The sequence below is a fragment of the Bacillus manliponensis genome (assembly GCF_000712595.1).
Classification (GTDB): domain Bacteria; phylum Bacillota; class Bacilli; order Bacillales; family Bacillaceae_G; genus Bacillus_A; species Bacillus_A manliponensis.
Genome location: NZ_JOTN01000026.1, coordinates 1 through 47,958 on the forward strand (window position 1 = coordinate 1; position 47,958 = coordinate 47,958).

Here is a 47,958-nt window from a genome sequence, read left to right on the forward strand (position 1 = left end):
CTATTCATTAAGAAATAGTAATAAAAGTTTTAATTATATAAAAAGAGAGAGTTTACCATTGACTTAAAGGGGTAAAAAACCGTCTTCCTGTAGTTCATTCTTTTTATTTTGTAAATAACGAATAGTTTTGTTGTGAGTATTTTATAGTTGCGAAAAAAAGTAAGTATATAATTATTTTTTATGAAATTAGCGTTATTTTTCCTATTGTAAGAGCAACGACATATGATTTTATCCTGCATTAACGTGCTGTAAAACTCCAACCTCAAAACTTAGAGGATTTAGAGAAGTTTAGGTGGAGATAAACAGCCTGTAAAAGCCCGATTGATTCAACTAACACTCAGTGGGTGATGAAGAAACCCCCCACTGAGTGAAGTTTTACTTTAGGAACTCATGTTTATACTGGAATATTTAGGATCTTTAATAACATTATCCACCTATTTACAATGTTAGGAAGCGTATGTATTTTATCATCAGTTTGCGGAATGTCATATTGAACATGTTTTAACTCAATATGGTATTCTTCACATATTTCCTCTATAACATTTTGCAATGTAGTTTTTTCGTTTGGATATCTTTCAAATATGTCGTATCCAATTTTCTCTTTAATTACATGCCATATATCTTTTTCGAGTTTATATAGCTTGTAATAATCAATAATATATTCTTCTTTATATGTATATGTCCTTAAATTTTCCACGATATTATCGCTATCTATACAATCTATCTTCGCTTTACAATGGTTACATGCTATTGTACCGACTTGCCCATATCGTGAACCGTCATGTTTAAAAAAGCTATCTAATTGATTGTTACAGTTCATGCAAAAAAGTGGTGTGATTTCAACATCTAGTTGAACGCCCCAAACATCACCTCGTACTATAAGGTTAGTATGAAACTCTTCTCATTTTTTCTGCCGTATCGATCCTTTGTTATTCCATCAATTCTCCAAATAGCCATTTTTGAATCTCCTCTTTCCATAAGGGATTTGGTTATGTTAACTACTTTGAAAGTATATATAGATAATTTTAAAGGGTCTACCTATATATTTCTAGGCTATCACTTAATAATGTAGTGCGAAAAGGAGAAATATTAAATGCCTATACTAATGATGCTACTATTCAAGGAATCCATTGTTTCTTTGACACTCTTGCATCTGAGCCGCGTTTATCTTCAACAGCAATACAAACTGTAGGGAATAAAGGCTATGATGGATTTACGATGAGTGTCGTTATGTAATAGTGATGATTTACAGGCATGAAATTTTGTTGATGTTCGAGTTATTTATGTACACCAGTCTCTTGTTCAACTGGTGAGAAGGGGCTAATGTAAGAGGGGGATAAAGATGGATATTATTATAAAAAAGATAGAATTAGAAGATTTGGAGAATTTAATTGAGATTGATGATAGTTTTCACGTTGATTCTAAATTGGTGCTTTCAATGGTCGATAATACAATAGAATATACAGTAAAAGACATACCGAGCTATACAAAAAGCTATTTAGAAGATCACTATATAGAAAATCAAGAGGATGTGCAAGATTATAGAGAATATATTGATAATCCAAATAAAGTAATGTTTTTGGCGTTTATGAATCGACACTTAATTGGACAAGTTATAGTAAAAAGACATTGGAACGGTTTTGCCTATGTGGAAGATATAAAAGTTGATAAACAGTTCCGGAAGCTTGGAGTTGGTAAAAGATTACTTGAGAAGGTAAAGTTTTGGGCGCAAGCTAATAAAATGCCGGGAATCATGTTAGAGACCCAAACAAATAATGTGGGAGCATGTAAATTTTACGAAAAATTTGGCTTTGTAATAGGGGGCTTTGATTTTCTTGTATATAAAGGTATTCATGCAGAGAGTGATGAAGCTGCAATATATTGGTATTTGAGATTTTGACGTTTTAAGAAACGTTTCTGGTAAAATAAATTCAAAGCGTATTTTCTTTTATGATATGCTTTTATGTTTTTTTTTAATCCTTAAATATTTTTGCTGGGCAGAATGTTTCTAGGGAAAAGAATGATGTTAGGTGGTAACAGTCTATTGTATTACTTTTACAAGTAGGAAAGCATATAAATAAAAAAAGATTTTTTCGAAATAATAAGAGGAAATATGTCTAATATGTGAACAATAACTACTGCTATATAGAAGAGAAATTGTGTAATCTGCATGTTTCAAGTTTCATTTTTGCGTTCAATTTGATAAAATGGACAAGTTGACATAAAACATGTTTTACAATGTGGAAATAAGCATAAAGGAAAGATGATAAGCATGCAAAGTATGAGAAAGAAGGAAATGAGTGTTGATATAGAAGCTGTATCACATTCGAAACGAACGTTGATGACGGTGTTTTCAGAGACCGTTAAAATGGGGATTGTAAAGTCGAATACACTTGCAATGGTTGCTGGTCTAACGCTAGCGCTATATGTATATGATATAAATCCGCTTAATAAAATGTTAGAAATTGTTTGTGCAATTGTTGGTTCATTTTTAATCATTGGTGCAGCAGGTGCATTTAATAACTTATATGATCGTGATATTGATTCGATTATGGAGAGAACAAAAGGTAGACCAACTGTTGTTGGTGAGATTCCGTTAAAAGTTGTATTATGGCTTGGAATTTCAATGACAATTCTTGGCGGAGTATCATTAGCAATTGCAAGCCCAATGGCTTCATTTTTAGGACTACTTGGATTATTTTTATATATCTTCCCATATACAATGTGGACGAAGAGAAGAACAGTTTATAATACTGAGGTTGGAAGTATTTCTGGTGCGATGCCTCCATTAATTGGATGGGCGGCCATTCATCCAGATATTATGCATCCAGCAGTGTTAGGTTTGTTCGTAACGATGGTCATTTGGCAAATGCCTCACTTTTATGCAATTGCGATTCGCAAGCATGATGACTATAAAGCAGCAAATGTGCCAATGTTACCTGTCGTAAAAGGTACGAAGCGCACATATATGCAAACAAATGTATACTTGTTTGCATTAGTATTATCTAGTTTTCTATTTCAATCAGTAAGTATCGTTCTAACAGTTATTGCACTTGTATTGAACATGGCGTGGTTTATATTAAGTATTTATGGATATCGTAAAATGGGTGCTGAAAAATGGGCAAACGTTATGTTTGTTTTCTCGATTATTCATCTTACGGTTCTGTTAGTAGTTGTTATTGCGTTTTCTCTTATTGGTGTTTTCTTTTTTTAATGAATAATTGTAAGCGAGGTGAGAACATGTTCTTGCCTCGCTTTTTTATTTTCAAAAACGGCAGGAGCAATATAAAAAGTAGCGAATGAATATAATAATGTGTTTGCTTTGGATATGAATAGTGGTGAAAGTTACATTCCTTTTCATAACCTAACAAGTTGACTAAACAATAGGGGGAGCATTTACATGGAAAATGTATTGAAAGTATCATCGAAATCGAGTCCCAATTCAGTCGCAGGTGCAATTGCAGGTGTAGTAAGAGAGCAAGGCCATACAGAAATTCAAGTAGTGGGAGCAGGTGCTCTAAACCAGGCGATTAAAGCAATTGCGATTGCCAGAGGATTTGTAGCTCCTAGTGGAATTGATTTAGTTCTTGTTCCAGCATTCCAAGATATTTCAATTGATCAACAAGAAAAAACAGCAATTAAGTTAGTTGTGGGACCTAGAAAAAATAGAGGTTAGAAAAGGTTACGGATATAAGAGTATGAACGAAATCCCCCATTGTAACTTTGCGATGGGGGATTTCGTTTGAAAAGAAGACGCTTTGTTCTGTGATAAGAGCTTGACAAAAGGGTGTGTAAAAATAGTGCGGGCAGTAATATTTGATTTAGACGGAACGTTATTAGATCGAGATCATTCATTAAAACGATTTATTTGTGACCAGTATGAGCGGCACTATAATCAACTAAGGCATATAGAAAAAGAAGAATACATAGAAAGATTTCTGGAGTTAGATTATCGTGGCTATGTTTGGAAAGATAAAGTGTATAAGCAATTATGTGAAGAGTATGATATTACTTGTTTAACGTCAGAGCAATTGTTAGAGGATTACATCCAAAACTTTCAGCATCACTGCACTTCGTTTCCTAATATGAAACAAGTACTGCAAGAACTAAAAAGTAAAGGGATATTGTTAGGAATGATTACAAATGGATTCACTGAATTTCAGCGTCTAAATATACGCGCATTACAGATTGAACAATATATGGACGTTATATTGGTTTCAGAGGAAGAAGGTCTGAAAAAGCCCGAACCTGAAATTTTTATGAGAGCATTGCGGCGGTTAGGTGTTACAGCAAAAGAAAGTATATATGTCGGTGATCATCCAGAGAATGATGTAATCGGGGCGAGAAATGTAGGGATGCATGCGGTATGGAAGAAAGATATGTTTTGGGGAACACCGTTTACAGATGAGTATGTCATTGATGATTTACAGGAATTACTTTCAATTGTTTCTAAACTACAAGAGAGAAAAACAGCAGGAGATGTATTTTATGGACAAACAAGTAGTGATTGAAGAATACACGGAAAGCAAAGAAATATGAAAAAGAATAAATTTTATATGTAGAAATAGATGGAATTTATAATATTAAAACAGGAGGAATAAGTTTGAAACATATTATGGGCTTATATGACGAACCCTTCCAATCGATTAAAGAAGGAAAGAAAGTATACGAAGTAAGGTTAAATGATGAAAAGAGACGAAAGCTTCACATTGGAGATACCATTGAGTTTATTAGAGTACCAGAAAATGATGAAGCATTACAAGTAGAAGTAATAGGAATTCGGAAATATGATACATTTCAAGAAATGTACGAAGATATCCCGTTTCACTTGTTTGATTGCGAAGGTTGGACGATGGACGAAATGATTGATGGAACGTATGAAATCTATACAAAAGAACAAGAGAAGCAGTGGGGGACATTAGCAATTCAAATACAAAAAATAGAAAAATGACTGTTTGGACAGGCTTATGTAACCAAGAATCTTCTGCAAACAGTTTATAATTCTCATAACAGTACTCATGATATTCTCTTTCTTCTTTTCTGATTCGTTCAATTCGATTCATCTTATCCCTCATTCTTATAGTTTAAGATGAAAAAAGGCCGTTGTTACACGACCTTTTCAATTGTTTCTGCATGTTGTGCAACTGGTATATGTGTAAAGCTGACAACATCAAACAACCCATCTGTTGTCATTTTTATGTTTGGAATAACTGGTAACGATAAAAATGATAATGTTAAGAAGGAATTAAATTCACCTGTTGCTTGAAGTACTTGTAAACTGTTATCGAGTTGCTTTATTTTTTCGTAAATAGAAGGTGCTTGTTCTTCAGACATTAATCCCGCTACCGGAAGGGAAAGGTTAGCAAGCACTTGACCGTTTTTAATAACGACCATATCACCTTGCATGTTTTCGATAGCATGAATTGCTGCGAGTATATCGTCATCATTTGTTCCAACCACAATGATATTGTGGGAATCGTGAGCAACAGTTGTTGCGATAGCACCGCTTTTTAGGCAGAATCCTTTTACAATCCCAACGCCAATTTGTCCGCTTGCTTTATGTCTTTCAATGACCGCAATTTTTAATTGATCGTGTTCAGTTGATGGGATGAAATAACCATGTTTTGTAGTGACTCTTTCTATAAGGTGCTTCGTCACAAGTTGATTCGGAATAATGCTAATGATGTTTGCCATTTGAGTGCCAGTCATATGAATTTGTAAGTCTTGCTTCGTTACAGGAGCAAGATTGACAGAATTGACGGCAGTATCTTTTGTTTTTACTACTTTTTCTGAGCCAACATATTTGCCATTTTCAGCAACGAGTTTTCCTTTTTGGAACACTTTTGTAATCGAAAATGCTTCTAAATCATCGATAAATAGTAAGTCAGCCTCGTATCCAGGCGCAATTGCCCCTTTTGTTTGAAAACCATAGCACTGCGCGGCATGTAGGCTTGCCATCGAAATGGCTGTAATTGGAGATAGTCCATTTTCAATAGCGAGTCGAACGTTATAGTCAACGCTACCTTCCTCTATTAAATCATCTAAATGTTTATCGTCTGTACAAAATAGACAGCGGTGTGCATTTTGTTCTGTTACACCTTCTAGTAATGCTTTTACATTTTTAGCAACAGATCCTTCGCGAAGCATTACGTACATGCCGCGGCGTAAGCGATCTAACATTTCTTCTTTCGTTGTACATTCATGGTCTGTTGTAATGCCGGCAGCGCAGTAAACGTTAATTTGCTGTGCACTAAGACCAGCTCCGTGACCATCGATTTGTGATGTTAATGTCAACTTATTTAACATCTCTTCTTTTGCTTCAAAAACTGCTGGGAAATCCATCACTTCAGCAAGTCCAAGTACACGTGGGTGCTGTAAAAAAGGTGCTAAATGTTCGGCGTGTAATACTGCTCCAGCACGTTCAAACGATGTAGCAGGAACGCAAGAAGGTAACATAATACGCACGTCTAGAGGAATGTCATCTGACATGTCTAACATATATTGAATGCCGGATGCACCAAGTACATTAGCAATTTCATGAGGATCGGCAATAACTGTTGTTACACCGTGAGGAAGAACAACTTTTGCAAATTGCTCTGGTGTAACCATAGAAGATTCAATATGTACGTGAGCATCAATCAACCCAGGGCATACATATTGGTTGTTTGCATCGATTTCGACTTTTCCACGAAATGAGCCAATTCCAACAATCATACCGTCTGTAATAGCGATATCACCACTTGTAATTTCTTTCGTAAATACATTTACAATTTGTGCGTTGCGAATAACTGTATCCGCTATTTCTGTTCCATTTGCAACAGAGATGTATTGTTTTAAAGTTTGTTTATTTACCAAGATGTTCACGCTCCTTTTTATATATACGAGAATAAAAAGGAGAATACATCCACCTTCATTTATTCTCGTAGTCAAGCCATTTACGGTAGCTTGGTAGAAACTTGTAGGCCATATCCCTACGATTATACGAGATGCTTTTGTTTAATTTTAAATATTTTAACGATTATGTTAGGAAAATGCAAGTCTTTTAAAATTTTTAAAATGTTTCTTGAAATAAAAAAAGAAGAGTAGTATATTAATAACGAAAATCATTATCAATTAAAATAGAGAGAAGGTAATGAAGGTATGTTTGTATCAGGGGTAGGGTGAAGCGATTATTTAACAACATGAACTAAATCTTATATTCTGTACATTTTTATATTAAAGATAAAGGGGATTATAAAAAATGAATAAAAGGTTATTAACATTAGGAATGGCAACAGTATTAAGTATTGGTCTTGCAGCTTGCGGTAGCGCGGAGAAAAGTGCTACAGAGCAGAAGCCAAAAAGTAAAGAAACGGAAACGAAGAAAACAGAAGAGAGAAAGATTACATATCTTGATCAACAATATACAGTTCCAGGAGAAACAAAGAAAATTGTAACGGCTAGTTTAGAGTCGATGGAAGATGCAGCGGTTCTTGGAGTAAAACCAGTTGGTGCGATTACAGTTGCTGGTGAACTTCCTAAGTATTTAGAAAAAGAATTAAAAGGTGCAAAATCAATTGGTGAAAAAATGGAGCCTAATTTTGAAACACTTCTACAATTAAAGCCAGATGTTATTACAGGAAGTTCAAAGTTTCCAGCAGAAACAGCAGAGAAATTCACAAAAATAGCGCCAACATTCCCTGTTTCACACATTTCAACAAACTGGGAAGCAAACTTAAAATTAATGGGTGAACTAACTGGTAATGAGAAGAAAGCAGAAAAAGTGATTAAAGATTATAAAGCGGATGCAGAAAAAGCGAAAGAAAAAATTGCTCCTAAATTAAAAGATAAAAAAGTTGTTGTTGTTAGACTAAGGGGTGGAAACTTAAACGTATATCCGAAAGATGTTTATTTCAATCCAGTTGTGTATAGCGATTTAGGATTATCTGTGCCAGCTGAAATTGAAGCCGTAAAAGCGCAGGAAACAATTGCGTTAGAAAAAATGGCAGAAATGAATCCGGATTATATTTTCTTACAGTTTGAGGAAAGTGAAAATGCAAATAATCCAAAAGTGTTAGAAGACCTACAAAACAATCCGATTTGGCAGAGCATTCAAGCTGTCAAAGATAAAAAAGTATTTGTAAACACTGTTGATCCAATGGCACAAGGTGGTACAGCTTGGAGTAAAGTGGAATTTTTAAAAGCTGCAGAAAAGCATTTAGCTAAATAGTAAGGTGCGTTGAATGATATGCAAACTAGAAATGTTATACCAATTGTCATATTATGTGTATCTCCTGTTGTGATTGTACTGACAATTGTCGCTTCCATTTTGTATGGCGCAAAGCAAATTGATGTGATGACAGTTTGGAATGCTTTCTTTCATTTTGATAAAGGAAATGTAGATCACAATATTATTATGACTTCCCGGTTGCCTAGAGTAGTCGGTGCACTGCTTGTTGGTGCGTTTCTAGCAATATCAGGAGCACTTATGCAGGGGATGACAAGAAACTATCTTGCGTCCCCTTCTATTATGGGGGTTACAGATGGATCTGCCTTCGTAATTACGTTATGTATGGTGCTCGCTCCGGGAATGTCATCTGTAAATTTAATTGTATGCTCAATCATCGGCTCTGCGTTAGGAGCTGGTATTGTATTTGGATTTGGTGCGTTGCTTAAAAATGGATTATCCCCTGTACGTTTAGCGATTATTGGTACAGTAATTGGAACATTTTTAAGTAGTGTGTCTGCAGCGATTGCTTCTTATTTCCAAGTCTCGCAAAACATTAGTTTTTGGTACAACGCTCGGTTACATCAAATTGATCCCAATCTATTAAAGTTAGCAATTCCATTTGGTATTGTGGGAATGATATTAGCACTTTTCCTTTCTAAATCCATTACGATTCTTTCGCTTGGTGATGAAGTCTCTGTCGGATTAGGACAGCGAACTAAACTTGTAAAGTTGCTTTCAATTTTTACAGTCGTTTGTTTAACGGGGACTGCTGTTGCTTTAGTTGGGAAAATTGGCTTTGTTGGGCTTATTATTCCGCATATAACTCGGTTTATAATTGGTTCAGACTACCGCTGGGTTATTCCGTGTGCTGGCGTAATTGGTGGCGTATTTTTAGCTTTATGTGATGTAGTAAGTAGATTTGTAAATTATCCGTTTGAAACACCAATAGGGGTTGTAACAGCGATGATTGGCGTTCCATTCTTCCTTTATTTAATCCGAACGAGAGGGGGAGAACGTCATGCTTAAACCAACAAAGGTGCGTTATGCAACTACACTTACTATTTTAATATGTCTGATTATGATGGCGATGTATATTAGTATAACGAACGGTACGTTTGATATGTCGATTACTGATATTATTCGTACATTATTGCGCATAAATCCAATTCCAGAGCATGATTTAGTCATCTTTGATTTTCGCTTACCGAGAATCGTTATTGCGGCTCTAGTTGGACTGAGCCTTGGGGTAGCTGGAGCTGCACTGCAAGGTATTACGAAAAATGGTTTAGCTGATCCGGGGATTTTAGGAGTGAATGCCGGAGCTGGAGCTGCAATTGTGATTTTTATGTTTTTCTTTCAAGGACAAATAAATGGAACGGATTGGCTGTCAGTCATGACGATGCCTATCTTTGGTTTAGTTGGTGGTTTAGGAGCAGCAATACTGATTTATATATTTTCCTGGCAACATGGTAAATTAGATGCGCAGCGCCTTTTACTAACTGGAATTGCGATTGGTTCAGGCTTTGGTGCGTTATCATTATACGTATCACTGAAAATGAAAGCAGCTGATTTTGAAATGGCGACTGTATGGGTGTCAGGAAGTATATATAATGCAAACTGGAAGTACATTGTTGCGATGTTACCGTGGGTAATCATTTTGATTCCTATTATTAAAAGAAAAGCATACATACTTGATATGTTTCAGTTAGAAGAAACGAGAATGAAGAGTTTAGGCGTATTAGTAGAAAGAGAAAAATCAATCCTTTTATTAAGTAGTATTGGGCTTGTGAGTGCATCAGTTTCTGTTTCGGGAAGTATTGGTTTTGTTGGATTGATGGCTCCTCATATTGCAAAACGTTTAGTTGGAGTGAGGCATCGTCAAGTAATTCCGGTATGCGGGGCAATTGGTATGCTTCTTGTCATTGTTTCGGACTTTATCGCAAAAACAATATTTCAGCCAATTGAAATACCGGTTGGAATTGTTATTTCAATTATTGGTGTGCCGTACTTTTTATATTTGTTATATAAAACAAAAGCGTAACGATGAAGGAGGAAAGTGCTGTGAAGAATCTTGCCGTAGGTGTAGAACATTGGACAATGATTGGGAAAGAAAATGGTCGTACGTATGAAATTTATGTGTCAAATCCGAAACAACCTGCACCACCGTCTGGTTACCCTGTTATTTATGTATTAGACGGTAATGCGTATTTTCAGCTATTTAAAGATGCGGTGAAAATCCAGTCTGTCCGTTCGGAAAAAACAGGTGTCACGCCTGCTATTGTTGTTGGAATTGGCTATCCATCAGAAGACCATTTCTCTTCAGAAGATCGCGTGTATGATTTCACTCTTCCTGCATTACAACAGGCGTTGCCAAAAAGACCGGATGGAAGTGGATGGTCTAAGACAGGAGGAGCAGACGAGTTTTTCTGTTTCATAGAAGAGGAATTGAAACAGAAAGTAGAGGAGTGCTTCCCGATTGATAAAATGAAGCAAACAATCTTTGGACACTCCTTAGGTGGATTATTTTCTTTATATACATTGTTTGCAAAAACAGAGGCATTTCAAACATATTTTATATGTAGTCCATCTATTTGGTGGAACAATGAAGCAGTTCTTGAGAAAGAAGCACAGTTTATAGAAACATTACAGCATGTAGAGAATGAGATTGGTGTGTTCTTAACAGTTGAAGGTATTGGGAAGGATCATATGTATCGTGATGCAAAAGCATTGTCGGAAAGGTTGCTTGCTTTAAAGCATAGTAAACTAAGATTAGAGTTTCATGGTGCGGAAGAGGAAAACCATGCTTCTGTCGTACCAACGATGCTAAGTAGAGCATTACGCTTTATAAGTAATCAATAATAAGGAAAAAGGTAAGTGCATGAAGAATAAGCACTTACCTTTTTATTGCCCAAAAACCATCAATTAGAAAGCTTGTAAAAAAGCGAGTAATTATTGTGAAACCACAGTCTTGTAGCAATATTATCATTTCTTTTTCTGTGATGGGATGTATATCTGTCCCAAAAGAAGATTCAAACCGTTCCCAATCTTCTTTTGGGACATGATTTTGTCGCATATGATTACGCCAAGCTTTCATTTGTATGGAAAAAGAATTTGAGTTTGGATTCCCATTTATGGCACAGATGAAAAATGGTGCACCAGGTTTTAAGCGCTGCTGGATTTGCATAATCAAATCTCGTTTTTCAGAAGTGTTTCGTATGAAATGTAGAACGAGTATACATGTTGCAGCGTTAAATCGCTCATCGTCTTGCAACTCAAGAACAGTTCCATTAATAAGAGTCACTTCATTTTGTATGTCATTGTTTCGTATGCGTTGTTTTGCTAACTGTAACATAGACTGTGATGGATCGATACCAGTAAATTGTAATGTTGCATCTTTCTTCCCAAGTGTAAGAATTTCTTGACCACCACCAGCCCCAGCAATAAGTATGTGTGGTGATTTAAGTTTGCCGGATAACATAGAGGGAAGAAAATTACCAATCATATTATAAAGTGTATAATACCCTGGGATTTTAATAGGAATCATTTGTTCATACTCATGTACAGTTGCATCGTTCCAATTGCTTGCTGTTGACATTTTTTACACCTCTTTTTATAAAATAAATACTCTTCACATTTATTATGGAAGTGTAGAAGGTGAGAAACAATCCCAGAAATATGGGGGGAGAATGATGGGGAAAAGAAGAGATGAAATGATAAAAGAAATTGAATTGCTAATGCATACAACGAGCTGTATAACAGCATTTCAAACGGCTGTTATTAAAACATTGCGCGCTACGATTTCCTTTCAGAATGTATGTTTTACAACAGTTGATCCGTATACGTTGCTATCGACAGGAGCTTATACAGATGAACGGATTGAACGGATTCATCATCAGCTTTTTATGAACGAATATGGTGAACAAGACTATAACAGGCATGAGGAATTAGTTAAATATGTACCGCACGTTGCTTCATTAAGTAAAGCAACATGCGGTAATTTGATGAAGAGTAAGCGTTATCGAAATGTTTTAAAGTTTGCCGGACTAGGGGATGAGCTGAGAGTTGCTTTTGTATATAAAAGGAAATGCTGGGGATTTCTTAGTTTGTTCCGTAATGAAGATGAACCATTTTTTTCGGATGAAGATTGCACGTATCTCATTTCTATTATGCCTGCAATCGCGAAGGTATTACGTGTAAAAAGTGTGATGTTACCTATTACGAAAGAATGGAGCATGATTAAAACAGGAATGATTGTTGTCAATGATTATTTTCAGCCGTTATTTTTGAATAAAGGCGGGGAGGAATGGCTATCTCGACTGCAAAAGTGGGAAGGCCTACAAGAAGGAGATTTGCCGCGGCCGGTTCGCGCAGTGTGTTCTCGCGTGGCATCACCTAATACCTTAGGTGATGTAGCGAAGATTTGTATGTATACGCCGGATAGGCAGATTGTCATGATTAAGGCTAGTAAAATGAGTGGTGACCATAATCAGGTATGTTATACAGTTTCATTTGAAAGGGCTCAGCAAGAAGATATCTTTCACCTTTTAGCTGAGGGATATGATTTTTCAGTGCGAGAAAAGCAGGTTGTGGAGCGAGTAATGAAAGGAGAATCGACGAAACAAATTGCTATCTATTTAAATATGTCAACTTATACCGTTCAAGATCATTTAAAGTCAATCTTTGCTAAAGTAGGGATAGGTAGTCGGAATGAATTAGTATGGGAATTGTTTTTAAAACATAGCATTCTTGATGAAGTGGAATGAAAAAGAATTGCTATTTTCCGTATAAAACGATAAAATGCTATCGATAAGGCTTAGTTGTGCGATACATAGTTGAAATTCGAAGTATTGTCACATTCTCACAGTGTATAATATGTTAAAATAGGTGAGCTAGCTATATATGGAAAAGAGAAAGAGGGAGTGAACAATTCGATGAACCATTCAACGAATCAGAAGAGTTATACTTCGATTGTGATAACACTTTCTGTAATTGTTAACGCAATAATTTTATTTTTGTTTTTTGGACCTGTTGGCTATGGGGGAGAAGTGTCCTTTGATGTCAAAATTTTACCGATGTTAAATGCTATTTTTAATAGCTTTACATTTGTATTTTTACTAGCGGCATTGTTTGCGATTTTAAAAAAGAATGTGAAATTGCATAGAGGATTTATTTTTGCAGCATTTACAACAACACTGCTGTTTTGTGTATCGTACTTAACGTATCACTACATTGCGCCTCCAACAAGTTATGGCGGCGAAGGGATTATTAAATATGTGTATTTCTTCATTTTAATTACACATATTATTCTAGCAGCGATTATCGTACCACTTGCGCTATTTTCTTTAGTGTACGGGGTAACAAATCAATTAACGCGTCACCGTAAAATCGTTCGTTGGACGATGCCAATTTGGTTATATGTAAGTTTGACAGGGGTTATTGTTTATTTAATGATTTCACCTTACTATTAAAAAAATCTCAGCTATTTGTTTAGCTGAGATTTTTTTTATTTCCACCAAGTTACATTTGTATTTATTGAGAGTACACCGGCAACAGATAAACAGCTCGTAAAAGCCCGATTGGTTGGGCTAACAATCAGTGGAGGATGGAGAACCCCCACTGATTGAAGTTTCATTTTATTTACAAGCGCAAATGTTATCATGAATTGTTTTGTATGTTGATGAAGTTTTTTATGATGACATTTGCAAGTCTATTAAAAGGGATAGATAGTTTTACCAGTTAAAATGTTGTAAGCGGTGCAAAATTGTATTTTTGTATATTCTGTTTTATTTTGGAGGCAATCATCAGTAACGATAGTATGAAAAGAACGAAGTAAACAATTTAATGCAAAGTATAATTCTTCTTCTGAGCATTTTTGTTGTTTCGTTGCTGTTGATAAAATTAGATCTTCTAATAATGCGTCCAGTTTCATAGTAGCTTGTCCAGTTTTCATAATATCCTCTCCATTTCTTTTTAGCATGTATATGAGTAGGGAGGATAAAATATGCCGATAAAAGTATTTTTTTATAAGTATAGATTAAAAAATTTCATTCACCGCATTATAAGTACTTGCATTGTAACTGTTAAAATTGATAAGATTGGATATAATGAACAGGTAAATTATTTTTACATAAAGAGAGTTGAAAGATATGGGAGAAACAAAGCGCGAGAAAGTTGTTGTCATCATTGGACCTACAGCAGTAGGGAAAACAAAATTAAGCATCGATCTTGCGAAAGCTTTACACGGTGAAGTCATCAGTGGTGATTCCATGCAAGTATACCGTAAGATGGATATTGGTACAGCGAAAGTAACTGCAGAGGAAATGAATGGAATCCCGCATTATATGATTGATATAAAAAACCCTGAAGAGGCTTTTTCAGTTGCGGAGTTTCAAAGTCGTGTACGCGAACATATTCAGGATATTTCAAGCCGTGGAAAGTTACCTATTATTGTTGGTGGAACAGGATTATATGTTCAATCTGTATTATATGACTATCAGTTCTCAGAAGAACCTGGAGATGTTATTTACAGAGAAAAGCTAGAAGTACTTGCAAGTGAACATGGTGTGGAATATGTACATAACATGCTGCAAGAAATTGATCCTGAAAGTGCGAAACGTATTCATCCGAACAATGTAAGGAGGGTCATTCGTGCTTTAGAAATTTTCCATACGACAGGAAAAACGATGAGTGATCAACTTGACGAGCAAGAAACGGAACTGCTGTATGATGTTGCTTTCATTGGCTTGACGATGGACCGAGCTCTACTATATGATCGTATTAATTTACGTGTTGACCTTATGATGGAGCAAGGTTTATTACAAGAAGTGAAGAATTTATATGAAGATGGTGTGCGAGACTGTCAATCTATTCAAGCAATTGGATATAAAGAGCTATATGAATATTTAGAAGGTCGTACATCATTAGAAGAAGCAGTAACTGCACTGAAAACAAATTCACGTCGCTATGCAAAACGTCAATTAACATGGTTCCGCAATAAAATGGACGTGGAATGGTTTAATATGACGAGTGGTGAAAAAACAACTGAAATTTTGCAGTACATAGAAGGAAAGCTACAAGTTAAGTCGAATAATAATTTGTAGAGAAAAAGAGGAGGATTCGACATGAAGCAATCAATCAATATTCAAGATCAATTTTTAAATCAACTCCGTAAAGAGAATACGTTTGTGACGCTGTACTTATTAAATGGTTTCCAGCTTCGCGGTTTAATCAAAGGTTTCGATAATTTTACAGTATTATTGGAAACAGAAGGTAAGCAACAGCTTATTTATAAACATGCAATTTCTACATTTGTGCCACAAAAAAATGTAGCAATCGAACTAGAATAGTCTATACATAAGGAAGACCCTCTATTTTTATTAGAGGGTCTTGTTTTTTGCGTAGCGATAATATCTTTTTAACGAGATTTTTGATTTAAAACCAATTCTTTTCATAATCTCTTGTTCGGAAATTTCTTGCTCGATAAGGCGTAATATAAAAGTATTTCGTAAATGTTGCCCGCATATTCCTTTTCGTAATACGGCACGTGCGACTTCAAGTCGAATCATTTTTTGAACAGCAATCTCTGTTAAGCCTTTTGGGGCATCATCTTCGTATACCCATTTATACGTATTACGATTAAAATCAAAAGCAACAAATAAAGGATCGTTACTATGATACTTTGGTCTAACGGGCTCAGGGATTTTTTTATAATAAAGATATAGTTGCTTTTTATCTTCTTCTTTTAAAGTAATTGTACGTTCTACCCCTGATACGGCAGGGATAGATAATGTGTTATTTTCAAAGTGAACATAGTTCATATGCAGGGAGACCAGTTCTTGTAACGATAATCCGTAGTCTAGTAAAAGTGTAATAATACAAACGTTCCGATCCATTAATAGTGGTCGTACCGGACGTTGTTTGTCTGATAGTCCTTCTAACGAAGTTAAAATATATTTTAAGCGTAGTTCTTCTTCCTGTGAAATGAAATCTTCATCTCTTAAATCTCGATTGGGCTGGATGACAAGATCCATGTTTTTAAGTGGGCTAGGAAGGTTTAAAAACTGGTATAGCCGATTTAATACAATAAAGACGCGGTGCATCGTTTTTTCAGAGTAATGGCGTTTCGTTTTTAAATCGAAAAAATAATTTTCATAGTCTTTTGTACAAAGTGTCCCCCATATATTACTAGAAGAAAGTTTTTTATTTTTTTGGAGCCAGTGTATAAAATCTTCAATGTCATACACATACCGCTTGATTGTTGAGGTTTTTCGGCCTTTGTTTAATAAGTAAGCGGAAAAAGCTTGTACTGTATCGTCAACTTCTTTCGTTTCCATATTCCCACCACCTTAGTTTTCTTACATTATAACAAAATTTTTCAGAAAATGTTTATTTCTTAGGAAAGCGCAAATGTTGACAATAATCGTCAATTGGATGATAAAGTGAGGTGACTGTATGGAGCAGTCGATGCGAAAGAAAAATAATAATCAAATTAACATCGTATTAAATCACCGTCAAAAAATTTCTGTTCCTTCTCCAGAGAGAAAGCCAATTCTTTCTAATGAAACAGTGACAAAGCATGAAATGTTACAACGTATTGAGGAAGAAATGGAGAAACTCGTTGGAATGGAGGAAATTAAAAAAATTATAAAAGAGATTTATGCATGGATTTATGTGAATAAAAAACGACAAGAGATGGGATTGAAGTCTGAAAAGCAAGTGTTGCATATGTTGTTTAAAGGGAACCCAGGGACAGGGAAAACGACTGTTGCGCGAATGATTGGTAAATTATTGTGTGAGATGAACGTATTAACGAAGGGACATTTAGTAGAGGCGGAACGTGCTGACTTAGTAGGAGAGTATATTGGACATACAGCGCAAAAAACGAGAGACCTGATTCGAAAAGCAATGGGGGGAATATTATTTGTTGACGAAGCGTATTCGTTAGCACGCGGAGGAGAAAAGGACTTTGGAAAAGAAGCAATTGATACACTCGTGAAGCATATGGAAGATAAGCAACATGGTTTTGTCTTAATTTTAGCGGGCTATTCAAGAGAAATGAATCATTTCCTCTCTTTAAATCCTGGTTTACAATCACGTTTCCCTTTTATTATTGAGTTTTCGGATTACAGTGTGAATCAATTAGTGGAAATTGGAAGAAGAATGTATGATGAACGAGAATATCAATTATTAAAAGAGGCGGAGTGGAAACTTAGGGATCATTTAAATGCTGTAAAATATTCTTCTCATATTACCTCATTTAGCAATGGTCGTTACGTTCGGAATATAGTTGAAAAATCAATTCGTACACAGGCGATGAGATTGCTTCAAGAAGACGCGTACGATAAATATGATCTCATTACAATTTCAAGTGATGATTTAGCACTAGAAGAAGAAACGCATAGCTCATAAGCTATGCGTTTCTTTGATTGCATTAAAGGTATAGAGGGAAGGGATTAGGATGATCCATAATACATATAGCAGTATAAAAGAATTATAAAAAAGAAAAACACGAAGTTTGATGCTTCGCGTTTTTCGATCATTTATCTGGGGATTTGTAGCTAATTGCAGGTGTCCTTTATAAAGATGTTGCTACTCTTCTTTTTGCTTTTGTTTATATGCTTGATGATAGCGTTCCATCTTTTCGCTCTTTTCATGAGCTGAGTTTTTGTCGTGGCCAAATTGGTTGACAGAACTTCTTTGAGCTCCTTTATTTACATGATTAGTCATATCTCTCACCTTCCTTTCATCTGTAGTATTGGCGGAGAGGTGAGAAAAACATGCAATTTCGATGCTTTTAATTTCGTCTTATTATTCTACAAAAAACCCTTCTACAATGGTGTAGAAGGGAAATTGTTAGGAATCAATAGGATGTTCTACTCTGTCTAAAGTTCGATGTGGAAGCTTCCAGTTGTAATGTATAGATACCATTCGTAAGCAAACAATGAGAGTAAATAACACATATAATGCCCAGTCGCTTACAATAATTTTGCAACCGATTACAAAACCGGCTAAAATCGTCCAAAATGCATAGACTTCAGCGCGTAGTACAAGTGGTTTTCGACGCGCTAACAAATCGCGAATAATTCCGCCGCCAATACCTGTTAAAACTGCTGCAACAATAGTTGCGCTAATAGGCAAGTTTAATTGTTGTGCATATAAAGCTCCTTGTACAGCAAATGCCGATAATCCAATCGCATCTGTAATATGTTCCCAACGTTTCCAATGTTTCATTAGTTTCTTTGGGAATAAGAAAATGATTGTAATGGATAACAATGCAATTTGAAATAAGAGATCTTGTTTCCAAAATGCAACGATTGGATATCCAATTAACAAGTTTCGAAGAGCACCGCCGCCAAAAGCGGTTGCCATGCCTAAAATGTATACCCCAAAAATATCGTACTCTTCTTCCATTGCTACGATTGCGCCGCTTAAAGCAAAGGCAATTGTACCGATGATGCTAAATAAATCCCATGCCATGAATTTTCTCCCTCGCTATCTAGATGAAAAATGATTCCTCTGCTATTATATTAGAAGGTTTAAATTTCGAAAAGGATGAGTGAGCTATTTGTTAGAAAAAAAAGAAAAAGCAATCTTGGTTGGCTGTCAGTTATCACAAGATGAAGATAAACGATTTGTGCACTCGATGGAGGAGTTAGCTTCCTTGACAAAAACAGCACGTGCAGATGTGTTGGTGTCAACAACACAAAAGCGTCCGAAATTTCATCCAGCTACGTATATTGGAAAAGGGAAGCTTGAAGAACTTTCTTCTTTAGTAAAAGAACTTGAACCAGATGTTATTATTTTTAATAATGAATTAACGCCAAGTCAAATTCGTAATTTGTCAGCAGAGTTAGATGGGAGAGTCATTGACCGCACGCAACTTATATTAGATATATTTGCGCAGCGTGCTAGGTCAAGGGAAGGGCAGCTTCAAGTTGAATTAGCACAACTACAATATGCGTTGCCACGTCTTGTTGGACAAGGGACATCGTTATCGCGTCTTGGTGGAGGAATTGGGACGAGGGGACCTGGTGAAACGAAGTTAGAAACAGATCGCCGTCATATTCGTTCGCGCATTGACGAAATAAAACGACAGCTTGCTGTTGTGGTTGAGCATCGGAAACGCTATCGTGAACGAAGAAAACAAAATCAAGTGTTTCAAGTATCAATTGTTGGGTATACGAATGCAGGGAAATCCACCCTGTTTAACAGATTGACAGAAGCAAATACGTTTGAAGAGAACTTACTCTTCGCTACACTAGATCCAACGACACGTAAAATGCAGCTTCCATGCGGATATACGGTGTTACTAACGGATACTGTTGGATTTATTCAAGATTTGCCGACATCATTAGTTGCAGCGTTTCGTTCTACGTTAGAAGAGGTAAATGAAGCGGACCTTATATTACATGTCATTGATTCGTCAGACTCAAATTATGTGAATCATGAAGAGACGGTGAATGAATTACTTCATGAATTAGAAGTGAAGCATGTTCCTGTTATCACGGTATATAACAAACGCGATGAGCAATATGATAAATTTATTCCATCACCAACAAGTGATTCCATCATGACAAGTGCCTTTTGTATAGATGATATAGAGGAATTGAAAAGGAAGATAGAAACGGGAGTAATTGAGCAGATGGAACCGTATGAGGTAACAGTTCCTGCTCATGAAGGTAGATTGCTGATGCAATTAAAAACAGATAGCGTATTAACCGATATGGTATTTCGGGAAGAAGAACAAGTATATGTATGTAAAGGATATATATTTGCTCATTCACCGTTAAATGGAAGAATGAAATAATATTTCTAGTCGCTCTTACTCGTTAAGATGAATAGATTTACAGCATGAAAAGGAGAAGAAAAAGCATGTTTGATCGTTTGAAAAATGGAGAGAAGATTAAAAAGGTTGTAAAAGAAGTAGAGGTCCAAATTGCTGATATACATAAACGTATAGATGAAGTGATTGAAAGTAACCAATTTCGTGTGTTAGAAAGTTTCAGAGGTCATAAAATTAGTGATTCACACTTTATTCCGACAACAGGTTATGGTTATGATGACATTGGTCGTGATACGTTAGAAAAAGTGTATGCTGATGTATTCGGAGCAGAAGTAGGACTTGTTCGTCCGCAAATTATTTCTGGTACACATGCAATTGCAACATCTTTATTTGGTGTGTTACGTCCTGGTGATGAACTGTTATACATTACTGGTAAACCATATGATACGTTAGAAGAGATTGTTGGTGTTCGTGGTAAAGGTGTAGGTTCATTTAAAGAATACAATATTGGTTACAACGCTGTTCCGCTAACAAGTGAAGGACGAGTAGATTTTGAGGCTGTTGCCGCAGCGATTCATGAAAATACAAAGATGATTGGAATTCAACGCTCGAAAGGTTATGCAACGCGTCCATCATTTACAATTGCAGAAATTAAAGAAATGATTGCATTTGTAAAAGAGATTAAAGAAGATGTTGTTGTGTTTGTAGATAATTGTTATGGAGAATTTGTAGAAGAGCTAGAGCCATGTCACGTTGGGGCAGATTTAATGGCTGGATCTTTAATTAAAAATCCAGGCGGTGGTATTGTGAAAACAGGTGGTTACATCGTCGGGAAAGAAGAGTATGTGGAAGCGTGTGCGTATCGCTTGACTGCTCCTGGTATTGGTGCGGAAGCAGGAGCTTCTTTATATAGCTTACAAGAAATGTATCAAGGCTTCTTCTTAGCGCCGCATGTTGCTGGTCAAGCGTTAAAAGGTGCGATTTTTACAGCGGCTTTCCTACAAAAATTAGGAATGAATACGTCGCCAACTTGGGATGCTCCTCGTACGGATTTAATTCAATCTGTACAATTTGATGATAAAGAGCGTATGATTGCGTTTTGCCAAGCGATTCAATATGCGTCTCCAATTAATTCTCATTTCACACCGTATCCGAACTACATGCCAGGATATGAAGATGATGTAATCATGGCAGCGGGAACGTTTATTCAAGGTGCAAGTATTGAATTATCTGCTGATGGTCCAATTCGTCCGCCTTATGTTGCATATGTACAGGGTGGATTAACATATTCTCATGTGAAGATTGCGATTTGCTCTGCAATCGATGAATTAGTTGAAAAACAATTATTAACAATTTCGTAATGGAAAAGCTGTCAATTTTGACAGCTTTTTTTGTATATGAAGATGAATTTTAGTTATTTGATGAAAGAGTGAAAAAAATTCCAAAAAACCATGTAAGAAAAGCTAACATGTGTTGACATGAAACATAACATAATATAGAATAAGAATCAGTTAAGGCGAAGGAGGAACTGAATTAATGAAACAAGATAGACGTTCTGCTCCGCTGTTTCCTATTGGAATTGTAATGGATTTAACACAACTATCTGCTCGTCAAATTCGCTACTATGAAGAGCATAATCTTATTTTCCCAACCCGTACAAAGGGAAATCGCAGATTATTTTCGTTTAACGATGTGGATAAGTTATTAGAAATTAAAGACTTGTTGGATCAAGGTTTAAACATGGCTGGTATTAAACAAGTTTTACAGATGAAAGAGAACCAATCAGAACTTGTACAAAAAAAGGAAGAAACAAAGGAAATTTCAAAATCTGAGCTTCGCAAAATTCTTCGAGATGAGCTACAGCATACTGGTAGGTTTAATCGAACGTCATTGCGACAAGGTGATATTTCTAGGTTTTTCCATTGATAATTGTCAATTCTGAGGGTATTAGAGGGATTTTTTAAGGGACTAAGGAGGAATTGGAAAATGGCAAAGTATACGAAAGAAGATATTTTCCGCTTGGCGAAAGAAGAGAATGTAAAGTACATCCGTCTGCAATTTACGGATTTATTAGGAATTATTAAAAACGTAGAAATTCCAGTAAGTCAGTTAACAAAAGCGTTAGACAATAAAATGATGTTTGATGGATCTTCTATTGAAGGATTTGTTCGTATTGAAGAGTCAGATATGTACTTATATCCAGACTTAGATACGTGGGTAGTATTCCCATGGACAGCTGAGAAAGGGAAAGTAGCTCGTTTAATTTGCGACATTTACAAAGCTGACGGTACTCCGTTTGAAGGTGACCCACGTAACAACTTAAAACGTGTATTAAAAGAAATGGAAGAGTTAGGATTTACAGATTTCAACCTTGGACCAGAACCAGAGTTCTTCTTGTTCAAAGTTGATGAAAAAGGAAATCCAACATTAGAATTAAACGATAACGGTGGATACTTCGACCTTGCGCCGATGGATCTAGGGGAAAACTGTCGTCGTGATATCGTTCTTGAGCTGGAAGAGATGGGCTTTGAAATTGAAGCTTCTCATCATGAAGTAGCACCAGGACAACATGAAATTGACTTCAAATATGCAGGAGCACTTCGCTCATGTGATGATATTCAAACGTTTAAGCTTGTTGTAAAAACAATTGCTCGTAAACATGGCTTACATGCAACGTTTATGCCAAAACCGTTGTTCGGAGTAAACGGTTCTGGTATGCACTGTAACTTATCTCTATTTAACAATGGAGAGAACGTATTCTTCGATCCAAACGGAGACTTACAATTAAGTGATGATGCACGTCATTTTATCGCAGGTATTTTAAAGCATGCACCAGCATTTACAGCGGTAGCAAACCCAACTGTAAACTCGTATAAGCGTTTAGTTCCTGGCTATGAAGCACCGTGTTACGTAGCATGGTCTGCACAAAACCGTAGCCCATTAGTACGTATTCCAGCATCTCGCGGCGTAAGTACACGTGTAGAAGTACGTAGTGTTGACCCAGCTGCAAATCCATACTTAGTAATGGCTACATTACTAGCAGCAGGTCTTGATGGAATTAAAAATAAATTAGCAGTACCACCTGCAGTAGACCGTAACATTTACGTGATGACAAAAGAAGAGCGCGAGCAATCGGGTATCGTTGACTTACCAGCAACATTAGCTCAAGCATTAGTAACATTACAATCTAACGAAGTAGTTTGCGCTGCTTTAGGAGACCACTTACTTGAGCACTTCGTAGAAGCGAAAGAAATCGAGTGGGATATGTTCCGAACGCAAGTTCACCAATGGGAACGCGATCAATATATGACTCTTTATTAAGAGTGAAAAGCCTTGATACAACTGGTATCAAGGCTTTTTTATGTTTGTGGGTAAAACACTTTTTTGTTTCTTAGTGCTAATACACCCACAAAACACCCACAAAAAAATCCAAAAGTCATCCTACCCCAAAATATTATTCATATATGTTTCAAATTCGGAGATGGAATCTTTATCAATTTTATCACTAATGTGTGAGTAAACGTTTGATGTGATTTCAATTCTTTTATGACCTAGTCTTTCTTGAATGTACTTCATGCTCGCCCCAGATTCTAATAAAAGTACTGCATGAGTGTGCCGAAGTGAATGAATCTCTAGCTTTGGTAAATTAACTTTGTTGAGAATTCTTGAAAAAGCATTGAATAATGTAGACTTCGGTAAAAAGCTACCATCTGTTTTTGTGAATACCAAATCTAAATCGTGTTTATATGACTCTTGGAGAACAAGCTTATTCTCATTTTGCCACTTTTTATGAGCTTTTAAATCATCCATAAATGGCTGAGGAACTGAAATGGTACGTCTTGAAGTAAATGTCTTTGTGTCACCAAATAAATCCTCACCTGGCTTCGCTTGAAAATCGAGTGTTTTAGTAATCTTTATTGTTTGTTCTTTAAAATCGATGTCACTCCATTGAATTGCTGCAGCTTCACCTTTACGCATTCCAGTATTGATAAGTGCTTTAAAAAAGATATAATAGATATAATTATATTGATAAGCTGTTTTTAGAAAAAGAGGGATGTCTTCGGTGCGCATATACTTAAGACCTTCCTCTTCTTTTTTATTTTTATTGGATATAATTACATCTTCACAAGGGTTGTCCGTTATTTTTTTTAGGCTCACAGCTTTTTTCATAGCATTGTACATTGTTGTGTGAACAATTTGAACGGTACGCTTACTATATCCTTTGTCTGTAAGGTAATTAAGGAAATTTTGATACATCATTGGCTTGACTTCATCTAAACTTATATTCTTAAAATACGGTATGATGTGTTTCTCAATATTCCTCTGATGTAATACTAAAGTGTTTTTTCTTACGTTATTCTCTTTAAATAACTTCAGCCAATCCTGAAGAAAATATTTGAGTGATACAGGTACATCGTCAATCTCTAGTCCATTCAATATTTTCTTTTCTTCTTCAGCCGCAGCGAGCTGTGCTTCTTTTTTCTTTTTGAATCCGCGTTTAGATTTCTCTTTGAACTTCCCTGTGAATGGGTCTCTATATTTAATACGATACTCCCATCCGTTTTTGTGTTCTCGGAAACTCGCCATTTCAAACCCTCCTTGTTAAACATATTAGTTTAGTTAACAACAAAAAGTGGGACATGTTGTTATTATTTGAATAATAGCATGTTGAACCAATTAATGTAAAAGGAAATTATTACGAATGTAGAACGTTTGTGCTATAATGTTTGTATATTCTAAAAATAGAAAGGGGTAGAAAGTAATGATTGAATTCACAAAAGAACCAGGAGGGCATAAAGTGTCTGACCCTGGTGGTAGTAAGGTACTTGATCCTGGAGGGAGTGGATGGAAAGTGTTAAATGGTCCAGGTGGTGGAATGGGAAGACATTCTGACTCTGAAGGAATGAAAATAGAAAACAAACCTGGCGGTGGCGGTTGGGATATTACCCAGTAAGAACCTAGAACAGGAATTTAAAAAAGAGCCGATTGGCTCTTTTTATTTTTCTATTATAGCTTTCAGTACTTCCCGTTTTCTACATAATCCCCCGTGCCTTGGTTTATCATTTTAATCTTTTCTCAATTTCAAGTGATGGGAAATAATCACCCAATTCATTTGTTTCCTTTTCAGTACGGTTCATACTAATACTTCCTATGTTAGTATACGTAACAGTTAATGTTTGCCAACCTTCATGGTTTAATAACTCATCTGATAATTGACTGTATCGACTAACTGCCATATCCTTAGCAGAAACTAGTTCGTTGGATGCTAATACAATAGTTGCTTTTATTTCATCATTTTCAACAGAAACGTCATTTAAAGTGTCATTTTCCCCAATAGAATAATCCTCAATAATTTCTTTCACTTTATCAACTTGAATTTGCTGTTGCGATTGATCTGTCCCTGCGGTTGCCTCTGTTTCTTGTTTTAATTTTGTGTCTAATTCCTCCTGAGTAGGTCCATTTTCTTGGGGTTTTTCAGCTGGTTTATTGTTTACTTCTTTCTTTTCTTCTTTTTTAACTTCTTCAGCAATCTTTTCTTTTGTTTTCACTTCGTCACTAGATGCTTCTTCACTACTTCCGCAAGCAACCAGAGTAAATAAAGTGCCACAAACTAAAGCTGCTAGCAATCTCTTGCTCATTCTTTTCCCCTCCAGAATTTAATTATGTAAGACTCGGGGACAATCATAGCAAATAAGTTTTGCATAATTTGTCAATACTTGTCGAAAATAAAAAGAAAAAGAGACAAATATAGTCTCTTCAACGTTTTTCCATATTGTGAAAATTTTTCTTATGGAAATTGGTAAAGTTTTCTTCTACAATCAAGGTAACTCGTCTATTGTGTCGCCTAGGAACTTCACAAAATAATCGAGTCGTTGGCAGAAGAGCTCTCGTTGTTGCTCATTTAACGCTGCATACGTTCTTTGGACACCAACGAGAGTATTATGTAATGTTTCATCTTCAAACACTTCTGTACGTCCAATAAGTACATCTAATGACACATCGAAAAATACCGAAAGTTCTAACAAGGTGGTGAGGTCTGGCTCAGAAAAGCCATTTTCATAGTTGTTTATTCGACTACGACTCACACCAATTTGATGAGCCAAGTCTTCTTGTCGCAACGAATGAGTGTTTCTTAAATGTTTTAGAGTTTCGCCAAAGTTTTTCATGCTTATAGTATAGCTGTAGATATATTCATATACTATAAATGATAGATTTTATGTCAAAATAAAAAAATGATAGTTATACGGTTATCAAATGAGAACTTGTGTTCTAATTTGTGGTTACATGTGGTAAAATGAAATTGCAAGATTATTGTAAGAAGTCATCAGGTTATCATCATAATATGATAGAATGTTCTGGGAAAACTTTCTCAACATTTTTACAACAATTCTAATCAGAAAGTTTTGAAATCTCATGGTACAATTGTAAAAAAACGGACGTAAAAAGACCCGCGGTGTAAGTAGTGCTGACACACCCTTACACTGTCTCCCTAAGCACCTAGGGGAACATTGTCGCGAATCTCATACATAATTATACCACACCTCAGACTGCTAGTGACACGTTTTCCTTTAATTGTAATTCTCTGGGGTTAACGTGTCTTTTTGTTGTCCAAACAAGGAGGACAAATATTGTGCAAAAAGTGTTAAACAAGCTTTCAGACGATATGAATGCAAGGAATATCAATCGTAACAAGCTATCTGAAAAGGTAGGGATTGATAGTGCGACTCTCTCTCGATTTTTAAGAGGTAAACATCAAATGTTGTTCAATAAATATGGAGAAATCCTTAAAGAAGTATATCCTGACGATGTTAATACTAGAAGGGAATTCTGCCGAGCATACTCTAAGGTTTTAAAAAGACCGGGCAATAAAAAAAATGCTATGTATTACTTATTGTCTCATGGAGAATTGAATATTTTAAGCAAACTAGTTACAAGTGAAAAGAACACAAATAATTGTGAATGGGCCGTTGTTTGTGAGTTGCTATATTTAAGATATAGTGGAGAAATTTCAGGAGACGCATTGTTAAAGAAATTAAATGAAGAAATCAAAAAATTTAAAACTAAGACGTTAGAAATGGAAATCTTGTGTGGCATAGTAATGCTACATGTAAGATATGACCAAGAGAATTACAAAGAGATGAATAAACTTTCTGACGAACTTATCGAAAAAACTGTAAATATAAAAGATGAATATATACGAGATTTCCTTGAGTTTAAAATACAGGAAGTAATTGTTTATGGTCTTTTGACATGTGGAGAAATTGATAAAATGAGAAAATGTTGTTATGAGATTATTAAGGACATTAACTCGGAAAAGTATTTTCCAGTTTTTAGAGTAACAGCTTATGGTGTACTTGGACAATCCTTCATGTTTACTGATTTCAACAAAGCTTTATTCTACTTGGAGGAGGCTATAAAGGTAATCGACAAAGGTCCAGGGATGCAAATTCAAGCAAGAAAAAACATGTTTTTGAATACAATCGACTTCTTGAAAATCTATTGGAAAGTTGATCTATACAGCATAAACCCAATTACAAAATCAGAAAGAGCATATCTAGAGGTACAAAAAGGTAATAACGAAAAAGCGATTGCTATTTTAATGGAGATACTTCAAGAAAATAAAAAGCTAGATGCATATGAGACGTTTTACTTAGGTCTTGCGAAAGGTAATGATGTCAAGATATTAAGTGAATCCTTGGATTTATTTGAGCGTTCGCAAAATATTTTTTATTCTTTTTTGCCTAAGAAACACCTAGGCATAATGTCCCATAAATGCTATAATTTAGTAGGGTGATGACAAATGAAAAAAATTTTATCGCTAATCACAAGCGTAGCATTAACCGGAGTTATTTTGTTCGCTCCTGCTGACAAACAAGAGCAACCTAAACAATTGGCTAAGGAAGCTCCGATCACATTGTTTTCGAATGTAGGACCTGGAACTGGAGTCTAATTGAATAATAAATTATGTAGAATGGCGTCTTCTAAATCAGAAGACGTCATTCGTCATTTTTAGGGTCATTGAACTTTTTAGAGGATGTATACAAAAGTTCAATGATTGTGAAATGTTCACAAACTTTACGGGACATATGGGAGGAAAAAGAGATGACAAAAGAGCAATTAGCACAAGCAGCTGCGAAAGTGGGATTAAAAGTATTGGGGACAACGAGTTCAGGGGATATTTTTAAAATTTGTCTTGATGGATCATATAAAGAAGAGAAAGTAAAAGCATAAAAAAGAAGACTGCCGTATGAGGTAGTCTTCTTTTTATTAATCCTCTTTTTTATTTTGGTGGTAATTAACAAACATCTCTAGTTGCTCCCATGCCTTTTTACGTTCTTCTTCTGGAAGGTTTTCTATTAATGCCATTATATTCTTTCCTTCTTCAGTGACAATTGTATATTCTTCTTCAGTAAGTTCTGGATCATCCGATCTACCCAGTAAAAAATCTGTTGTAACACCAAAATAATCTGCTATGTTCTCTAAAGTTTCACGTCCTGGTGATTTTTTTCCTTTTTCAAAATACGAGATAGCCATTTTTGATACGCCTATGGCATCGCCTAATTGCTCTTGAGTTATTCGTTTACTTTTCCTTAGTTCTCTAATCTTATCCCCTATCACTATTAACGTCCCCTTCACTCTAAAAAGTGTTTGTAATTATACCATAAAGTATAAAGTAAACAGTGCGTTTACCACAAGAGGGAAATTTTTATGATTTTTATAAAAAAGGGGTTGAAATAAACTATAGGTTTACTTTATAATGAAATCAACGGCAACGGAAGGAGTGGTAGAAATTGCTGAAGCTAAAAGAAAAACGATTAGAAAAAGGGATGTCTTGCGAAGATGTTGCCAATATAGTTGGTATTACGAAAATGCATTACTGGTACATTGAAAATGAAAAACGAACCTTGAAAATAGACTTAGCACAAAAAATTGCAGAAGCTCTTGAGGAAGATCCGAAAGAACTTTTTTTTAACAGTTAAAGTAAACCTGTGATTTACTTTTAAAAGGGGGAAGTAAACCAATGAACGAATTAAAAGTTTTCAACAAAAACGGTCAATTATTAGTAGAAAGTCGAGAAGTAGCCGAAATGGTGGATAAACGTCACGCTGATCTATTAAGAAGTATCGAGAATTACATACAAGTTTTAGAAAACGCAAAATTGCGTTCTCAAGATTTCTTCATTGAAACGAATTATACAACTGAAGGTAACAATAAAGTCTATAAAAATTACCTTCTTACTAGAAAAGGTTGCGATATGGTAGCAAACAAGTTAACTGGAGAAAAAGGAGTTCTTTTCACAGCAGCATACGTTACAAGGTTTGAGGAAATGGAAAATGTATTAAAGCAACGAAATTTACAAGCTCCAACAAACCCATTCGATCAGATACAATTGCTTGCATTAGGTACAACACAGCTCAATGAACGAGTTGAACAGCTAGAGCAAACAGTAAATGAACGTATGACAGTAGATTACAGTCAGCAACAAGCAATTCGAAATGCCCTTAGTCGTCGAGTGTACAAGCTATGGGATGACGGTACAGTTAATCAAGTCGTACACGATAGCAAAAAAAAATTGTTCGCAGCCGCATGGAAAGATGTGAAAGCAGCGTTTGCAGTAAATAGTTACTGTAACATTCGCCAAAGAGACTTTAATGAAGCAATCTCTTACATAAGTGCTTGGCGACCACGATTAGTATAACAAGAAATTATAGGAGGTAAGACCCATGATTAGTATTCAAATTGATGAGCAAGAAGTAAGGGAAATGTATCTGGAAAAAGTTGAAGAGAAAATCAAAGAAGTTGAGGTTGATCTTGTATTTTGGGATACAAATGAATTAAAAAGAAGAACTTGCCTTTCATGGGGTACCATTCAAAAAGAATTTTTCTTTGATCCTCGTTTTCCGAAGTATAAAGTTGGTGCCAAATGGTTATTTCCGGCGCAGGAAACCAAAAAATTCTTACTTGAATGGTTATCAGAACAAAGATAGGAGGAATGAAATGGACCCGGAAAATTCACTAAGCTTATTCATTTTTGTGGTAGCGGTGGTGTCAGTTTTGGGTGTGGTAACAATTGTATGCAATTTTATAGGACGTATTTTGGACGAGCATGATCGTCTGGAAGAAGAGAATAAAAAATTAAGAATGAGAAAGGGGAATTTACGTTATGAGTTTATCCCGTCAGGTTTTAGAAAGGGACACTAAGAAACTTGAAATAGTGGAGGAGTTTATAGAATATGGCGAATCACAACAAAAACTAGCTTTACAAGAAAATAATCAGAAACAATTCGAAACTTGGGTAAAAGAAGTACGCTTAGCGCGAAGAGAAAAGGCTTCATTATATCGAGAAAAAGAAAAATATGATGAGGAAAGTGAACGTATTCGAAAGATGATTCTAGACTTACAAATTCGCGGTGTGAAAGTAGAAATGGTTCGTCGTGCACATTATCCGGTTTTGGAGAGAGTGATGTGACTAGTTGGTCAAAAGAATAAAAAAGAACCCACTGCAATGGGTCCTTAACAAAAAATAACTTATGTATATAATAACACGGAAAGTGAGGAAACGATAGTGTCTGAAGTACAAGTGAAGTGGATCAAGCTTTCTACAACAATGTTTGAGGATGAGAAAATCCGTCTTATCGAAAGTATGCCCGAAGCAGATACATTATTAATTATATGGGTAAAACTGCTAGCTCAAGCTGGAAAGATAAATGCTAGTGGATATATTTTTCTTAATGAGAATATTCCATATACAGAGGAAATGCTTGCAGCGCTTTTTAATAGACCACTTAATACAGTCCGAATGGCATTAAGTACATTTGAAAAGTTTGGGATGATTCATATTGATGAAAATCATTATATTAACGTTATAAATTGGGGTAAACATCAAAGTTTAGAAAAATTAGAGCAAATAAGAGAAGGGAACAACTTGCGTAAACGAAAGCAAAGAGCAAAAGAGAAACAAAAGAAATTAGAGATGTCACGTGACAGTCACGTGACACGTCACAAGGATGTCACGGACATAGATAAAGATTTAGATAAAGATATAGATAAAGAAGTAAAGAAAGAGAGTAGTCCTGAAGAATCTCAGGACAACACTCAAAATGAATCAATTCCTTATCAAGAAATTGTAGATTATTTAAATTCTCAAGCTCAAACAAATTACAGACATACATCCAAAAAAACACGTGAAGTAATACAAGCTAGATGGAAAGAGGGGTTTGATTTATTAGATTTCAAAAAGGTAATCGATATAAAAACATCTCAGTGGCTTGATAATCCAGACTTCAGTATATATCTAAGACCAATAACATTGTTCGGAACTAAATTTGAGGGTTACTTAAACGAAAAGTCAGTACGAAAAGGTGTAATTAAAGGAGGTTCTAATGATGCAAGCAATGGCAAAGATAGTAGCTTCATCAAAAAATATGATTTCTCAAAACGCTAGCCAACGTTATGTGCTATCAGCTAATAGATGTAAAAACGTATTTATAGTTGGAAAAGACAAGTTTAAAGATGTTTGTAGTAAACGGATGTTGATTGATACAGAAACAAATGAGGAGTTCTGTCCACAATGCAAATCAGTGGAAAGTGAAGATCAAAGGTTAGCTAAAGAGACATTAGCGATTAAAAAGAAAAATGAAGTTATTCATCTGTATGATTCGTTTGCAGATAACAGTTTGATTAATGACAAGTTAAAGAAGGCTACTTTTGATAATTATGTACCACCTACAAAAGAGCTAGCGAATGCTAAAGAAATAATTATGAACTTCGTTACAACTTATAACAAAGAAGAACCAACAAGCATGATTATTACTGGAAATTATGGAGTGGGTAAGAGTCATTTATGTGTAGCAGCTACAAAAGAACTTATGAAAAAGGGACATAGTGCAATGTTTATTCAAATGAATAAGCTTTTCACGAAAATTAAGTCTACATGGAGCAGGAACAGTGAATTAACAGAGGATAAGCTTATGACAATTCTTGCGAAAGTGGATGTTCTTATTATTGATGATTTCGGAGCAGAGTTTACAGAAAAAGATAAAGAGGGCGTTACTTGGCAACAAACCAAGACCAATGAGATTGTAGATAGCCGAATTGGTAAAAGTACACTATTTACAACGAATTTTAATATAGATGAATTAGCAGAAATGTACGGCGAAAGAGATTTTAGTAGGATGATGGAAAATGCAGAGTTACTTGAAATGTATGGTGATAACTACAGATTAAGAAACTTTAAAAGGAGTGAGTGAAATGTGTCAAGTTTGCAATAACACGGGAATTATTCGTAAAGAGACATATCCAGGTGTAATTGAAACGAGTGGTTGTACTTGTGAAGTAGCGCAGCAGCAAGAGGCAACGTATTGGGATCGTTGGAATAAATGGGTGGATTACTTTGAATCAAAAGTACGTGAAATGGAATTGAAAAAACAGCAACAGGCTAGTTGAAAATAAGGGGGAGAAACCGTGAAGGATACAGGGATTGTAAGAGAAGTGGACAAGCTAGGGCGTGTAGTTATTCCAGTTGAAATGCGTAGAACATTAGGTCTGAGTGTAGGAACAGCAATGGAGATTCATGCTGTTAATGGAAACATCGTACTAAAGAAGCATGAAAAAGCTTGCTTGGTAACAGGTAAGATTGCAAAAGAAAACTTTGTATTATTAGATGGTCGAATGGTTCTTAGCACGGAAGGAGCGGAAGTCTTGCTTGATCTCATTACAAAACAAGGGGAAGAAAAAGGATGGCTAAACAATTAAACATTTTCGATGTAGAACCGAATATTTTACAGTTTGATGTGAATAAAGCCAAGGTCAAGCAAGGGAGAGGGAAGGTTGCATATGCTGATGTACGTGTATTAGTTCCCCGTACGGCAAAGTGTACAGATGAGTTACCGCCTTCAACCAAACAAGATGATAGATATGATGATTTCGAGGAGCATGCGATTGCTATATGGCGTTTCCATCGTGCATGGGATGAACAATTTACATGGGAAGCAGCTGAAGAATTGTGTAAAGCAGCAAGAGATCGTAAGGAAGCGATTCCTGTAAGAGTATATTTAGGGGACTTTTCTCCTACTAATGTAGTTGAATATCTGGGATAGGGAGATGCGTCTATGAGAGCTGAGATTGACGTTACCAAAAATAGAATCTACGTAGTGAAAGAAGGTCGGGTCATTTCTGTAGAACCGCCAGCAAGTGGATTTGGAGAGCAAGTTGCTGTTTGGATTAATGGGAAAGTAGACCGCGTAGATACAAAGAATACTGAAAAGATAAAATAATCAATCTTCTGGTGAGGGAGAGAGAAGAATGACAGCTTTACAGATACATGTTGCTTTGGAAGATGTTAATTTCTTATGGGACCAAAGAGATGTAATGAGTTTTCGGGATATGTGGAACAGTGGTGTCAGTATTGCAAGGATGTCAAAAGAGTTTAAGAGAAAGCAAATAGACCTTGCTGTACTGGTACTGGATCAAGTAGATACCTATAGGATAGGAGCAAGGAACAAGGGGTTAGGAGAAATAAAAGAGGAATTCATAAGAAATAAAAGTGAGTATGAATGGCCCTTAACTTTATACATTGCTTTAGAGGAAGCCAACTTTCTGTGGAATAAAAATGAAATGGTCCGGTTCCATGAAATGTGGAAGAAAAGATTGGATATTAGAAAAATGGCACAAGAATTGAAACGTCATCAAATTGAGATTGCCATGCTTGTATTAGACCAATTCGGTTTAACAGGTATGCTGAACGGTATTCAAGGTAGTTCAGAAAGTGTAGCTTAAAGACGAAAAAGTGAGGGGATGCTAGTATGCCGAAGTTAAAGAAAAAGAAAATGAGGAAAGCATTGAAACGTCGTGCAAAAGCAGTTGACAACTATCAGTTTGCAAAGGCATTTAGAAATATTTTCGTTAGATCTGGAATTGTGGAAGGGGAGAAATAAAATGATAAACAAAGCAATCGATTTATCAGAACTGTTTCAAATGCAAAAGGTACTTGATGATGATATTAAAGTGAAACATAAAGAAAATTATAAACGTCATGATGCGATGTATAACAAAGTGTTTGCTTTAAAAAATGAAGTGAATGAAGCATGGAATACAACAAATGCTTTTAAGATGTGGTCGGAAAAATTTGAACAACCGAAAGAATCCTTCTTAGAGGAAATGGTAGACATTCTTCACTTTTGGTTATCTGTTGCAATGGACTTTAAATTACAAAAACAGTTACAGATTATTAAGATTCCAAAGCACAAAGTAAATTGCTTTAATAAAGCGTTTTATCATATCGATAAGAACGTAAATCATTTGGTCGGAAAAGTAGAGTATAAAGATTCGCAAGGTGCGAAAAATCCATTGCTAATCATTATGGATGTGTTTTTAAAAATTATTGAACGTGCTGGATTTACATGGGATGACGTTGTGGCTATGTATAAGGAAAAGAATGAAGAGAATTTTAAACGATTGGCATCAGGATATTGAAAATGTCATTACAATTTTTTAGAAAAAGGAGAATGTAAAATGTCTATATTAAAAGAGATATATTCTAAATTTCCTAAGGTGATTCAAAATGAATTTGATAGAAATGGTGTTCGTTTAGAGGCTAAAATTTATAACTTTTTTACTGAAGAAAAAGATGATGGTGAGGAAAAATATATGATTTATTATATTGAATCGACTACTAGGTTATTTGAAATAGTATATTATCCAAAGTCTGAATTGTGCTTATACAACTCTATGACTAAATTTTCGATTCAAAAGATTAAGGATCAAGGTGGTAGCAATTATGAAAAATAGTAAACAAGAATGTCCAAAATGTAATAAATTAGTTGTTACTTTCTATAAGCCATCATGGGAACACGAAGGTCCATATCTATGCTATTGGTGTAATAAAAGACGAATTAAAGAAGAAAAGCAATCCTAAAAAAGCATAATACAATTTGAATTTTGTAGAGAAATGGGGTAATAGAAGATGCTTAATGGATTAGGTGAAGAAGTTTTAAAAATTATGTTGTCAATCCTTGGATTTGGACTCACAACTTTTTTAATCGGTATTGGAGTGGGTTGGATTATTTGGGCGTAAGTTTTATAACCAAAGCGTTATTCGGTAGAAAAGGAGAATGAAAGATGAGTGAGCGATTAAATGAAATTAAAGAGAATATCACTGAAATTGCTTGTACAGTTTTAATTATAAAGAGCGATTACGATTGGTTAATTGAACAAGTAGAGGAAAAAGAGCAAACAGATACTGTGTATATCGTTATGAGAGAGGAAGACGATGGAACAACACGTCCGTATAGATCTTATAAGACATGCGAAAGAGCATCCGAAGCAGCGAATAGTCTGACTAAAATGTATGCAGAAGAGGAAGATGACATAAATGGCGGGTGTAGATTTTATGTAGAGTCACTTTATTTAGAAGGTTAAAACCATACAAAATAGTTAATTTGGAGGGGAACGGAATGAAGATCACAGTGAATGAGCAAACACAACGATTTTATCTAGCGTGTGATAAATGGGAGCCTGTAGTGGGCCATGAAATTAAAGTAGGGAAATATCGTTTTTGTGCAATCCCGTTAAGTGATTCTATTAATATTTCGGAAGTAACATCAGGTATACATGCTATAAGCATTCCGATTGATTCGAGGATTTTGATGGCAACAAGTACTAAGGAAGATACAATGAGGGTTTTAGCAAAAGTTGGTGAAGGTTTAAGACGAATCCTTGAGAGACAAAGCAATTTAGATGAATCACTTGCAAAAAAGAAAAAGATAGCATTTGAGCGCTTGGGAGAAATGCCACCAATTGAAAACGTTGATACGGATTGGATATTTGAAGAGGAAAGTGAAGTTGTACATTAAGTGATTAAATCATTATTTAAGAAATGGGGAATGAGAGATGAACACAGTAACGGTTAATATTCACGCAACAATAATCAAAGGAGCATTAAAAGGAGTATCCGGTAGAGTTGTAGGGTTCGATAGCGAAATGGATATAGTAAGTATCGAAGTTGATGAGAATACATGGATTGAAACAAAATCGAACTATATTAAGCAAAATTAAGACAAAATCCTTATTTGAATAGAGAGGGAGAATGAGAGATGCGGTATGCAAGAGGAAAGCAATTAGCATTGTATGTGTGTAAAGCAGCTAATGAAGATTACAAACGTTTCAAAAAAATGAGGGGCGCTATTGGAAACATGACTATAAAGGAAAATAGAATGTCGCTTCCTTACTGTAGTAGATTAGATCCAACATTTAGATGGGAAAGAGGATTAAATGCTAAAAATGTGGTTACAAATCTAATTTTCTTTCGGCGAAAAAGCGGAGAATTAACGGTCCGATTAGCTAAAGAATCTACACAAAAGTTAATAAAACAGGGATGGATTAAATAAATTTGTTATTTGAAAGAAAGGTGATTCTTTGTACAAGCTATATTTTCAGTTTGATAATGGAGAAATTGTAAAGCCGTATTCAGAAACGATTCCGCCATTTGTAGCGGTTTTAGATTGGAAGTTTCAAGTTAAAGAAATAAGAACATGCTTTGCAACACATGTCATCGATCTTAGAGGTGGTTGGAGATTCGTTGAAAGTCAGTTAGAGGAAGAAAAAGGGTATTGGGAAGATCTTCCTCATATAAAGAAATCTTTTAAAAAATACTTATTGAAGAATATATTCAGTCTGTTGTTTAAGAAACATGATGTATATACCGATCGGATTAATGATAAACGTTTTATATATATTAAATTCTTATAAAAACGCTATTTGAAAATGAAAAAGCCCTAACTATACGGGGGGAGTTAGGGCGTCTTAAAGGGGAATCTTCAAGAGAGAATAATTTGACTGACTTAATTAGGGTAACATATATTCAAAAGAATAGATATATGTTAATTGTTAAGGTTTTGTAAATGTTAGACGACTGATGAGTATAAAAATTTCATTTTAATACAAAAAAGAGCGCTCAATAAGAACGCTCTTCCAAGAAAAAGACTGCCATAAAATAGAGGTAAGGGTAGAATCCCTCGATATTAATATATACAAAAACAATATTAAAAGTGTGGACAAGGTGACTTTAAATAAAAAAAAAGGCGAGTTTTAACTCGCCTTTGACCAAAGATATGCCCGATATTTAGCAGTACGACTTAGTACAAAGGTTTACAATTCTCAATTAGTATATGCGAAGTAAGTGAAAATGTGAAAGAGCAGCTAGCAAAAGCTAACTGCTCCGTACCAGAGAGTGGTAAATCATACATCGCTCCTACTCCTATTGTAAAGGCAGTGCAGTTATAGTATGTACAACAAATGAAATATTATGCAGAAGAAAAGAGCATCTTCGAAAAATGCTCTTTGAGTAGGTGACTATCTTTACAACATTGTTCAAGGGTAAACAAGGAGTGAAAAGATTTAATATAACATATGCAAAATTAATGAAAAGGTGAAACATAAAAGAGCAGCTAGCAAAAGCTAACTGCTCAACTGTAAGGAAACTAATAGTATGTTGCCATGGCTGTACGACATGGCACAGTTATAGTATGTGCGGATTTGAAAATATTATGCGGAGGGATGAGAGATGCTTATTAAACCAGAAGCAAAACAATTAACACGTTTTTGGATTCCAATGAATCACTTAGGATTTCGTACTCAGAAAATAGTAGAAGGTGAATATATAGGTGAGCATAACGGGGTGCACTTAATGATCTATTTTAACGAAGAGTTATGTATGCACGTTGTATCTGAAGCGACTACTGGTTATGGTATCGTAAATTCATTTAATCCGCAGTTTGCGATTAAGAAAGCAAAGAGAAGAATCGATACAAATAAAGAACGTGTTGATTTATGGATAAATGCAACCAATGCAAAGTTTGGAGCATTGAATGACATAATTTCAGTGAAGTAATGTGGAGGGATGAGAGATGGAATTCAAAGGTGAGTTAGTTTTAGTGCAAAAAGAAGATGGTAGTTTGCAATATAGAGATGATCTAAGTCATATGTGGTGTGCTTGTGGGAAGGGAGCTAATAACTATTTTCCTGAAAATCTAGATATATATCAATTCCAATGTGAGAAATGCGCTCATGGAAAAAGAGAAGTGATTGAAGGTAGTTACTATGAACACTACAAAGGTGGAATGTATCAAGTAGTAATGATTGCTACAGCTGAATGGGATTCAAGTGATCTTGTAATTTACAAGGATGAACAAGGTAAGGTATGGGCTAGAGATTTAAAAGTATTTACTGGCCACAAAACACTTGAAGATGGAGAATGTGTAAAACGTTTCAAGAGAGTAATTGAAAACTGAACAAAATAATCCTTTGAATATAGTCCGGCTAGAAAACTAGAGGACACCATTCATTAGAACAGTAACTTTTACTGTCCTGTGAGTGGTGTCCTTTTTATTTTGCAAAAGGGAGATGTGGGGGAAATGAAAGCATTCAAGGAACAATTGCAGGAATGGAAAAAGCAATCGAATCAACCGAAAAAGAAGAAACGGAAAAAGAAAAAACGTAAGGAGCAGCTGAGTAGAAGGGATATTGAAAATTTAATGGGGATGCATGGTCCAAGATATGAAAGAAGACGCGGAGCTTTAAGACAAAAATAGAATTAATAAATAAGGAGGGCTTTACTATGAAAAAGCAGTTATTTTTTAATATGCCAGTTGTAGATTCAAAGGAAACTAAAAAAGCGGTTGAAGAGGTACTAGAAAACTACCGTGAATGCTTAAGTACATTGCCGAATGATATTATGCCGAAAGTTACTACGTCTTTTTCAGAAGTTCCTCCAACTTTTACAAATGAGTTTAATAGTTCAACTGAAAATGTTGCGCTTGAACGTATTGAATTAGAACAAGAAAGAGACGAGTATATGAACTGGGTAATTAATGGTGTCAATAATTTAAAACCGGATGAAAGATTCATTATTTTCAAGGGATATATGGAAGAGGAACCGGAAACAGATTTAAATATTTGGTTGGAGTTGGGTGTTGGGAAAACAAAATTTTACAAGCTAAAAGGTTCGGCTCTTTTACGATTAGCTTTTAATCTCAAAGTAGAAGTGTATAAGAAAGCAACGAAACAAAAAGAGGTGAAGAAAGCATGAATATTGTTCAACCAATTCGTGATAAAGAAACGATTCAAGAGATAAAAGAATTCTTCAAGGAGCAGAGTGAACGAAATTACATTCTGTTCCTTCTCGGCATTAATACAGGTTTACGAATTTCAGATATTCTTCGCTTACGTGTTAAGGATGTTGAAGGGTGGAATATCTATATTCGTGAAAAGAAAACAAAGAAGATTAAAGAAGTAAAAATGCCATCTGAACTGAAGAGAGCAATAAAAGACTATATAAAAGAAAAGGAGCCAAATGAATTTCTCATCAAAAGTCGTAATGGGAAGAACAAACCTCTTACTAGGTCAATGGCTTATGTAATTTTGAATCAAGCAGCAAAAGAGTTTGGTTTAGAACGTATTGGTACACATTCACTTAGAAAGACATACGGCTATCATCATTATAAGCAGTTTAAAGATGTGGTTGTATTGCAACGTATGTTGAACCATACCGATCAGAAGGAAACGTTAAGGTATGTTGGAATCGAACAAGATACCTTAAATGATTATCAAGAGAAGTTTAGAATCTAAGCTTTTATTTTTTTGTGAATTATAGAATTAGCTAAAAAAGAAACATGTCAAATTCATTTTCGAAAATTGCTGTAAAGCTTGCTATATCTAAGGGGAAGCGGTGGGGGTTAATTCAACACACTCTAGTTTATAGTGAATTCAAAAATTTCTAATTATGTTAAACTGATATAGAAGGATAAATAATAGAAAAGGGGACTAGAAATTATGGAATTCCATCAAACCGAAATTAAAAGAGCAATAAGAGATTTTGAAAAGACGATTTATTCGTTACAATCTGCTGGGTATGAAATTTATTCAGCAAGAGTAAAGGAATTAATTAATTTAGTTACACAAAATAAGGTGCTAAGTTACATTATTAATCCTTATCTTCTTACGAATGTGGATTTTGATTATATTGAAAATGTAGGAGTAACTGGTCGGTTTGATTTAAGGTTGCCAGAGGATAAAGACTTACAAATAGCTTATGTATTCCAACTTATGAAACGTGCAACAGATGAGAATTTTAGTGTTGAAGATTATGCTTTTCGTATTTTCGCTTCCAGTAGAATCAGTGACAACATTAGCCAATGGAATTATCAAATTCTTTTTCCTTGTTTAGAAAATTTAAAAGATAAGCTTAGTGATTTAATTGAAGATGAAGTTGAGGGGAAAGATAAAGTAAGTGCAGCATCGTTGCAAATTATCAACTACGGAAGTATAACTGCTAAAAACGGAAACGTTGCATTAGGACAAGTCATAACTCAAACGTTATCTACAGGCGAGTTGTCTAATGATATTATCAAAAAAGCATTAGAACAAGGGATTATTAGTGAAGAACAAGTTGAAACTGTATCAACTATTACAGATGAAATTGAAACTGAATTGCAGCAAGGTGAACCTTCGCTAGGGAAATTGGAACAATTAGCTGGTCATTTATATGATATTGGATCCAAAGGATTGCTGGGTTTAACAACAAGTATAATTACGGATACTAAATGGATTGAAGCTGTAAATACGTTTCTTTTTGGGTTAATTTAAATTTCCATTGGATTTTTGCGAACTATTTGCGAACTATTTGCGAACGAATTTGATTTTTAGGCATGTTATATTTGTATTGTGAGAAGTGGCGGAAAACGCTTCTTACAAAGATTCTTTTAACGTATTCTTGTCTTGGACGGCTCTGGGTATGTCTTTTTATTTTCAAACATTAAATCCGTATCCGGCAATGGTGTTGATTAAATAACCATTGAAAAGCAGGAGAGCTTTTGCTCTTCTCTCAGTTACTTGGTGGAAGGTAAGACAGGTGGCTGAGAGAAGAATGAAACTTCACATACCATATGTAAACTACAAAAAAGAATGGCGTTAAATGTAAGCATCCGATGAGGGTGCTTTTTATTTTGAGAGGAGGAAGAAGGATGTCTACTAATTGTAAGGGCTATAACTTAATCGACGAACAGATTCATATGTTACGTCTCATTTTAGAAAACAGTTCAACAAAGGGCATGGCTATTTGTTCGTGTGACATAGATAGAGTACTTAGTATGAATGAGGGTTACGACCAGGCAAGGAAAGAACATGATCATTTACTATCTATCACACTATCAGACATCAACGCTGTACCAGTTGTACATTACAAAGGTAAGCAAGTAGATAAGAAGATAAGGGTTAGCTTTGATTGGAAGACAAACAACAATTGTAAATCAGGTTCTTACATTCACATCGAACACATGGAACCTGAAGAGAAACTAATCAATACAAAGATCATACAGCACAATCATCCTATTGTGATTAAGGAGTGAAGTGATGATGAACTATGGTTAACCACAAACAGTATGACAAGTATAGACGCAACAAAGAAGCAAAGAAGTTCTATGATAGTAAAGCTTGGCGAGACTGTAGGAAGTTAGCGTTGATACGTGACAACTATCTCTGCCAGGAATGTTTAAAATATGATTCTATTATTCCTGCTGATATGGTTCATCACATAAAAGAGCGTACTGATCATCCAGAACTTGCGCTTACTTTGGATAACTTAGTTAGCTTATGCAACGCGTGTCATAACAAAGAACATCCTGAAAAGGGTGGAGGAAAGAAAAGTAAGAAGCAAAAACGAAGGGTTCCGGTTGTAAAGGTAAGGGCAAACAAGGAGTTAACATAGCCCCCCTACCTTTAAAGTTATTTTTTAAATCTCTCCAGACCGGCGACCCAGAGCTTACGTACCGCGAGTAATTTTTCACATGAGGGGGGGTACCTTTTATGAATAGGGAGGTGGGGTAGTGAATGGCTAAAATTTCAAAGAAAAAACAGGATGAATTAATAGAGCAAGAAATGAACCGTTTACTCGAAATTTTCAAGGATCTTCCAGAAGAAAGGTTAGAATCTGCAAAAAGATTAATTGAACGGGTAGCTTTTATGACAATTACACTTGAAATACTAGAAGATAATATTAAAACAAAAGGACCGACTTACCTGTTTAAACAAGGGTCACAATCCATGCAAGTTGAGAACCCTGCGCAAAAGTCTTATAACACAATGATTAATCGGTATACATCCGCTTATGAAAAATTGTTTAATTTGTTACCTAAAGTAGTGGTTGAAGATGACGACGACGATTTCGACGACTTCTAAGCCATCAGAAATAGCCAAATGGTATAAAAAATGGCGTAGTGAACAGGTAAAGCATTTTTATATTCTTGAAAGACCATCTCCACAATTAAGAACAACTTGGTATGCGGAGCAAGTGGTGAAAGGTAACATAAAAGCAAGTAAGAAAAATATTCTATCTTGCCAGCGACATTTGAATGACTTAGGAAGACAGGGAACAGAAGAGTTTCCTTGGGTATTCGATGAAGAAAAAGCACATCGACCTATCCGCTATATTGAAAAGTTTTGTCGTCCATCAAAAGGGGATTATAAAAGCTTAGTTCTTCAGCCGTGGCAACATTTTGTTATTGGCTCTTTGTATGGATGGGTTCATAAAGATACAGGATACAGGCGCTTTCGTGAGGGCCTTATTTTTATTGGTCGGAAAAACGGAAAAACAACAATGATTTCTGGTTTATCCAATTATGCTGTATCAAAGGATAATGAGCCAGGAGCTCGTGTCTACGTTTTGGCTAATACCAAACAGCAAGCCGGAGAGCTTTTTGATGAAAGTCGTGCAATGGTTCAAAAGTCGCCACGACTTCGAAAACATTTACGAGAAAACCAAAAAGGTATTTTTTATGATAAGACCCATTCAAGGATTGAACCGCGTGCATCCGATAGTAAAAAACTAGATGGATTGAACACTCATCTGGGTATTTTTGATGAAATACACGAATTTAAAAACTTTAAATTAATTAACGTTATCAAAAAATCTCGTGGTGCACGAAAACAACCGATGATTGTCTATATCACTACAGCAGGTTACCAACTTGAAGGACCACTTGTACAATACTACGAAATTGCAACAGATGTTTTGGAAGGTGTTATCGACCAGGATAGAAAGTTCTATTTCATGGCTGAAATGGACAGTATAGATGAAATTGAAAACCCAGAATTATGGATTAAAGCAAATCCTAACATGGGTGTTTCATTGGACCTACCATCTCTTATTGACGATTGGAATACAGACAAGCATACAGAAGCAGAAAAAGCTGATTGGATTACTAAACAATTTAATATTTTTGTGGATAATGATGAAATGTCATTTGTTGGCGTTGAGGTTTTAAAGAGGAATGAAAAATCCGTAGAAATCGAGTCTTTAATTGGTCAAGAATGCATAGGTGGATATGACTTATCATCTTCGGAAGATTTTACGAGTGCTTGCTTAGAGTTTCCTTTAGAAGATAGAAGTGTTTTTGTATTATCTCATAGCTGGGTTCCACAAGCGAAAGTGGATAAGGATAGTGAAGGCATTAACTATAAAGAGTTTGAAAAAAAGGGTTGGCTTACAATTATCCCTGGTGAATATGTGAAATATGAGTACATTTATGATTGGTTTATAGAACATTCCAAGCAGTATTTCATAAAAAAAATTACTTATGATCCAGCAAATGCCTACCGTTTAAATGAAGATTTGAAAGCATACGGATTCGAAACGGAGTCAGTGCGTCAAGGACATTTAACGTTAAGTCCGGCATTAAAAGATGTGAAAGAGTTATTATTAGATGGTAAGGTAATAAGCAATAAAAACCGCTTGTTACGTTGGTATATGAACAATGTGAAGCTTATTGAGGATAGGAATGGTAACTTTTTACCATCCAAACAGAGCAAATATCGAAAAATTGATGGTTTTGCAGCACTTTTAAATGCTCATACAGAAGTAATTCCGATGTTGTCGCAACCACAAGGTGATGGAAATATTTCGTTTGTATCAGTAAATGATCTCTTTAAATAAAAAATGAAATTGAAAGGCGGTGAGAACTTGAATTTGTTTAATCGTTTTAAGGCAGCAGCAAAAGGTGCAGCAGCAGGGTGGAAAGGTAGTATTTATGACTTTTCTTCATGGTTTGGCAGAAAGTTTTGGGGTATCGACAACTCAAAATTAGCTACAAATGAAACGATTTTTAGTGTCATCAGTCGATTATCGAACACCATATCATCACTACCTTTAAAGCTTTATAAAAAATATGACATTGTTATGAACCAAGCAGCTGATGTAGTGATTAATAATCCAAATCAAAACATGACAGGATTTGAATGGATAAACAAACTTGAAGTTTCGAGAAATGAAGCTGGGAATGGATATGCAGCTATTATGCGTGACATTCGAATGCAAGTAGAAGCATTAATACCAATTGATTCAGCTTATGTAACCCCTTTTTTGAATACTGATGATAATAACTTGTGGTATGAAGTACGGGGAATCGGTGGTACTTACTATATACACAATATGAATATGTTTCATGTTAAGCACATCACAGGTGTTTCAAGATGGAAAGGAATTAGTCCTCTTGATGTATTGCGAAACACTTTAGAGTATGACAAGTCGGTACAAGAATTTAGTTTGTCGGAAATGCAGAAGAAGGATAGTTTTATTCTTACTTACAATGCACAGGTTGATGAAAAGAAACGTCAAGAAATTGTGGACGACTTTAAGCGCTTTTATCAAGAAAACGGTGGCATTTTGTTTAGAGAACCAGGTGTAACCATTGAGGGTATTGATCGTAAATATTTTGCATCAGATACGTTAGCATCAGAACGGATTACTCGTTCACGAGTTGCTAACGTTTTTAATGTGCCTGTATCTTTCTTAAATGATACTGAGGGTCAAAGCTATGGTAGTAACGAACAGTTAATGATTCAGTTTGTGCAAATGACTTTAACCCCTATAGTGCGTCAATACGAGCATGAAATGAATCGCAAATTGTTAAATCAAGCTGAGAGAGAAAGTGGCTATTACTTTAAGTTTAATCTCGGTGGTTTGTTAAGAGGAGATACAGCAGCAAGGACCGCGTATTATCAGGCAGCAATTAGGAGTGGATGGTTATCGCAAGATGATATTCGTGAAATGGAAGATAAACCACCTCGTGGTGGGAATGCTTCGAAACTTTGGGTGAGTGGTGACCTATATCCAATTGATATGGATCCAGCTCAACGAAAGTCATCTTTAAAAGGTGGTGATGAAAATTGAAAATAAAAGTTATTTATGGGCCACCTTGTGCGGGTAAATCTACGTATGTTAATGAGAGCATAAGCGATAATGATATACGTTTTGATTATGATTTGATAATGCAATCGATATCTAATCGAAACTCACATGTGTACAGCGATAACCATCTTCCTTATGTGGTGCAATATCGAGAATTAATAATAAGCATGGCTGCAGAAGACGATAAAATGGACACAGCATACATTCTTGCTACTAAAATAACTAATAAACTTCAGGAGGAGTTAGAAGGGAAAAATTCTGAATTTTTGTTGATAGAAACATCAAAAGAACAATGCTATGAAAATCTGAACAATGATGAGACCCGACCAGATAAAGATTTTTGGAAGGAAAAAATCGATTCTTGGTTTGATTGGTATGAGGATTATTTGAAGGAGGTGAAAAATTTGAAAGATGACCATAAGGACAAAAAACAACAAAGTAATAAGTTTTGGGAGATAAAAATGTCTGCTAACAAAAATACAGCAGACATTTTTATTTACGGTGAGATTACAAAATATGCATGGGAAGACTATGGTGAGGTCTCTTCTATCATTTTCAAGAATGAATTAGAAGCTTTGGGTGATGGAATTGAAACTATTAATCTGTACATTAACAGTCCAGGTGGTAGTGTATTTGAAGCAATGGCCATGATTTCTATGTTGCAACGACATCCGGCAGATATTATTTCACATATTGATGGAGTTGCAGCATCTTGTGCATCTGTCTTACCAATGATTTCAAAACGCATTATTATGCCATCTAATTCACTAATGATGATACATCATGCAATGACAGGAGCCTGGGGTAATGCTAAGCAATTACGAAAGGCGGCTGATGATGTAGAGCGTATTAGTAAAGCGATGTGTCAGTATTATTTAGACCGAGCAGGTGACAAGATGTCAGAAGAGACCTTGTCCGAAATGCTCGAGGAAGATACGTGGTTAACAGCTGAACAGTGTTTAGAATTAGGGCTTTGTGATGAAATTGTGGAAGCCAATCAAGCTGTTGCTTACGCGTTTGATGATAAGTGGGCAAAACAATATCAAAATGTTCCAAAACAATTGCTACATTTGCAGTCCTCTACACCAACAATGAGTGTGGATGAAAAGGCATTACGTGAAAAGATTGCTGAAGAAGCAAAAGCTAATGCGGAATATATAAATACAATTTTAGGAGGAATTCATTTATGAAAAAGCAATTTAAATTATCTATCGGTAACTTTCAATTTTTCTCAAAAAATACTTTATTTGAGTTAAAGCAAAACTTAGCTACAATTGGTCAACAATTACAAAAAGTAGAGGGTGAACTTGCTCAAAAGGCTATTGATACAACAGCTACAATGGAGGATATTCAAGCTTTACAGAAGTCTAAACAAGATTTACAAATGCGTTTTAATGTTATTAAAGAACAACATGACAGTATGGAAGCAGAACAAAAAGCACAATTTACATCTCAACAAGGTGTTAACCGTATTGAAGATCCAAAACAAAAAGTAGTTGCGGCTAAGGCAGAGTTAATTCGTGCAGCAATGCGAGAAAAAACAATTTCAACAGATGTACGTCAAGCATTAGGTGATGATGCTACTACAGGCGGTGGAAAGTTTTTACCGAAAACGGTGTCTCAAGACATTATTACAGAGCCAAATGTAAAGAATCCTATTCGTGATATTTCAACATTAACAAATATCACAAATTTAGAGCTTCCTAAATTGTCATTCACTTTAGATAATGATGATTTCATTGCAGATAAAGAAACGGCAAAAGAGTTAAAATCTAGTGGTGATACGGTTTCGTTTGGACGTCACAAATTTAAAGTAATGGCAGGTGTATCTGAAACTATACTAAATGGGTCCGATGCAAACCTTGTCGCTCATGTGGAAAGTGCCCTTAAGTCTGGTGTTGCAGCAAAAGAGAAGAAAGTACAATTTGCAACTACTCCTAAAGCTGGAGAAGAGCATATGAGCTTCTATCAAACAGGTGCTACGGCTATTAAAGCAATAAAAGGTGCTAATTTATATAAGGCAATCAAAGCAGCTATTGCGGACTTACATGAAGATTACCGTGAAAATGCAAAAATTGTTATGTCTTATGTAGATTATTCCGAAATGATTGAGGTTTTAGCAAACGGAAACGCGACATTATATACAGCACAACCAGAGCAAATTTTAGGTAAACCAGTTGTATTTGTGGATGCAGCAACAAAACCTATCGTTGGTGACTTCTCTTATTCACATACAAACTATGATATTGGTGAACTGTTTGAGCGTGATAAAGATGTTAAAACGGGTATCGAACAATTTGTTGTTACTGCCTGGTTCGATCATCAAATTAAATTGAAATCAGCATTCCGAATTGCTGAAGTAGTAGCTACTCCTTAATAAAAGGGTGGCTACTTTTTATGAAAAGGCGGTGAAACTTTATGGCTTACAAAGTGTTGAATGATTTTATAGAAAAGGAACATGATAACACGTTCTATAAAAAAGGGGATATGTACCCGAAAGAAGGATTCAAAGAAATAGCAAGGCGTGTTAAGTTCTTACAATCTATTCACTCGGAATACAACGTTGCTTTTCTTGAAAAGAGTGAGAATGTAACAAAGACAGCTCCAAAAGAGAAGAAGACACAGGGTTCTAAAGCAGAAAAGGACGGTGAATCCTAATGTTGAACCTTGTGAAAAAGAAATTAAGAGTTGATGGGAATGAAGAAGATGAAGATATTCAGCTTCTTA

The 47,958-nt window shown here is 35.4% G+C and carries 66 protein-coding genes, 1 pseudogene and 1 riboswitch; of the genes and pseudogenes, 56 read left to right on the forward strand and 11 right to left on the reverse strand.

Annotated features, from left to right (window positions below; genetic code table 11):
- Positions 1-394: 394 nt before the first annotated feature.
- Positions 395-820, reverse strand: a complete 426-nt coding sequence (locus BAMA_RS20410) for a hypothetical protein (RefSeq protein WP_034642986.1) — start codon at positions 818-820, stop codon at positions 395-397.
- 522 nt (positions 821-1,342) lie between these two features.
- Between BAMA_RS20410 and BAMA_RS20415 the strand changes: the two genes are divergently transcribed.
- The 5 genes from BAMA_RS20415 to BAMA_RS20435 all read left to right on the forward strand — a co-directional run bounded on the left by BAMA_RS20415 (position 1,343) and on the right by BAMA_RS20435 (position 4,951).
- Entirely contained in the window at positions 1,343-1,900 is a 558-nt protein-coding gene (locus BAMA_RS20415) for a GNAT family N-acetyltransferase (RefSeq protein ID WP_034642989.1), read from the forward strand.
- Between the two features lie 372 nt (positions 1,901-2,272).
- Complete coding sequence (cyoE, locus tag BAMA_RS20420; protein ID WP_415782844.1) at positions 2,273-3,214, forward strand: heme o synthase; 942 nt, start codon at positions 2,273-2,275, stop codon at positions 3,212-3,214.
- Positions 3,215-3,400: 186 nt separating this feature from the next.
- On the forward strand, positions 3,401-3,676 hold the full coding sequence (locus BAMA_RS20425) for a stage V sporulation protein S (RefSeq protein ID WP_034642991.1): 276 nt from the start codon (positions 3,401-3,403) through the stop codon (positions 3,674-3,676).
- Between the two features lie 121 nt (positions 3,677-3,797).
- Positions 3,798-4,511 carry an HAD family hydrolase gene (locus tag BAMA_RS20430; RefSeq protein ID WP_051759042.1) on the forward strand — a complete coding sequence of 238 codons (714 nt, stop codon included), beginning with the start codon at positions 3,798-3,800 and terminating at the stop codon, positions 4,509-4,511.
- Positions 4,512-4,603: 92 nt separating this feature from the next.
- On the forward strand, positions 4,604-4,951 hold the full coding sequence (locus tag BAMA_RS20435; protein ID WP_034642995.1) for an ASCH domain-containing protein: 348 nt from the start codon (positions 4,604-4,606) through the stop codon (positions 4,949-4,951).
- 155 nt (positions 4,952-5,106) lie between these two features.
- Here the strand turns inward: BAMA_RS20435 and ade are convergent, their stop codons facing one another.
- Entirely contained in the window at positions 5,107-6,858 is a 1,752-nt protein-coding gene (gene ade / locus BAMA_RS20440) for an adenine deaminase (protein ID WP_157406047.1), read from the reverse strand.
- A 45-nt stretch (positions 6,859-6,903) separates the two neighbouring features.
- A riboswitch (purine riboswitch) is annotated at positions 6,904-7,005 on the reverse strand.
- Positions 7,006-7,240: 235 nt separating this feature from the next.
- Here ade and BAMA_RS20445 point away from each other — a divergent pair.
- From BAMA_RS20445 to BAMA_RS20460, 4 genes are read left to right on the forward strand one after another with little or no spacing between them, the layout of a single operon-like run.
- Entirely contained in the window at positions 7,241-8,209 is a 969-nt protein-coding gene (locus BAMA_RS20445; protein ID WP_034643000.1) for an iron-hydroxamate ABC transporter substrate-binding protein, read from the forward strand.
- Between the two features lie 18 nt (positions 8,210-8,227).
- Positions 8,228-9,235, forward strand: coding sequence for a FecCD family ABC transporter permease (locus BAMA_RS20450; RefSeq protein ID WP_034643001.1), 1,008 nt, complete (start codon positions 8,228-8,230; stop codon positions 9,233-9,235).
- Positions 9,228-10,250, forward strand: coding sequence for a FecCD family ABC transporter permease (locus BAMA_RS20455; protein ID WP_034643003.1), 1,023 nt, complete (start codon positions 9,228-9,230; stop codon positions 10,248-10,250). Before BAMA_RS20450 ends, BAMA_RS20455 begins: the two co-directional genes overlap by 8 nt.
- A gap of 2 nt (positions 10,251-10,252) precedes the next feature.
- The gene (locus tag BAMA_RS20460; RefSeq protein WP_034643004.1) at positions 10,253-11,068 is read left to right on the forward strand and encodes an alpha/beta hydrolase; all 816 of its coding nucleotides are present in this window, start codon (positions 10,253-10,255) and stop codon (positions 11,066-11,068) included.
- 34 nt (positions 11,069-11,102) lie between these two features.
- Here the strand turns inward: BAMA_RS20460 and BAMA_RS20465 are convergent, their stop codons facing one another.
- Entirely contained in the window at positions 11,103-11,804 is a 702-nt protein-coding gene (locus tag BAMA_RS20465; protein WP_034643007.1) for a class I SAM-dependent methyltransferase, read from the reverse strand.
- A gap of 94 nt (positions 11,805-11,898) precedes the next feature.
- Between BAMA_RS20465 and BAMA_RS20470 the strand changes: the two genes are divergently transcribed.
- The gene (locus BAMA_RS20470; RefSeq protein WP_034643009.1) at positions 11,899-12,972 is read left to right on the forward strand and encodes a helix-turn-helix transcriptional regulator; all 1,074 of its coding nucleotides are present in this window, start codon (positions 11,899-11,901) and stop codon (positions 12,970-12,972) included.
- Between the two features lie 168 nt (positions 12,973-13,140).
- Positions 13,141-13,677: a DUF420 domain-containing protein gene (locus BAMA_RS20475; protein ID WP_034643012.1), complete on the forward strand. Its 537-nt coding sequence runs from the start codon at positions 13,141-13,143 to the stop codon at positions 13,675-13,677.
- Between the two features lie 242 nt (positions 13,678-13,919).
- On the opposite strand, the gene BAMA_RS20480 is transcribed toward BAMA_RS20475, so the two are convergent.
- Positions 13,920-14,159: a hypothetical protein gene (locus BAMA_RS20480; RefSeq protein ID WP_034643014.1), complete on the reverse strand. Its 240-nt coding sequence runs from the start codon at positions 14,157-14,159 to the stop codon at positions 13,920-13,922.
- Positions 14,160-14,355: 196 nt separating this feature from the next.
- On the opposite strand from BAMA_RS20480, the gene miaA reads away from it, so the two are divergent.
- Complete coding sequence (gene miaA, locus BAMA_RS20485) at positions 14,356-15,309, forward strand: tRNA (adenosine(37)-N6)-dimethylallyltransferase MiaA (RefSeq protein ID WP_034643017.1); 954 nt, start codon at positions 14,356-14,358, stop codon at positions 15,307-15,309.
- A 21-nt stretch (positions 15,310-15,330) separates the two neighbouring features.
- Positions 15,331-15,555 carry an RNA chaperone Hfq gene (gene hfq, locus BAMA_RS20490; RefSeq protein ID WP_034643020.1) on the forward strand — a complete coding sequence of 75 codons (225 nt, stop codon included), beginning with the start codon at positions 15,331-15,333 and terminating at the stop codon, positions 15,553-15,555.
- A gap of 30 nt (positions 15,556-15,585) precedes the next feature.
- Here the strand turns inward: hfq and BAMA_RS20495 are convergent, their stop codons facing one another.
- Entirely contained in the window at positions 15,586-16,542 is a 957-nt protein-coding gene (locus BAMA_RS20495) for a tyrosine-type recombinase/integrase (protein ID WP_034643023.1), read from the reverse strand.
- A gap of 118 nt (positions 16,543-16,660) precedes the next feature.
- Here BAMA_RS20495 and spoVK point away from each other — a divergent pair, with 118 nt between their 5' ends.
- Entirely contained in the window at positions 16,661-17,617 is a 957-nt protein-coding gene (spoVK, locus tag BAMA_RS20500) for a stage V sporulation protein K (RefSeq protein WP_034643026.1), read from the forward strand.
- A 180-nt stretch (positions 17,618-17,797) separates the two neighbouring features.
- On the opposite strand, the gene BAMA_RS25005 is transcribed toward spoVK, so the two are convergent.
- Together BAMA_RS25005 and BAMA_RS20505 are read right to left on the reverse strand one after the other, a co-directional pair.
- Positions 17,798-17,935, reverse strand: coding sequence for a hypothetical protein (locus tag BAMA_RS25005; RefSeq protein WP_200874706.1), 138 nt, complete (start codon positions 17,933-17,935; stop codon positions 17,798-17,800).
- 126 nt (positions 17,936-18,061) lie between these two features.
- Positions 18,062-18,685, reverse strand: a complete 624-nt coding sequence (locus tag BAMA_RS20505) for a trimeric intracellular cation channel family protein (protein WP_034643029.1) — start codon at positions 18,683-18,685, stop codon at positions 18,062-18,064.
- An 88-nt stretch (positions 18,686-18,773) separates the two neighbouring features.
- On the opposite strand from BAMA_RS20505, the gene hflX reads away from it, so the two are divergent.
- From hflX to glnA, 4 genes are all read left to right on the forward strand, one after another.
- A complete protein-coding gene (gene hflX / locus BAMA_RS20510; RefSeq protein WP_034643031.1) occupies positions 18,774-20,015 on the forward strand; it encodes a GTPase HflX in 1,242 nt (413 codons plus the stop codon).
- Positions 20,016-20,080: 65 nt separating this feature from the next.
- Complete coding sequence (locus BAMA_RS20515) at positions 20,081-21,352, forward strand: methionine gamma-lyase family protein (protein ID WP_034643034.1); 1,272 nt, start codon at positions 20,081-20,083, stop codon at positions 21,350-21,352.
- 175 nt (positions 21,353-21,527) lie between these two features.
- Positions 21,528-21,917, forward strand: a complete 390-nt coding sequence (locus BAMA_RS20520; RefSeq protein WP_034643036.1) for a MerR family transcriptional regulator — start codon at positions 21,528-21,530, stop codon at positions 21,915-21,917.
- Positions 21,918-21,977: 60 nt separating this feature from the next.
- Complete coding sequence (gene glnA, locus BAMA_RS20525) at positions 21,978-23,312, forward strand: type I glutamate--ammonia ligase (protein WP_034643038.1); 1,335 nt, start codon at positions 21,978-21,980, stop codon at positions 23,310-23,312.
- Positions 23,313-23,432: 120 nt separating this feature from the next.
- On the opposite strand, the gene BAMA_RS20530 is transcribed toward glnA, so the two are convergent.
- Positions 23,433-24,578, reverse strand: coding sequence for a tyrosine-type recombinase/integrase (locus tag BAMA_RS20530; protein ID WP_034643040.1), 1,146 nt, complete (start codon positions 24,576-24,578; stop codon positions 23,433-23,435).
- Between the two features lie 175 nt (positions 24,579-24,753).
- Between BAMA_RS20530 and BAMA_RS20535 the strand changes: the two genes are divergently transcribed.
- Positions 24,754-24,945 (forward strand): hypothetical protein, encoded by a 192-nt coding sequence (locus BAMA_RS20535; RefSeq protein ID WP_034643043.1) that lies wholly within the window; start codon positions 24,754-24,756, stop codon positions 24,943-24,945.
- Positions 24,946-25,051: 106 nt separating this feature from the next.
- Here the strand turns inward: BAMA_RS20535 and BAMA_RS25680 are convergent.
- A pseudogene (locus tag BAMA_RS25680) lies at positions 25,052-25,384 on the reverse strand (hypothetical protein); the annotation flags it as partial.
- A gap of 426 nt (positions 25,385-25,810) precedes the next feature.
- Complete coding sequence (locus BAMA_RS20545; RefSeq protein ID WP_034643046.1) at positions 25,811-26,158, reverse strand: helix-turn-helix domain-containing protein; 348 nt, start codon at positions 26,156-26,158, stop codon at positions 25,811-25,813.
- A gap of 464 nt (positions 26,159-26,622) precedes the next feature.
- Here BAMA_RS20545 and BAMA_RS20550 point away from each other — a divergent pair, with 464 nt between their 5' ends.
- From BAMA_RS20550 to BAMA_RS25460, 3 genes are all read left to right on the forward strand, one after another.
- Entirely contained in the window at positions 26,623-27,786 is a 1,164-nt protein-coding gene (locus BAMA_RS20550; RefSeq protein WP_034643049.1) for an AimR family lysis-lysogeny pheromone receptor, read from the forward strand.
- Between the two features lie 6 nt (positions 27,787-27,792).
- Positions 27,793-27,942 (forward strand): hypothetical protein, encoded by a 150-nt coding sequence (locus BAMA_RS25010; RefSeq protein WP_200874707.1) that lies wholly within the window; start codon positions 27,793-27,795, stop codon positions 27,940-27,942.
- A gap of 152 nt (positions 27,943-28,094) precedes the next feature.
- The gene (locus BAMA_RS25460; RefSeq protein WP_265182758.1) at positions 28,095-28,223 is read left to right on the forward strand and encodes a hypothetical protein; all 129 of its coding nucleotides are present in this window, start codon (positions 28,095-28,097) and stop codon (positions 28,221-28,223) included.
- A gap of 36 nt (positions 28,224-28,259) precedes the next feature.
- Here BAMA_RS25460 and BAMA_RS20555 read toward each other — a convergent pair whose 3' ends face one another.
- Positions 28,260-28,610: a helix-turn-helix domain-containing protein gene (locus tag BAMA_RS20555; RefSeq protein ID WP_034643052.1), complete on the reverse strand. Its 351-nt coding sequence runs from the start codon at positions 28,608-28,610 to the stop codon at positions 28,260-28,262.
- A 209-nt stretch (positions 28,611-28,819) separates the two neighbouring features.
- Here BAMA_RS20555 and BAMA_RS20560 point away from each other — a divergent pair, with 209 nt between their 5' ends.
- The 34 genes from BAMA_RS20560 (at position 28,820) to BAMA_RS20715 (ending at position 47,889) form a co-directional block, all read left to right on the forward strand.
- The gene (locus tag BAMA_RS20560) at positions 28,820-28,972 is read left to right on the forward strand and encodes a helix-turn-helix transcriptional regulator (RefSeq protein WP_235184491.1); all 153 of its coding nucleotides are present in this window, start codon (positions 28,820-28,822) and stop codon (positions 28,970-28,972) included.
- 41 nt (positions 28,973-29,013) lie between these two features.
- Positions 29,014-29,691 (forward strand): Rha family transcriptional regulator, encoded by a 678-nt coding sequence (locus BAMA_RS20565; protein ID WP_034643056.1) that lies wholly within the window; start codon positions 29,014-29,016, stop codon positions 29,689-29,691.
- A gap of 25 nt (positions 29,692-29,716) precedes the next feature.
- Complete coding sequence (locus tag BAMA_RS20570) at positions 29,717-29,980, forward strand: group-specific protein (RefSeq protein ID WP_034643058.1); 264 nt, start codon at positions 29,717-29,719, stop codon at positions 29,978-29,980.
- 10 nt (positions 29,981-29,990) lie between these two features.
- Entirely contained in the window at positions 29,991-30,194 is a 204-nt protein-coding gene (locus tag BAMA_RS20575; protein WP_034643060.1) for a hypothetical protein, read from the forward strand.
- Positions 30,157-30,462 (forward strand): hypothetical protein, encoded by a 306-nt coding sequence (locus tag BAMA_RS20580; protein WP_034643063.1) that lies wholly within the window; start codon positions 30,157-30,159, stop codon positions 30,460-30,462. The genes BAMA_RS20575 and BAMA_RS20580 overlap by 38 nt, the downstream gene beginning before the upstream one ends.
- A 96-nt stretch (positions 30,463-30,558) precedes the next feature.
- Complete coding sequence (locus BAMA_RS20585) at positions 30,559-31,437, forward strand: phage replisome organizer N-terminal domain-containing protein (protein WP_034643066.1); 879 nt, start codon at positions 30,559-30,561, stop codon at positions 31,435-31,437.
- A complete protein-coding gene (locus BAMA_RS20590) occupies positions 31,379-32,242 on the forward strand; it encodes an ATP-binding protein (protein ID WP_034643068.1) in 864 nt (287 codons plus the stop codon). The genes BAMA_RS20585 and BAMA_RS20590 overlap by 59 nt, the downstream gene beginning before the upstream one ends.
- Before the next feature lies 1 nt (position 32,243).
- A complete protein-coding gene (locus BAMA_RS20595) occupies positions 32,244-32,438 on the forward strand; it encodes a hypothetical protein (RefSeq protein WP_034643070.1) in 195 nt (64 codons plus the stop codon).
- 18 nt (positions 32,439-32,456) lie between these two features.
- Complete coding sequence (locus BAMA_RS20600; protein WP_034643072.1) at positions 32,457-32,747, forward strand: AbrB/MazE/SpoVT family DNA-binding domain-containing protein; 291 nt, start codon at positions 32,457-32,459, stop codon at positions 32,745-32,747.
- A complete protein-coding gene (locus BAMA_RS20605) occupies positions 32,732-33,091 on the forward strand; it encodes a hypothetical protein (RefSeq protein WP_034643135.1) in 360 nt (119 codons plus the stop codon). Before BAMA_RS20600 ends, BAMA_RS20605 begins: the two co-directional genes overlap by 16 nt.
- Positions 33,092-33,103: 12 nt before the next feature.
- Positions 33,104-33,268: a DUF3954 domain-containing protein gene (locus BAMA_RS24240; protein WP_034643075.1), complete on the forward strand. Its 165-nt coding sequence runs from the start codon at positions 33,104-33,106 to the stop codon at positions 33,266-33,268.
- 256 nt (positions 33,269-33,524) lie between these two features.
- Positions 33,525-33,770, forward strand: a complete 246-nt coding sequence (locus BAMA_RS25685; RefSeq protein WP_415782849.1) for a helix-turn-helix domain containing protein — start codon at positions 33,525-33,527, stop codon at positions 33,768-33,770.
- A 26-nt stretch (positions 33,771-33,796) separates the two neighbouring features.
- Positions 33,797-33,928 (forward strand): DUF3983 domain-containing protein, encoded by a 132-nt coding sequence (locus BAMA_RS24245; protein WP_084158078.1) that lies wholly within the window; start codon positions 33,797-33,799, stop codon positions 33,926-33,928.
- 1 nt (position 33,929) lies between these two features.
- Entirely contained in the window at positions 33,930-34,466 is a 537-nt protein-coding gene (locus BAMA_RS20620; protein ID WP_034643081.1) for a dUTP diphosphatase, read from the forward strand.
- A 39-nt stretch (positions 34,467-34,505) separates the two neighbouring features.
- Entirely contained in the window at positions 34,506-34,781 is a 276-nt protein-coding gene (locus BAMA_RS20625; protein WP_034643082.1) for a hypothetical protein, read from the forward strand.
- 330 nt (positions 34,782-35,111) lie between these two features.
- Positions 35,112-35,411, forward strand: coding sequence for a hypothetical protein (locus tag BAMA_RS20630; protein WP_034643086.1), 300 nt, complete (start codon positions 35,112-35,114; stop codon positions 35,409-35,411).
- A gap of 35 nt (positions 35,412-35,446) precedes the next feature.
- Positions 35,447-35,845 (forward strand): hypothetical protein, encoded by a 399-nt coding sequence (locus BAMA_RS20635; RefSeq protein WP_034643089.1) that lies wholly within the window; start codon positions 35,447-35,449, stop codon positions 35,843-35,845.
- A gap of 37 nt (positions 35,846-35,882) precedes the next feature.
- Positions 35,883-36,047, forward strand: coding sequence for a hypothetical protein (locus BAMA_RS25015; RefSeq protein WP_200874708.1), 165 nt, complete (start codon positions 35,883-35,885; stop codon positions 36,045-36,047).
- Positions 36,048-36,085: 38 nt separating this feature from the next.
- Positions 36,086-36,379, forward strand: coding sequence for a hypothetical protein (locus BAMA_RS20640; protein WP_034643091.1), 294 nt, complete (start codon positions 36,086-36,088; stop codon positions 36,377-36,379).
- Between the two features lie 28 nt (positions 36,380-36,407).
- Positions 36,408-36,740, forward strand: coding sequence for a hypothetical protein (locus BAMA_RS20645; protein ID WP_034643093.1), 333 nt, complete (start codon positions 36,408-36,410; stop codon positions 36,738-36,740).
- 814 nt (positions 36,741-37,554) lie between these two features.
- On the forward strand, positions 37,555-37,881 hold the full coding sequence (locus tag BAMA_RS20650; protein ID WP_034643096.1) for a hypothetical protein: 327 nt from the start codon (positions 37,555-37,557) through the stop codon (positions 37,879-37,881).
- Positions 37,882-37,897: 16 nt separating this feature from the next.
- Positions 37,898-38,281, forward strand: coding sequence for a DUF1653 domain-containing protein (locus BAMA_RS20655; RefSeq protein WP_034643098.1), 384 nt, complete (start codon positions 37,898-37,900; stop codon positions 38,279-38,281).
- Positions 38,282-38,404: 123 nt separating this feature from the next.
- Positions 38,405-38,581, forward strand: a complete 177-nt coding sequence (locus tag BAMA_RS25020; protein ID WP_034643101.1) for a hypothetical protein — start codon at positions 38,405-38,407, stop codon at positions 38,579-38,581.
- Between the two features lie 26 nt (positions 38,582-38,607).
- A complete protein-coding gene (locus BAMA_RS20665) occupies positions 38,608-39,078 on the forward strand; it encodes an ArpU family phage packaging/lysis transcriptional regulator (RefSeq protein ID WP_034643103.1) in 471 nt (156 codons plus the stop codon).
- Positions 39,075-39,617 carry a tyrosine-type recombinase/integrase gene (locus tag BAMA_RS20670; protein ID WP_034643104.1) on the forward strand — a complete coding sequence of 181 codons (543 nt, stop codon included), beginning with the start codon at positions 39,075-39,077 and terminating at the stop codon, positions 39,615-39,617. The genes BAMA_RS20665 and BAMA_RS20670 overlap by 4 nt, the downstream gene beginning before the upstream one ends.
- 204 nt (positions 39,618-39,821) lie before the next feature.
- Positions 39,822-40,634: a hypothetical protein gene (locus BAMA_RS20675; protein ID WP_034643106.1), complete on the forward strand. Its 813-nt coding sequence runs from the start codon at positions 39,822-39,824 to the stop codon at positions 40,632-40,634.
- Between the two features lie 377 nt (positions 40,635-41,011).
- Positions 41,012-41,395: a hypothetical protein gene (locus BAMA_RS20680; protein WP_235184489.1), complete on the forward strand. Its 384-nt coding sequence runs from the start codon at positions 41,012-41,014 to the stop codon at positions 41,393-41,395.
- A 14-nt stretch (positions 41,396-41,409) separates the two neighbouring features.
- Positions 41,410-41,754: an HNH endonuclease gene (locus BAMA_RS20685; RefSeq protein WP_034643109.1), complete on the forward strand. Its 345-nt coding sequence runs from the start codon at positions 41,410-41,412 to the stop codon at positions 41,752-41,754.
- A 122-nt stretch (positions 41,755-41,876) separates the two neighbouring features.
- Positions 41,877-42,224: a hypothetical protein gene (locus BAMA_RS20690; protein ID WP_034643113.1), complete on the forward strand. Its 348-nt coding sequence runs from the start codon at positions 41,877-41,879 to the stop codon at positions 42,222-42,224.
- Positions 42,196-43,977: a terminase large subunit gene (locus BAMA_RS20695; protein ID WP_034643116.1), complete on the forward strand. Its 1,782-nt coding sequence runs from the start codon at positions 42,196-42,198 to the stop codon at positions 43,975-43,977. The genes BAMA_RS20690 and BAMA_RS20695 overlap by 29 nt, the downstream gene beginning before the upstream one ends.
- Positions 43,978-44,004: 27 nt before the next feature.
- Entirely contained in the window at positions 44,005-45,213 is a 1,209-nt protein-coding gene (locus BAMA_RS20700) for a phage portal protein (protein WP_034643119.1), read from the forward strand.
- Positions 45,214-45,692: 479 nt separating this feature from the next.
- On the forward strand, positions 45,693-46,421 hold the full coding sequence (locus tag BAMA_RS20705; RefSeq protein WP_051759043.1) for a head maturation protease, ClpP-related: 729 nt from the start codon (positions 45,693-45,695) through the stop codon (positions 46,419-46,421).
- Positions 46,418-47,608: a phage major capsid protein gene (locus tag BAMA_RS20710; RefSeq protein WP_034643123.1), complete on the forward strand. Its 1,191-nt coding sequence runs from the start codon at positions 46,418-46,420 to the stop codon at positions 47,606-47,608. The genes BAMA_RS20705 and BAMA_RS20710 overlap by 4 nt, the downstream gene beginning before the upstream one ends.
- A gap of 41 nt (positions 47,609-47,649) precedes the next feature.
- Complete coding sequence (locus BAMA_RS20715; protein ID WP_034643126.1) at positions 47,650-47,889, forward strand: hypothetical protein; 240 nt, start codon at positions 47,650-47,652, stop codon at positions 47,887-47,889.
- Positions 47,890-47,958 lie beyond the last annotated feature (69 nt).

What these genes read in the sequence shown, in the direction of transcription:
- BAMA_RS20410 (WP_034642986.1), bottom strand. Translation starts at nt 820, where the DNA reads ATGAACTGTAACAATCAATTAGATAGCTTTTTTAAACATGACGGTTCA.
- BAMA_RS20415 (WP_034642989.1), top strand. Translation starts at nt 1,343, where the DNA reads ATGGATATTATTATAAAAAAGATAGAATTAGAAGATTTGGAGAATTTA.
- cyoE (WP_415782844.1), top strand. Translation starts at nt 2,273, where the DNA reads ATGCAAAGTATGAGAAAGAAGGAAATGAGTGTTGATATAGAAGCTGTA.
- BAMA_RS20425 (WP_034642991.1), top strand. Translation starts at nt 3,401, where the DNA reads ATGGAAAATGTATTGAAAGTATCATCGAAATCGAGTCCCAATTCAGTC.
- BAMA_RS20445 (WP_034643000.1), top strand. Translation starts at nt 7,241, where the DNA reads ATGAATAAAAGGTTATTAACATTAGGAATGGCAACAGTATTAAGTATT.
- BAMA_RS20450 (WP_034643001.1), top strand. Translation starts at nt 8,228, where the DNA reads ATGCAAACTAGAAATGTTATACCAATTGTCATATTATGTGTATCTCCT.
- BAMA_RS20455 (WP_034643003.1), top strand. Translation starts at nt 9,228, where the DNA reads ATGCTTAAACCAACAAAGGTGCGTTATGCAACTACACTTACTATTTTA.
- BAMA_RS20460 (WP_034643004.1), top strand. Translation starts at nt 10,253, where the DNA reads ATGAAGGAGGAAAGTGCTGTGAAGAATCTTGCCGTAGGTGTAGAACAT.
- BAMA_RS20465 (WP_034643007.1), bottom strand. Translation starts at nt 11,804, where the DNA reads ATGTCAACAGCAAGCAATTGGAACGATGCAACTGTACATGAGTATGAA.
- BAMA_RS20470 (WP_034643009.1), top strand. Translation starts at nt 11,899, where the DNA reads ATGGGGAAAAGAAGAGATGAAATGATAAAAGAAATTGAATTGCTAATG.
- BAMA_RS20475 (WP_034643012.1), top strand. Translation starts at nt 13,141, where the DNA reads ATGAACCATTCAACGAATCAGAAGAGTTATACTTCGATTGTGATAACA.
- BAMA_RS20480 (WP_034643014.1), bottom strand. Translation starts at nt 14,159, where the DNA reads ATGAAAACTGGACAAGCTACTATGAAACTGGACGCATTATTAGAAGAT.
- miaA (WP_034643017.1), top strand. Translation starts at nt 14,356, where the DNA reads ATGGGAGAAACAAAGCGCGAGAAAGTTGTTGTCATCATTGGACCTACA.
- hfq (WP_034643020.1), top strand. Translation starts at nt 15,331, where the DNA reads ATGAAGCAATCAATCAATATTCAAGATCAATTTTTAAATCAACTCCGT.
- BAMA_RS20495 (WP_034643023.1), bottom strand. Translation starts at nt 16,542, where the DNA reads ATGGAAACGAAAGAAGTTGACGATACAGTACAAGCTTTTTCCGCTTAC.
- spoVK (WP_034643026.1), top strand. Translation starts at nt 16,661, where the DNA reads ATGGAGCAGTCGATGCGAAAGAAAAATAATAATCAAATTAACATCGTA.
- BAMA_RS25005 (WP_200874706.1), bottom strand. Translation starts at nt 17,935, where the DNA reads ATGACTAATCATGTAAATAAAGGAGCTCAAAGAAGTTCTGTCAACCAA.
- BAMA_RS20505 (WP_034643029.1), bottom strand. Translation starts at nt 18,685, where the DNA reads ATGGCATGGGATTTATTTAGCATCATCGGTACAATTGCCTTTGCTTTA.
- BAMA_RS20515 (WP_034643034.1), top strand. Translation starts at nt 20,081, where the DNA reads ATGTTTGATCGTTTGAAAAATGGAGAGAAGATTAAAAAGGTTGTAAAA.
- BAMA_RS20520 (WP_034643036.1), top strand. Translation starts at nt 21,528, where the DNA reads ATGAAACAAGATAGACGTTCTGCTCCGCTGTTTCCTATTGGAATTGTA.
- glnA (WP_034643038.1), top strand. Translation starts at nt 21,978, where the DNA reads ATGGCAAAGTATACGAAAGAAGATATTTTCCGCTTGGCGAAAGAAGAG.
- BAMA_RS20530 (WP_034643040.1), bottom strand. Translation starts at nt 24,578, where the DNA reads ATGGCGAGTTTCCGAGAACACAAAAACGGATGGGAGTATCGTATTAAA.
- BAMA_RS20535 (WP_034643043.1), top strand. Translation starts at nt 24,754, where the DNA reads ATGATTGAATTCACAAAAGAACCAGGAGGGCATAAAGTGTCTGACCCT.
- BAMA_RS20545 (WP_034643046.1), bottom strand. Translation starts at nt 26,158, where the DNA reads ATGAAAAACTTTGGCGAAACTCTAAAACATTTAAGAAACACTCATTCG.
- BAMA_RS25010 (WP_200874707.1), top strand. Translation starts at nt 27,793, where the DNA reads ATGAAAAAAATTTTATCGCTAATCACAAGCGTAGCATTAACCGGAGTT.
- BAMA_RS25460 (WP_265182758.1), top strand. Translation starts at nt 28,095, where the DNA reads ATGACAAAAGAGCAATTAGCACAAGCAGCTGCGAAAGTGGGATTAAAA.
- BAMA_RS20560 (WP_235184491.1), top strand. Translation starts at nt 28,820, where the DNA reads ATGTCTTGCGAAGATGTTGCCAATATAGTTGGTATTACGAAAATGCAT.
- BAMA_RS20565 (WP_034643056.1), top strand. Translation starts at nt 29,014, where the DNA reads ATGAACGAATTAAAAGTTTTCAACAAAAACGGTCAATTATTAGTAGAA.
- BAMA_RS20570 (WP_034643058.1), top strand. Translation starts at nt 29,717, where the DNA reads ATGATTAGTATTCAAATTGATGAGCAAGAAGTAAGGGAAATGTATCTG.
- BAMA_RS20575 (WP_034643060.1), top strand. Translation starts at nt 29,991, where the DNA reads ATGGACCCGGAAAATTCACTAAGCTTATTCATTTTTGTGGTAGCGGTG.
- BAMA_RS20580 (WP_034643063.1), top strand. Translation starts at nt 30,157, where the DNA reads ATGAGTTTATCCCGTCAGGTTTTAGAAAGGGACACTAAGAAACTTGAA.
- BAMA_RS20590 (WP_034643068.1), top strand. Translation starts at nt 31,379, where the DNA reads ATGCAAGCAATGGCAAAGATAGTAGCTTCATCAAAAAATATGATTTCT.
- BAMA_RS20595 (WP_034643070.1), top strand. Translation starts at nt 32,244, where the DNA reads ATGTGTCAAGTTTGCAATAACACGGGAATTATTCGTAAAGAGACATAT.
- BAMA_RS20605 (WP_034643135.1), top strand. Translation starts at nt 32,732, where the DNA reads ATGGCTAAACAATTAAACATTTTCGATGTAGAACCGAATATTTTACAG.
- BAMA_RS24240 (WP_034643075.1), top strand. Translation starts at nt 33,104, where the DNA reads ATGAGAGCTGAGATTGACGTTACCAAAAATAGAATCTACGTAGTGAAA.
- BAMA_RS24245 (WP_084158078.1), top strand. Translation starts at nt 33,797, where the DNA reads ATGCCGAAGTTAAAGAAAAAGAAAATGAGGAAAGCATTGAAACGTCGT.
- BAMA_RS20620 (WP_034643081.1), top strand. Translation starts at nt 33,930, where the DNA reads ATGATAAACAAAGCAATCGATTTATCAGAACTGTTTCAAATGCAAAAG.
- BAMA_RS20625 (WP_034643082.1), top strand. Translation starts at nt 34,506, where the DNA reads ATGTCTATATTAAAAGAGATATATTCTAAATTTCCTAAGGTGATTCAA.
- BAMA_RS20630 (WP_034643086.1), top strand. Translation starts at nt 35,112, where the DNA reads ATGAGTGAGCGATTAAATGAAATTAAAGAGAATATCACTGAAATTGCT.
- BAMA_RS20635 (WP_034643089.1), top strand. Translation starts at nt 35,447, where the DNA reads ATGAAGATCACAGTGAATGAGCAAACACAACGATTTTATCTAGCGTGT.
- BAMA_RS25015 (WP_200874708.1), top strand. Translation starts at nt 35,883, where the DNA reads ATGAACACAGTAACGGTTAATATTCACGCAACAATAATCAAAGGAGCA.
- BAMA_RS20640 (WP_034643091.1), top strand. Translation starts at nt 36,086, where the DNA reads ATGCGGTATGCAAGAGGAAAGCAATTAGCATTGTATGTGTGTAAAGCA.
- BAMA_RS20650 (WP_034643096.1), top strand. Translation starts at nt 37,555, where the DNA reads ATGCTTATTAAACCAGAAGCAAAACAATTAACACGTTTTTGGATTCCA.
- BAMA_RS20655 (WP_034643098.1), top strand. Translation starts at nt 37,898, where the DNA reads ATGGAATTCAAAGGTGAGTTAGTTTTAGTGCAAAAAGAAGATGGTAGT.
- BAMA_RS25020 (WP_034643101.1), top strand. Translation starts at nt 38,405, where the DNA reads ATGAAAGCATTCAAGGAACAATTGCAGGAATGGAAAAAGCAATCGAAT.
- BAMA_RS20665 (WP_034643103.1), top strand. Translation starts at nt 38,608, where the DNA reads ATGAAAAAGCAGTTATTTTTTAATATGCCAGTTGTAGATTCAAAGGAA.
- BAMA_RS20670 (WP_034643104.1), top strand. Translation starts at nt 39,075, where the DNA reads ATGAATATTGTTCAACCAATTCGTGATAAAGAAACGATTCAAGAGATA.
- BAMA_RS20675 (WP_034643106.1), top strand. Translation starts at nt 39,822, where the DNA reads ATGGAATTCCATCAAACCGAAATTAAAAGAGCAATAAGAGATTTTGAA.
- BAMA_RS20680 (WP_235184489.1), top strand. Translation starts at nt 41,012, where the DNA reads ATGTCTACTAATTGTAAGGGCTATAACTTAATCGACGAACAGATTCAT.
- BAMA_RS20685 (WP_034643109.1), top strand. Translation starts at nt 41,410, where the DNA reads ATGGTTAACCACAAACAGTATGACAAGTATAGACGCAACAAAGAAGCA.
- BAMA_RS20690 (WP_034643113.1), top strand. Translation starts at nt 41,877, where the DNA reads ATGGCTAAAATTTCAAAGAAAAAACAGGATGAATTAATAGAGCAAGAA.
- BAMA_RS20695 (WP_034643116.1), top strand. Translation starts at nt 42,196, where the DNA reads ATGACGACGACGATTTCGACGACTTCTAAGCCATCAGAAATAGCCAAA.
- BAMA_RS20705 (WP_051759043.1), top strand. Translation starts at nt 45,693, where the DNA reads ATGTCTGCTAACAAAAATACAGCAGACATTTTTATTTACGGTGAGATT.
- BAMA_RS20710 (WP_034643123.1), top strand. Translation starts at nt 46,418, where the DNA reads ATGAAAAAGCAATTTAAATTATCTATCGGTAACTTTCAATTTTTCTCA.
- BAMA_RS20715 (WP_034643126.1), top strand. Translation starts at nt 47,650, where the DNA reads ATGGCTTACAAAGTGTTGAATGATTTTATAGAAAAGGAACATGATAAC.